Genomic DNA, 57,671 nt, shown 5'->3' with positions numbered 1-57,671 from the left:
TGCTGATGTGGGGTGGGTTCGGGTGGTCGACGATTCCGGCATGAGCAAAAGCATTCAGCCCCAGCAGACCGCGGCGTTCTACGCGCAGGCAGTCGCATCCTTCGGCATCTCGCTCACAGCGATGACCGTCGGCCTGATCTACCTGCCGGCCCAACCGTGGGTGCGAGCATTCCTGGCCCTCGGCCTGCTGTACGTCGTCACGTCAACCGTCGTCCTCTGCAAGGTAGTCCGCGATCGCCAAGAACTCTCCGAAGTAACCACCCGAGTAGACCAAGCCCGCCTGGACAAACTCCTCACCGAACACGACCCCTTCAAGGTCGACGGCTGAGACCTCGCTCACCGACTCGTGGCAAATAGCTGCCTGGCGGAACCGCGAGTCGTGGATAGAGGCGAGATCTCAGAGCCAAACTCCACGACTCGACGAACAGCCGTCAGAGGACAGGCAGGAGCTTGTTCAGTTCGAAGGGGGTTACTTGGCGGCGGTAGTCCTGCCATTCGGCGCGTTTGTTGCGGAGGAAGAAGTCGAAGACGTGTTCGCCGAGGGTTTCGGCGACCAACTCGCTGTCTTCCATCGCGCTGATGGCTTCGGCGAGGCTGCCGGGGAGGGGCTTGATCCCGAGGGCCTTGCGTTCGCGCGACGTCAACGACCAGATGTCGTCCTCGACCTCAGCCGGCAGCTCGTAGCCCTCCTCGATCCCCTTCAGACCAGCAGCAAGCATCAAAGCAAAAGCCAGATAAGGGTTGGCCGCCGAGTCCAACGACCGGAACTCGACCCGCGACGACTGTCCCTTGTGCGGCTTGTACATCGGCACGCGCACCAGCGCCGACCGGTTGTTATGACCCCACGAGACGAACGACGGCGCCTCGTCCCCCACGGCCAACCGCTTATAAGAGTTCACCCACTGGTTGGTCACCGCGGTGATCTCACCCGCGTGCCGCAGCAACCCGGCAATGAACGCACGCCCGGTCTTCGACAGCTGGTACTGCGCGCCGCCCTCGAAGAACGCGTTCCGGTCGCCCTCGAACAGCGACATATGCGTATGCATCCCGGATCCCGGCTGATCCGACAGCGGCTTCGGCATGAACGAGGCGTAGATGCCCTGCGACAGCGCCACCTCCTTCACCACGACGCGGAACGTCATGATGTTGTCGGCGGTCGACAGCGCGTCGGCGTACCGCAGGTCGATCTCCTGCTGACCCGGCCCGCCCTCGTGGTGGCTGAACTCGACCGAGATACCCATCGACTCGAGCATCGTGATCGCCTCGCGACGGAAGTCGTTGCCGATCCCCTGCGGCGTGTGGTCAAAGTACCCCGACGAGTCGACCGGCTCAGGCGTCGTACCAGGCGCTCCGGTGAGCGACCTGAACAGGTAGAACTCGATCTCGGGATGCGTGTAGAACGTGAACCCCAGATCGGCCGCCTTCGACAGCGTCCGCTTCAGCACATGCCGCGGGTCGGCGAACGACGCCGAGCCGTCCGGCATGTTGATGTCGCAGAACATCCGCGCCGTACCCATGGTCTCGCCCCGCCAGGGCAGGATCTGGAACGTCGACGGGTCCGGCTTGGCCAGCATGTCGGCCTCGGTCACCCGGGCGAACCCCTCGATCGCCGACCCGTCGAACCCGAGCCCCTCGGCGAACGCGCTCTCCAGCTCCGCCGGCGCCACGGCCACCGACTTCAGGAACCCGAGTACGTCGGTGAACCAGAGCCGCACGAAACGTACGTCGCGCTCCTCCAGCGCGCGCAGCACGAACTCCTGCTGCTTGTCCATCAGTCCACCTCTCACCCAAGTCCGGAACTTCTCACAGTGTGCCCCGCCTCTGTTAAGCAGACGTTACGTGCCCAGGCGGACACAGGCATGCTCAGGGGCCTAGCGTGTTCCCGTGCAGACGATCTTCCATGCGGCGCTCATCGTCGCCGCGGTCCTCTGCCTCAGCGACCTCATCATCAGTACCGCGCGATTCATCCAGTCGCTGCGCCGGAAGCGACCCGCCGAACGGGACGTGCTCGGCCGCCGCTGGCTGCCGGTTCCGGAGCTCGGGTTCGGGATGTGCGCGTTCTGCTGCCCCGGCCTGGTGACGCTCGGCCTGACCCATCACGACGCGGACAGTCTGCCGACCACGCAGATCCTGCTCGCCGCCCTGGTCTTCGGGTACGCCGGTGCCGTGCTGTCCCGCATCGTCCGTACTCCGGGACCCGGCGGCCGCCGTTTCCGCCTACGCGCCGGCCTGCTGCTCGGCCTCCCGGCCCTGTTCGGCCTCGTGTTCGGTCTCTCCGGCGTCGTCTGAACCGGCCTCGGCTGAGCCGGCCTCGGCTGAGCCGGCCTCGGCTGAGCCGACCTCGGCTGAGCGGGCCTTGGCTCGGCGGGCCTGGAACCACGGCACGATCCGCTCCAGCGGAGCGAACGCGAGCCAGCAGACCACCGTCGGCAGGAAGTGGATCAGCAGGATCGCCGTGTTCGCCGCGTGGAACCCGAGGAAGAACAGGGCCCCGAACAACTGCCACCGCCCCTTGAGCCACAGGATCACCGGCGAACAGAACTCCCCGATGATCCCGACCCACTGCATCACGTGCAGCACCCACGGATAGTTCAGCAGCCACTCCCCGACCGGGTGCGGCCGCCGCACGATCGCCCAGGTCAGGACGGCGCTCCCGGGCCACGTCAGCGCCCATCCGGCACTGCGCAGTTTCGCGATCGAGGACAGGAAGTACGTCGCGATCACGCAGATCTGCACGCACCGGATCGCCCATCCGGCTGCCTCGGACCGCGTCTGATCGCCGTACGACGCGAGGCCGCGCCGGGCACCGCCGACGGTCGGGAGGACCCACAGCGCGATCACCAGCGCGAGGTGGTCGTGGTCGACCTTGCCGTCACTCATCCCGATCAGGACCCACCAGGTGAACGCCGGCGCGACGATCCAGCCGGCGCCCCGCGGGAAGTAGTTCGTCGCGCCGATCAGGCAGGCGACGATCAGCACGACGTACAGCGCGGTCGTGTTGGCGACCGACGGCTTCGGAAGATCCAGCAACCGGGCCAGCAGCAACGGCTGGTACAGACCCGGATGCTCGCCCTTGTCGCGGGTGTCGCGGACGAATGCGTGCATGTCGAGGATGACGAACAGGTACAGGACCGTCCGCAACCACGCGATCCGCGCCAAGGCGATCGCCGGCGTGAACCAGTTGACCACCTTCACTTGCGCACCTCCCAGGTCGCCAGCACTTGGGACGTCGGCGGTCCTTCGACCCGGCCCTTGACCAGCTGGGTGGTGTCGCGGATCAGCTCGAGCTTCACGTACTTCGGCTGGTCAGGATGTTTGCGCGCCCACCCGTCCGCGACCTGCTGCAGGAGCGACGGGTCCTTCACGATCTCGCCGGTCCGCGCCTCGATCTCGGCCCGGGCGACCCCGGCGCCCTCGATGTTCAGCGGTACGTCGACCGTCGTACCGGCATCCGTGAGCGCGCTGATCCGGGTGTAGTCGATCTTGGCGTCGTCGGGGACCGACATCGCGTACTGCGACATCGGCCCGAACGGCCACGCGTCGTCGGATGCGCGCACCGATCCGTTGATCAGCAGACCGATGCCGACCACGGCGACAAGGACCCGCAAACCCTTGCCGACCGGGCCCGAACGCACGACGGCAGGGGTTTGCCGGTCCTCCTGACTCTGTGTCACCACGTCATTAGATCATTCCGGTTTGGAGGCCTTCTTCGTAGGGAATTTTCTACTGCATGACCGCCCCAGAAAATATCCAACGCGCCCGGGTCTCCCGGCGGACGTTGCTCGGCGCGAGCGCCGGCGGCGTACTGCTCGGCGGCGCCCTGGCCGGAGCCATGCCCACAACAGCGCTCGCCGCCCCGGCGCCGCGCTGTTACACGCGGACCGAGTGGTCGGCGCGCCCGCCCAAGTCGGCGACCCAGGTGATCGGCAAGCCCGACCACATCGTCATCCACCACACCGCGAGCCCGAACGTCACGGACTACTCACTCGCGGCGGCGTACTCGGTCCAGCACTGGATCCAGGACCTGCACATGGACACCAACGGCTGGATCGACATCGGCAACCAGCTCACGATCAGCCGCGGCGGATTCCTGATGGAGGGGCGGAGCAAGTCGTTGTCGGCGATCAACAACGGCCAGAACGTGCTCGGCGCGCAGACCGCGAACCAGAACAGCCACACAATCGGCATCGAGCACGAGGGCATCTACGTCACCGAGAACGTGACGGTCGCGTTGTTCGACATGTCCGTGCTGACGTGCGCGTGGTTGTGCACGAAGTACGGCCTCGATCCGCATGTCGCGATCGTCGGGCACCGGGACTACAACACGACGCAGTGCCCGGGTGACGTGTTCTATGCGCGGTTGCCCGAGTTGCGCGACAGGGTGGCCGCTGTTCTCCTCGGTTGATAAGTGATCCGTCGGATCAGGAGCTCGAACGGCCCGCGGTAGTTCGCCCGCCGCATCCGGTCGGCCAGCAGCACGGTCGCCAGCCAGGTCGTGACGGCGAGAAGTGCCGTCGTGGTTGTGGTGAGTGTGCGCGACAGGTCGAGCAGGTACGGCGTGAACGCGACGGCCCACACGACCGATTGGGACAGGTAGCACGTCAGCGAGCGTTGTCCGACAGCTGCGATCGCCAGGGAGACCGGGCCCTGGCGATCGCCCACTCTGCGCGCGATCAGGACGATCAGCGCGGCGTACCCGAAGCCGCCGAAGACGCCCGTTGCGTCGTGCAACGGACCGAGGACGCTCAGCGCGTGGTCGCTCGGTCGGGTCAGTACGCCGCCGACGACCAGCGAGACCGGGAGTGCGCCGACGACGGCGATCGTGAGGCCGACGAGTGCCGTCGTACGGAGCAGGGTGAGGTGCTGCGCCGGCCGTTCGAGGATGCGGCGGCGGCCGGCCCAGACGCCGATCAGGAAGGGCGTGACGAACCCGATCCAGCCGAGGCCGGCGATGGACGGTTGTACGACGATGCGGTCGGCGAACTGGCCGAGGAAGTGCGGCGGGAGCATCGCCGGATCGGCGGCGTCGGAGGAGGTCGCGAGCGAGTCCTCGCTCGGCAGCGAGGTGAGGATGAGGACGAACGCGGCGACGATGAACAGCCAGCGGTCCTTCCACCGCAAGGCCCAGACGCCGAGGAACAGAAGGACGCCGTACGCCGCGAGGATGTCGCCGATGTAGAGCAGCATCGCGTGCAGGAAACCGAGCACGATCAGGACGAGAGCGCGCCGCCAGAGCAGTTTGCGGATCGGCCACCAGTCCTTGCCGGATTCGCGTTGACGGCGGACGATCTGCGCGACGCCGTACCCGAAGAGCACACCGAACATCGGGAACGCGCGGCCGTCGACAAAGGTCGAGATCAGCAGGCCGACGACGCGATCGGGTGCCGAGCCGTCGGTCGGGAAACCGCCGAAGACGCGGTCGCTGTAGACGAAGTAGTGCGAGTTGGCGAGGGCGATGAACAGCAGCATGAATCCGCGCGCGAGGTCCGGGCCGAGGGCGCGCTCGCTCAGCCCGGTCGGTCCGGCTGGGGTGCTCATGGCACCAGTCAATGCGCGCCGGGCCGGTGCCGCGTCCATCCAAAGTTCCTTCGGACGTGAACCTTCGTCGCTGTTCCATAGGCGGGTGCACGAGGAAGCCCTGACCCGCTGGCAGCGCGGATGGTCCGCGTCGCGCGGGTGGACCGACTACCAGCAGGTCGACGACGTCACCGTCGTACGCGTCGGCGAACCGGAGCGACGGGTCGAGTACGTCACGACGGAAGCGAACGCGCGCGCCGCCGCGCATCTCGCCCTGACCGACTGCCATCCACCCGGCACATCCTGGCTGGCGATCACCACCGACAACCCGGCCCGCCTCGCCGCCAACCTCAAGCCCCTCGAGGCGCTCCGCACCGAATGGCTGATGACGATCAGCCTGGCGGATCAGGCGTCGTACCCCGTGCCCGCGCCGTACAGCCTCGAGATCTCAGTGACCCCGTCCATCATCGACGCCCAGATCTGCGGGTACGGCGAAATCGCCGCCACCGGCCGCATGGCCGTCCTCCACACCGGCGCCGTCGCCGACCTCATCACCACCGCCCCCGCCCACCGCCACCGAGGCCTCGCCAAAGCCCTCATGACCGCCCTGGCCCAATCCACCCCCACCCCCACCGCCTACCTCTCAGCCTCCCCCCAGGGCCGCCCCCTCTACGAATCCCTCGGCTGGACCACACTCACCCCCCTCCTCATCGCCCGCACCTCAGTAGCGTCGCCGCTATGAAGCAGATCATCGCCTTCACCGGCCTCCCGGGCACGGGTAAGTCGACGCTGGCCGAAGCGCTGGCGACGGACACCGCAGTACCTGCTTTCGCCGGCGACTGGCTGCTAGGGGCGCTCCGGCCCCACGGCGTACTGCGCGGACTCGAGCGGCCGGCGTTCCTCGCGATGTACTACGACCTGCTCGGCACTCTGATCAAACGGCAGTTGATGCTCGGGCAGTCGGCGATCGTCGACTGTCTGGTAAATGACGAAATCGCCGGCCGGTGGGAGGAATTGGCCGCGGAGTTCGACGCCCGCCTGCGCCTCGTGGAGTGCGTCTGCAGCGACGAGGGCGAGCATCGGCGGCGGGTCGAGGGGCGGCGGCGTGGGATTCCCGGATGGCACGAGGTGGGGTGGGATCACGTCGAGCGGATGCGGAGTGAGTACCCCCAGTTGGACCGCGAACGGCTGACGCTGGATGCGATGGATTCGTTGAGTGGGAACCTTGTTCGGGTCGGTGCATTCATTCGGCGTACGTAAGAGGTTGGTGAGGGGCGTGGGGATGAGCGGGGGGACCCAGTAATGTGCTCCCGTGCCTCAACTCCGAGTTGCTCTTGCTCAGCTGAATGTGACCGTGGGTGACATTGCTGGGAACGCCGACAAGATCGTCGCGTGGACCCGCAACGCGGTCGAGCAAGGTGCGCATGTGGTGGCCTTTCCCGAGCTCGGGCTGACCGGCTACCCGGTGGAGGATCTGGCGCTGCGGGCGTCGTTCGTGGATGCGTCGCAGAGCCGGATCCACGACCTGGCGCAGCGGCTCGCCGACGAGGGGCTCGGGGACATCGTCGTGGTCGTCGGGTACCTCGACCGAGCCAGCGGTACGGCGATGGGCGTCGACCGGCTCGGCCGGCCGAAGGGCTCCCCCACCAACTCCGCCGCTGTGATCCACCAGGGCCGGGTCGTCACCAGCGCGGTGAAGCACCACCTGCCGAACTATGGCGTCTTCGACGAGTTCCGGCACTTCGTTCCCGGCAACACCCTCCAGGTGATCCGGATCCACGGCATCGACGTCGCGCTGGTGATCTGCGAGGACCTCTGGCAGGACGGCGGCCCGGCCGCGGTCACCCACGAGGCGGGCGCCGGTCTCCTGCTCGTGATCAACAGCTCGCCGTACGAGGCCAACAAGGACGACCTTCGCGGCGACCTGGTACGGCGTCGTGCCCGCGAGGCCGGCTGCGCACTCGCGTACGTGAACCTCGTCGGCGGGCAGGACGAGCTCGTCTTCGACGGCGACTCGCTGGTTGCCGATGCCGACGGCAAGGTGTTCGCCCGCGCCCCGCAGTTCGAGCAGGGCAGCATGATCGTCGATCTGGACCTCCCGGCCCCGTCCGGTACGCCGGAGGGCACCTACGAAGGCATCGAGATCGTCCACACCGTCCTGCACGAGGACCCGGTCGAGGCGTACGACGCGATGGAGCCGGTGATCGCGCCGCAGCTGTCCGACGAGGCCGAGATGTACGCCGCGATCGTGACGGGCCTGCGCGACTACGTCCAGAAGAACGGCTTCAAGTCCGTCCTGCTCGGATTGTCCGGCGGCATCGACTCGTCGCTGGTCGCCGCGATCGCCTGCGACGCGATCGGCGCCGAGCACGTCTTCGGGATCTCCAACCCGAGCATCTACTCCAGTGACCACTCCAAGGACGACGCCGCCGAGCTCGCCGCGCGCACCGGCCTGAACTACCGCGTCGTGCCGATCCAGCCGATGGTGCAGCCGTTCCTCGACACGCTCGGCCTGACCGGCCTGGCCGAGGAGAACCTGCAGGCGCGCGTCCGCGCGGTGGTCTGGATGGGCCTGTCGAACGCCGACGGCCACCTGGTACTTGCCTGCGGCAACAAGTCGGAGTTGTCCGTCGGCTATTCCACCATCTACGGCGACGCGGTCGGCGGGTACGCACCGTTGAAGGATCTGCCGAAGACGCTCGTCTGGCGGCTCGCGAAGTGGCGCAACGCGGACGCCAAGGAGAAGGGGCAACATCCCCCGATCCCGGAGAACGCGATCGCCAAACCCCCGTCCGCCGAGCTTCGCCCGGGGCAGCAGGACACCGACTCGCTGCCGCCGTACGACCTGCTCGACGACATGCTGGACGACTACGTCGAGCAGGACCGCGGCAGTGCGGAACTCGTCGCTGCCGGGTTCGACCCGGAGCTGGTCACGAAGGTGATCCAGCTCGTCGACCGCGCGGAGTACAAGCGCCGGCAGTACCCACCGGGCCCGAAGCTGACCCACAAGGCCTTCGGCCGGGACCGCCGGTTGCCGATCACGAATGCATGGCGTGAGGACGCACGAAAGGCAGCCGAGCACTGAGCGACTCCTGGCGGTACCGCCCATCCCAAGATTCCCCGTGGGGCTCGTCGGACGAGACCCACGACCGCTCCGGCCTGCCCCGCGACACCTACCCGGACGATGTGAGCGATCGCTCACCGTCAGCCGGTGGCGCTCACCCTCCGCAACGATGGGACGATGGCGGCATGGTTGACAACTTCCTGTCGGCCGGTACCCAGGACGACGACGAGGAGTTGCCCTCGCCGTACGGGACCGGACCGAAGAATCGGACAACCGAGGAACACCGCCGCTCGGATTACGACAACGACACCTGGCGGGACCGTGGCTCCGGCGGTTCCGGACTCGGTCTCGACCCGTCGCCGTCGCTGCCGAACGCACCGCGGACCTACGAGCGCGGACCGGTGCCGCAGCAGCCGTACGTCCCGAAGCCGCCGTACCTGCCGAGCGCGCCGCCGCCGTCACAGCACCAGCCGCGGCAGCAACCGCCGCAGCGTCCCGAGCGGCCCGAGTACTACGGGGAATCGCGGGACGAGTCGTACGAGCGGCCCGGGTACCAGGGCGAGAGTCCGTTCCGCCCGCAGCCACCCGCGCAGCAGCCACCACCCCCGCCGCAGCAGGGGCGGCCTAGTCCATTCGGTCCGGGGAGCAACGGCGTACGGGCGCCGCAGGGCCAGCCTGCTCAGCCCGGTCAGCCTGGTCAGCAGGCACCGCGGCCGCCGGCTCCGCCGCAGTCGAGCAACGGTGTGACACCACGGCCGCCGCAAGCGTCCAACGGCAGTGCGAACTGGAGCAGTCCGGCGCCGCAGCCGGCTCCTGCACCGCCGCCGGCCCAGAGCAACGGGCACGCGACCAGCAATGGGTTGAGTAACGGGTTGAGCAACGGTCTTGGTCCGCAGCAGCAGCCGCGTCAGGCCCCGCCCGCGCAGGATCATGCTGCGCAGGAGCCGCCACAGCGCCTCGAGCCGCCACGCCAGGAGCAGCCACGTCCCGAGCAGGTGCCCTCGCACGAGCAGCGGGCCCGGCAGGAATTCGCTGCGCTGCAAGCCCAACTGGCCAGGCAGGAACAAGAGCGGGCCTCCCGCCAGGAGCAGCCGCCGGCACAGGAGCAGGCACTGCGGCAGGAGCAAGCGCCACGGCGCGACGAGCGGGCCCGGCAGGAGTTCGCGCCGCGCCAGGACGACGCCGCGCGGCAGGAGCAGGTCGTTCGACGCGACGACGCCCCGCGGCAGGAGCAGGGCAACGGATACTTGTCCGACCCGAGTGCGGAGTACGAGAGCAACGCGCCGGTGAGCGAGGAGACCGACGGGCAACGGCCGGTTGGTGCCCGTCGGCGGGCGAACGTGCAGCAGGATGCACCGAGCCAGATTCCGGCCGAGCCGGTCTCCACGCATCGGGCCGCGCGTCGCGCGCAGGTGTCGGCGAGCACGGCTGCCGGAACCGAAGGGCCGTCCGCGGCCGGCGGCAACCAACCGGCGCCGGGCGGTTCGACCGATGCGAGCAAGCGACCGCGGCGGTACCGCGTCCACCATCTGCGCGACTTCAAGAACCGCGGCGAGAAGTGGGCGATGCTGACGGCGTACGACCAGTACACCGCCGAGATCTTCGACCAGGCGGGGATTCCGGTGCTGCTCGTCGGCGACTCGGCCGCGAACAACGTGTTCGGCTACGAGACGACGCTCCGCGTCACCGTCGACGAGTTGATCCCGTTGGCACGTGCGGTCGCGGGCGCGGTGGAGCGTGCCCTCGTCGTCGCGGACCTTCCCTTCGGTTCGTACCAGGCGTCCCCGGAGCAGGCGTTCCACACGGCCGTGCGGTTCATGAAGGAAGCCGGCGTGCACGCGGTCAAGCTCGAAGGCGGCCGGAACATGGTGCCGATGGTCGAGAAGCTCACGCAGTCGGGCATCCCGGTGATGGCGCACATCGGCTTCACGCCGCAGAGCGAGCACAGCATCGGTGGGTACCGCGTACAGGGTCGCGGCGATCAGGCCGCTGGTCTGATCGACGACGCCGTCGCGCTGGCCGAAGCCGGTGCGTTCTCGGTGGTCCTCGAAATGGTGCCGGGCGATGTCGCCGCGGAGATCACCAAACGCGTCCCGATCCCGACCATCGGCATCGGCGCGGGTCGCGACACCGACGCGCAGGTCCTCGTCTGGCAGGACATGGCCGGGCTCCGCTCAGGCAGCATTCCGCGCTTCGTCAAGCAGTACGCCGACCTGCGCGGCATCCTCTCCACCGCGGCGTCGACGTACGCGTCGGAGGTCGCATCGGGCGCCTTCCCGGGAGACGAACACACCTTCTAGGCAACTCATCGTGCTCTCCGGGTAGCTCTCCGGATACCCCCGCGAACCCTTGTTCCCCCAGGTTTCGCGGGTTCACGATGTTTGCGGCAAAAGGGGAGGCCCGATGAGAATTCGTCGATTGATTGTTGCCGCAGGCGTCTCGCTCGCACTGGTAGGTGGGGTCATCAGCTCCATTCCGGCCGCGAGCGCAGTACCGTCCGGTTCGACCGGCCATAAGCCGGCCAGCTACACGCCACCGCCGATCCAATGGGGCGCGTGCGCAAGTGCCACGCTCGCCAAGCGGAACGCGCAATGCGGGTTCGTCGTGGTACCGCTGGACTACGACCACCCGAACGGAACGAAGATCAAGCTCGCGGTGTCGCGGGTGATGCACAAGACACCGGATTCACAGGCGCAGGGTCCGATGCTGGTGAACCCGGGCGGACCAGGTGGTTCCGGATTGATCTACGCGATCTTCGGTGAGTTCGTGCCGAACGGCGCCGGCGACGCGTACGACTGGATCGGCTTCGATCCGCGCGGTGTCGGTTCGAGCCAGCCGGCTCTGAGCTGTATCCCGGACTACGCCGGTTACGACCGTCCGTTCTACGTCCCGGTGACACCGAAACTCGAGCAGATCTGGATCAACCGGTCGAAGGCCTACGCGAAGGCCTGCAACAGCGCGCAGCACGCGCTGCTCGGTCACCTGACCACGCTCGACTCCGTCCGCGACATGGAGAGCATCCGCAAGGCTCTCGGCGCACCGCAGATCAACTACTACGGCTTCTCGTACGGCACGTACCTCGGACAGGTGTACGGCACGCTGTACCCGAACCGCTTCCGTCGCGTCATCTTCGACGGCGTCGTGAACGCGACCCGCGTCTGGTACAAGGCCAACCTCGACCAGGACTTCGCCTTCAACAAGAGCGTGAAGGTGTTCTTCGCGTACGTCGCCGCGCACAACTCCGTCTGGCATCTCGGCACCACCGAGCGCACCGTCGAACTGCGGTACTACGCCGAAATGTACAAACTCATCCGCCATCCCGCGGACGGCAAGATCGGGCCGGACGAGTGGAACGACATCTTCACCCAGGCGGCGTACTACGTGTACGGCTGGGTGGACATCGCGAGTGCCTTCGCGGCGTGGGTCCACGACCGTAACGCCGCTCCCCTGGTCGCCCTGTACGGCTCCCCGCCGTTCGACGACAACGGGTACGCCGTTTACCTAGGAGTGTCCTGTACCGACGCGAAGTGGCCGACCAACTGGAACACCTGGCGTCGTGACAACTGGCGCGTCTACGCCAAGGCGCCGTTCCTGACCTGGAACAACGCGTGGTTCAACGCCCCGTGCGCCTTCTGGCCCGCGAAGGCCGGCCATCCGGTGAAGGTCGACGGCCGTCATGTCCAGAGCGCGCTACTGATCAACGAGACTCTCGACGCGGCAACGCCGTACTCGGGCGCCTTGCAGACCCGCAAGACGTTCCCGCACTCGGTGCTGATCGAGGGCGTCGGCGGTACGACGCACGCCGGTTCGCTGTCCGGTGTGGCGTGCACCGATGACCGCATCGTGGCCTACCTGCAGACGGGTGCGCTGCCGGCTCGCCGACCGGGTAACCAGTCCGACGTCAAGTGCCCGCCGGTGCCGGCTCCGCAGCCGGACGCCGCGCTGGCCGCGACAGCAAAGTCGAGCGGTGCCACGGCGGCGCTTCGCGAGCAGCTCAGATCCACGGTAGGGCCGAGCGTTCGGTCCAGTACTCCTCGGGCTGCTGGGTGAACTCGGTCAACGGTCCGTCAACGCGATAGGCGAGGTTGCTCGCCAGTTGGGAAGCAGTCGTGGCTCCACTGAGGACGATGTCCGCCCACGGTTGAGCCATGGCTGCACCGATCGCCAACGCGTCAGGAGTAATGCCGCGCTGGTGCGCAAACTCGTTGAAGGGCGTCTCGCCGGCACGGCTGGTGAGGCGCCCGTTCGCGACCGCCTCCTTCACGACGACGAACCAGCCTGCGTCGTGAGCCTCGGCCAGAGCGGGGCCGGCGGAGGGCTCCAGCACGTTCCAGGTCGCTTGTACGGCGGAGAACGGCGTACCGAGGTCGACTGCTTTGCGGAGCGTCTCGGCCTGGCGTGGGCCGCTCGTGGACAGTCCGACGCGAACACCGGAGTCGGTGAGTTCGCGCAGACGGTCGAGCAAACGCTTGTCGTCGAGCGCCGGGCTGTCGGTGGTCAGGCTGTGGACGAGGTAGATGTCCGGCGGTCCACCCAGAGCTTGAAGGGTCTCCGGCCATTGCCGTTCGAACGTGGCGAGGTCGTGGCTCTTCACCTCGTGCGTGTCCGCGTCGGGCCGCCAATCACCGACGTACGTGTAGCCCCACTTCGACCCGATCGTGAGGTGCGTACGACGCTCCGGCGTCAGCCATTCGCCGAGGAACTCTTCGGCAAGACCGTACGAACGCGCGGCGTCGAAGTACCGAACACCGGCCTGCCAAGCCTGCTCGAGCAACTCGTGGGTGCGAACCCGAAGGTCCTCGACCGCCCGTCCCGGCGCGAGATCCTCGTCGTGCCCGAGGTTGATGTACCCCGGACGACCCAACGCCGCCAGCCCAAGACCGATACTCGCCATGCCATCGATCCTCTCACCACCTTCTTTTTCTCCTTCCTCAACCACCGATGACCCGTCACCTGCAAGCCGAGATCGGCTCATGGGCTTTTGGCAACCACGTGAGACGCGCCGCGGGGCCCGACACACAACACGGCGCGTCCCTTACCGTTTTGTGGTGTGAGCCAATCTCAGCTGCCACCACCAGGAACGGTCCGACGCCGTACGACGGCCCGCGTGCTGCCGGTGCGTCCGGACGGCAAGGTGCTGCTGCTGCACGGCTGGGATCCGCTGAAACCGCAGACGCCGTACTGGTTCACGATCGGCGGCGGCGTCGAAGCCGGCGAGACCGTCGGCGAGGCAGCCAGCCGTGAGCTGCGCGAAGAGGTCGGCATCGTGCTGCCCTCCGACGCGCTCGGTACGCCGGTCGCGACGAACACGATCGAGTTCGAGTGGGGCGGATGCCAGATCATCCAGCACCAGACCTTCTTCGCGGTCGCGGTCGACCGCGTCGACGTGACGTTCGTGAACCAGGAGGAGCTCGAGCTGCAGACCATCAGCAAGCACGGCTGGTGGTACGGCGACGACCTCGAAGCGACCGGCCAGGCCGCGCACGTGACGATCCCCGCTCTCCTTCGCCAGGCGGCCGACGCGATCACCTTGCGGCGAGCGTCCTAGCGGGCTGTCGTGGCGGGCTGCCGTAGCGGGCTGTCGTAGCGAACATCACGCCAACTGTGCGTTCAGCACCTCCCGCGCCTCGACGAGCGACGGCCCGTACCAGGTGAGATGGCGCCCGGAGATACAGCGTGCGGGTTTCGCGAACGCCTCCGGACCGTCGGTCGGGGAAAAGGCATAAGGCTCGTCCGGAAGCACCACGACGTCGTACTCCGGTAACGCGTCCGGATCGAACCGCGGATAACGCTCGCCGGATTCTGAAAGCACGTTGTCGATACCGATCCGGGACAGTAGGTCGCCCGCGAACGTGTCCCGTCCCAACGCCATCCACGGCCGCCGCCAGACCGGTATCACCGCCCGCCGGCGAACTCCGTCGTACGGCGTGGTCCAGACCGCACGCGCTTCGCGCACCCACGACGGCACGTCGCCGGTGATCGCGGACAGCATGCGTTCGAGCGAGTCCAGTGATTCGGGCACTGTCGTCGGCGCGGTCACCCAGACCGCGATTCCGTGCGCTCGCAAAGCGTCGAGATCGGCGCTGCGATTCTCTTCGGCGTTCGCGACGACGACGTCCGGCACGAGTTCGCGGATGCGATCGACATCGGGATTCTTGGTGCCGCGAACACGGACGACATCGAGGTCCGCGGGATGCGTACACCAGTCGGTCGCACCAACGATCAACGACCGATGCGTGACCGCGATCGACTCGGTCAACGACGGCACGATGCTGACCACACGACGTACGTCGCGGGGCAGTTCGACGGTGTTGTGGAGGTCGTCGTAGACGCTGAACATGTCGCTGTTGCACCTCACCTTCGCAGGACGTTGCCGAGGACAACACTCACCGATCGGGGCACTTCACGGCAGATTCTGCCGCGTGTCGCCAAGAAATTCTTGGGCCAATCCGGCATGCTCACCGCACGGCGGAATCCCTTCTGCACAAGGATTTTCGGCATTTAGGCCGCTCTTTGCCGCCAGTTCGCCTTAACCTGTAGACGTTTCGGGTGCTTTACGTGGCGCACAAGTGTTGTCATCATCAGGACGACGAGGAATCCACCGTGGTTTTCCTCAGCCGCACCAAGGAGGCAGAGTGCCAGCCAAGAAGGCAGCCGCAGGGAAGGCGACAGCCAAAAAGGCTTCTCCCGCCAAGAAGACTGTCGCGAAGAAGGCCCCGGCGACGCGGACGACAACCGCGCGTAAGGTCAGCGCAGCAAAGAAGACAGCGACGAAGAAGGTGAGTGCGGCCAAGAAGACCGCCGCTAAGACGGTGGCGAAGAAGGCGCCGGCCAAGAAGACCACCACCGCCACGAAGGCTGTCGCGAAGAAGGCCCCGGCGAAGAAGGTCACGGCCCGCAAGACCGTTGCGAAGAAGGCGCCGGCGAAGCGCGCGACTGCTGCCAAGAAGACCACGACGGCAGCGAAGAAGACGACGGCCAAGCGCACGACCGCCGCCAAGAAGACGACGACGGCGGCGAAGAAGACCGTCGCGCGGAAGACGGCTGCGAAGAAGGCCCCGGTGAAGCGCGCTACCGCCGCCACGAAGGTTGCCGCCAAGAAGGCACCGGCGAAGACCGCTGCCAAGAAGGCGCCCGCGAAGCGCGTCGCGGCGAAGAAGACCGCGGTCCGCAAGACCGCGGCGAAGAAGGCCCCGGCTCGTAAGACCGCGGCCCGGCGGGTAGCCCGCTGATCCGGACGTCCGCACTCGCGCGACGTCCGCTACAAACCTGAGGGGCACCACCGGTTCGGTGGTGCCCCTCGGCATGTGATCGGTGCGACCGTTTCAGTCGTCTTCCCACTTCGGGTCGTTCTCCCAGGCCTCGTTGCGTTCCTGGACCTTCTCGAGTGCGCGGGCGGCTTCCTCGGGAGAGCTGTACGGGCCCAGCCGATCGGCCGACTTCGCACCGGAGTACGGCTCGACCTTGCCGGTCTTGGTGTTGTAGTACCACTCGTTGCTGTGATCGTCGCTCATCTGGATGACCACCTCCTGGGAGTCTTGTCGCAGCTGAATAGAATGATCTCACCATGTCGATCCTCACTCCTGGCAAGATCTCGCCGCGCCGCGCCGTCCCCGCCTCCATCCCGCGCCCGGAGTACGTCGACAAGCCGGCGCCGACGCCGTTCGACGGTTCGTACGTGACGTCGCCCGAGCTGGTCGAGAAGATGCGGGTCGCGAGCAAGCTCGCCGCGCAGGCGTTGCAGGCGGTCGGTGCGGCGGCGAAGCCGGGTGTGACGACCGACGAGCTGGACGCGGTCGGCCACGAGTACCTGATCGAGCGCAGCGCCTACCCGTCGACGCTCGGCTACCGTGGGTACCCGAAGTCGCTGTGCACGTCGGTCAACGAAGTCATCTGCCATGGCATCCCCGACGATCGTCCGCTGGAGAACGGCGACATCGTCAACGTCGACATCACGGCGTACCTCGACGGTGTGCACGGTGACACCAACGCGACGTTCCTGGTCGGCGATGTCGACGAGGAGAGCCGGCTGCTGGTCGAGCGCACGCTGGAGGCGCTGAACCGCGGCATCAAGGCGGTGAAGCCCGGTCGGCAGGTCAGCATCATCGGCCGCGTGATCGAGTCCTACGCGAAGCGCTTCGGGTACGGCGTGGTCCGCGACTTCACCGGCCACGGCATCTCCACGTCGTTCCACTCCGGCCTGATCATCCCGCACTACGACGACGAACGCTTCGACGACGTCATCGAGCCCGGCATGACCTTCACGATCGAGCCGATGCTGACCCTGGGCACGTACGACTACGACCTGTGGGACGACGGCTGGACCGCCACCACCAAGGACAAGTCGCGTACTGCGCAGTTCGAGCACACGCTGGTCGTCACCGACACCGGCGCCGAAGTACTCACCCTGCCGTGAACGTCACGCAGTACGATCCCGTTGATCTCACGGGCATCGTGGCTCTCTGCGAACGCCGAGGGCTGGCCGAGCTTGGCGCTGACCTGGATCGCGCGCACGCGGTTCTGATCGCGCGGCACGCTTTTCTGACGGCGCCTAGTGTTACGAGCGTGGTCGCCGTCGACGCAGCCCAGGTGATCGGCTTCGCTTATTTCTGAGCGACGGGCACGTCGCGGCGTACCGCTTGATGATGGCGGTCCACCACGACCACCGCCGCCGAGGCATCAGCCCGCCAACTCATCGAGTACCCCACTCCCCTGACTGGCGCTCTGCGGGTAGACATCGTGACAGAGACCGCCAACGACTTCTACAAGTCGTCGAGCACCGCAGCTGCACAGGTTTCTGCCTCTACCCCTAGGTCGCCGCGCCGAGAACCACCACGCCGCGGCCAGCGGCCGTCACCGGCACCTACGCGGCGCGAGACGCGAACGGCAGCCTGCCTTCGACCAGCCGTCATTCACCAGCCAGCCTCACGGTCGGTGTTCTTCACCTCGGCAATGACTGCGCCCACCTTGTTCGTGAGGACTGGTCCGCTCGGCGCTGGGACGCGGCCAACGGCATGCCCTACCGGAATTCGGCGGTAGGTCCCACCGCGGCAGGCGCCGGCCGTCGTACCGCTGAGAAGTCCTCAGCTGGCACGGTGGCGTGGAGTGGTGTTGGCGGTGGATCAGTTGACGGATTGCCCCAGACGGCGAAGCGGGTTGCTTCCTGCATCTTCGGCTCGTCGGCCGACCATCGGCTCGAGCGCTGGGCAGAGCGCTGCTCGGCGCCCCGACTCGCACGCCGGTTGGGCTTCACAGGCGCAGCAGAGGCACAGGTGTCCGGCCGCGCGGGAGCGGTTGCCGCGAGGAGGGCTGACACGGTTGAGCTTGGTTGGGGCGGTGGGTCGGCCCAGCTTGGCCGGGATACCTGGACCTGTCCGTCGATGATGCTGATGATCCAGTAGCCGGCGTGGAGGGCTCTATGGTGTGCCCGGCAGAGCAGCACCAGGTTGTGGATCGCGGTCTCACCGCCGTCGATCCACGATCGGAGATGGTGCGCGTCGCAATGGATCGGCGGGGCGCCACACACCACGCAACCCTTGTCGCGAACGTTCAAGGCGCGACGCATCGCCCGTGTCACCAGGCGTTCGGCCCGCCCGACGTCGAGAGGCTCGGAGTTGGATCCGAGCACCAGCGGGATGACCTTCGCGTCGCACGCCAACCGACGGATCGCCGCGGCCGACAGCCCATCGCCGTACACGACTTCCCCGGTCGCGTCGGCAAGGGACGACTTCAGGTCCTCGAAGTCGATCGTGACGGTGATGTTCGCCTTCGCCCCGAACCCAGGCACCCAACGATCCGCACGATGCGCGGCGCCGTCCTGCGCGGCGCCGTCCTGCGCGGCGCCGTCCTGCGCGGCGCCGTCCTGCGCGGCGCCGTCCTGCGCGGCGCTGTCAGGCGTGACGCTGTCAGGCGTGACGCTGTCATGCGCGGCAGCGTTCGTGGCCACGTCGTCTGCTGGACGGATCGGCGGAAGGTTTGCGGCGCCGGCGTCCGTGGGACACGTCTCAGCGGCGGGTGGCTTGAAGCCGCTCTCGGCGGCCGCTGCGGCGATGGTCAGCGTGGCTGTGAGGGCGTCGGCTTGGCGTTGCTCGCGGGAGCGTGGGTCGAGCTTACCGTCTGCGGTCTTGTGGGGGCGGGCGGCGGCGTGGATGCGGGATCGGAGCAGCTCGGCGTTCTCGTTGGCGAGGTAGCCGCGGAACTTCACGCCGTTCTCGGCCTCGACCAGGGTCAGCGATTCGCGGGCATACGCAGCGTTCTCATCGGGCTCGGGACCGTCGGAGTCCAACAGGTCACAGATCTGCCGCGCCGCCTTGGCCAGCTCGCCTGGCGACAACAGCCTTGCCAGGTTGACCAACTGTTCTTCCGCGACATCGAGGTCTTCCACCGGAACTCGGGACCTGACTCGCTCCAGCGCGGTGACGATCACGCTCGCCTGGGCCGGCCGCAGTGGCCGGGTCTGGTCGGTGAGAGCTGTCGCAACGGCGTCGTACTTCGGCAGACTGCGTGAGAGCTTGACGTCGCGATGGACGTCCCGGCGGTCGATGCGGTGGCGGATGGCAAGTAGCTCGGCGGTGTCGCGGGCACCGAGCTCCGAGGCCAGACCGACCTCATCGACCCGAGCGATCAACTGCAGACGGTAGGTCAACAGCTGCGTGACCGCAGCGTCGACTTGGTCGATGGTCGGCAGCAGCTCGCTGTCGCTCATCGACCAGACCGGCCGCTCACCCAGAGGTTCCATACCCCCAACGATAGGCACGCCCTCCGACAGTTTTCAAAGCTGAATCCCCTTATTTTCAAGGCGATCTAGCTATCCACAGACGAACAACTCACACGCCGCGGAAGCCCAGATCCCGATAGAGGGCGAGAGCAGGAGGGTTGCCCTCATCGACTCGTGGCGGATGAGGATCATCGGTTGGAGGCGTTGGTGATGAAGGCGCCCAGGTCGGCGGACTGTTGGACGCGGGAGTCTTCGTGGATGTACATCATGTGGCCGGCGGGGTAGTACTTGGTTTCGATGTTGGGGGTTAGTTCGGTGGGGATCTGGAGGCGGGCCAGGGTGTGCTCGGTGGCGAAGTACGGGGTTGCGCCGTCGTAGTGTCCGGAGGCGACGTACACCTTGAGGTGCGGGTTGACGCGCATCGCCTCGGCGAGTTTGTCGGCGACCATGATCTGCTGGCCCTCGAACTCCTTGAACGACCAGTTCTTCGCCGCGTCCATGTTCAGCACCTCGTACGGCAGGTCGTTCTCGTAGCCGAGCTCGACGCGGACGTAGTGGTTGAGCGCCGCGGCGTACGGGCCGGTGATCGCGTTCATCGACGGGTCGCGCTCGGGAGTCTCTGAGCCATAGTCGGCGTTCCAGCCGGTGAAGCGTCCGTCGATGCGGCCGACGGTTTGGCGGCGGGAGCGCAGCAGCTCGCCGAAGAATCGCATGTGCTCGATCCGCAGGTTCACGCGGTCGATGTAGTCCTCGCTGAGACCGGTCAGCGCGGCCAGCCGGGTGACGACCTCGGCGCGGTAGTCCGCCGGGATCCGGTTGCCCTGGGCAAGCGCATTCGGGTACCGCCCGGCTGCGAACCGCTCCGCGTCCGCGAGCAGTTCCTCGAGCGTCTGGTCCGGCACGAGACCGTGGTAGTGCGCGATCGCGGCGTACGTCGGGAGGAACAGCGTGTACGGCAGATCGTTGCCCGGCGTGAAGTCGAGCGTGCCGAACTCCAGCACGACCGAGATCAGCATCACGCCGTTCAGGTACATCCCGTACCGCTGCTGCAGATGCGCGGCCAGCCCGGCCGCGCGCGTCGTCCCGTACGACTCGCCGGCCAGGAACTTCGGCGACATCCATCGCCCGTTCCGCGAAGTCCACAGCCGGATCACCTCGCCGACCGACTCCAGGTCGCGGGTGAACCCGTGGTAGTCCCCCGGCTTCTCCCCCTCGACAGCGCGCGAGAACCCGGTCGACACCGGGTCGATGAACACGACGTCGCTGTACTTGAGCAGCGTCTCTTCGTTGTCGACGATGGAGTACGGCGGGGGCGCGAGCTCACCGACATCACCGGAGACCACGCGACGTGGGCCGAGCAGCCCGAGGTGCAGCCAGATGCTCGACGAACCGGGCCCGCCGTTGAACGCGAACGTCACCGGCCGATCCGCGGCATCGGCGTCGTCCAGCGTGTACGCCGTGAGGAACACCTCCGCCTTCGGCTTCAGCCCCTCGAACTTGCCGTCGGCGTACACCTCCTCGCGCAGCACGATCCGCCCGGTCGTCGCCGTGTACCGCAACTCCTGCCCGTCGACCGTCACCGTGTGCTGCGACGTCACCAGGTCGTCGACCGGCTTCGCAGGCTTCGTCCCCGTGCTGGATTCCGTGCTCGTCTCCGGGCTGGATCCGGTCCCCGACTGCTCCTCGTTCGCCATGTCGAGCACCCTAATCCACCGTAGCGAGCGCTAGCGTTGGGTTTATGGCGACGATTCTGCATATCGCGTTCGTGGACCAGTGGGAGGCTGCGCGCGAGGCCGGGTGCTACCGGTGGTCGACCCGCGGCAAGAGCCTCGACGACGGCGCCACGTTCATCCACGCGTCCCGGCCCGAACAGGTCGCGATGGTGGCCAACTTCGCGTACGACGACGTGGAGCAGCCGCTGTGCCTCCTGGTGATCGACACCGGCCGGCTGGTGTCCGCACTGTGCGACGAGGACCTGGACGGGACCGGGATGAGCTTCCCGCACATCTACGGGCCGTTGAACCTGGACGCGGTGGTCGACGTACGCCCGTACGAGCGGGGCGCCGACGGCCTGTGGCCCGAGGTGTCCGCGGAGGCCGTATCCTGAGGTGACGGAACGGGTCGGTCGGGCGATCGCGTCGTCCTTAACGGGACGCCGAGGAAAGTCCGGACTCCACAGGGCAGCGTGGTGGGTAACGCCCACCCGGGGTAACCCGCGGGACAGTGCCACAGAGAACAGACCGCCAGCGGCTCCGATGAACCCCGTGGTTCATGGGAGTGCGGGTGAGGGTGAAACGGTGGTGTAAGAGACCACCAGCTCCGCAGGTGACTGCGGAGGCTAGGTAAACCCCACGTGGAGCAAGGCCAAGAAGGGCGCCGGGCAACCGGCGTCCGCGCGAGCGTTCGAGGGCGGCCCGCCCGAGCTCGCGGGTAGGCCGCTGGAGGTGCCCGGCAACGGTCACCGTAGATGGATGATCGCCACCACAGAATCCGGCTTACAGACCGACCCGTTCCCCCAAACCCCGAGCGCAGTTGTCAGTGGCAGTGGTCGTCCGCAGCGTCGACGGATCGGCCGGCTGGTTTCTCCCAGGGCTCCTGACGGCCCAGGGCTGTCATGTCGAGGGCGGTGACGGTGAAAGTCATGGCGTCCGGGCCGCGGCCATAGGTCGAGTAGGTGTGGTAGACCTGCTCGCCCACCCGGAGGAAGCAGCTCAGGCCGTGGAGGTCGAAGGGCTGGTCCGTCTGGATGAAGTCGGCCTCGGGGCGCAGGTCCCAGTCGGCCTTCGAGCGGTAGTTGTACGAGAACGGCATCACCGACTCGTCGAGCGTCACATGGTAGTCGTAGTTGAAGTCGCTCCCGTACGACGAGTACCACGGATACTCCCACCCGCGATCGGCCTTGTACGCCGCCAGCTTCTCGTACGGCGCCCGCGACACCAGCGCGAACGTCGTGTTCGCGTCCTGCAGCCCCCGCTGGGAGCCGATGTCGTCGACGAACCCGGTGCAGTTCGGGCACGCCGCGTCCCACTCGGGCTGGTACATGATGTGGTACACGACCAGCTGGTCCCGCCCTTCGAACAGCTCCAGCAGACCGGCCGGCCCGCCGTCACCGGTGAACGCGTACGGCTTGTCGACGAGCACCATCGGCAGCTCGCGGCGCCGCGTGTTGAGCGCATCCCGCTGCTTCGTGAACGCCTTCTCCTCGGCCAGCAGCGCGACCCGTGCGGCCAGCCAGTCCTCCCGGGACACGACCTCGGGCAAGTTCATTCCAGCCTCCTCGCGATGAGTTTCACCGGCGACGTCGGAGCCGTCGGCGCGAATTCGACACCCGCTGACCCGCAAATTTGAGTGGCGTTGAGGTCTGGCGATGAACGGGATTTGGTGCGACCGTGCTTCAGGGGTCCACGAGCTGTAGCGAGTCATGCGTACGGGGTCATGGGGAGGGGATTCGGACAATGCTGTCTAGAACCAGGAAATTCGGGGTTCTCGCTCTTTCGGCGGTCCTTGTCGGGGCGCTGGTCGGGGTAACGCCGGCCGCGGCCGATCCGCCGAGGCCGAAGAAGGATCTCGGCTACAGCGACAAGGTGTTGTTGCAGAAGGCACGATCCAAGGGCCAGAAGACGGTCACCCTGCTGGTCGCCGCCGACAAGGGCCAGAGCAACGAGGTCGCCAAGCAGGTCGCGAAGCTCGGCGGGACCGTCGAGAAGCGGACCGACTCGATCGGTTACCTGCGGGTCAAGATCAATATCGACAAGGCCGAGGACGTCGCGAACGTCCTGGGCGTCAAGGCGGCGGACGTCGACGACGTGATCCCGCTCGAGGACCCGCGGCCCGAGGGCACCGTGGATCCGATCCCGCAGTCGCCGCCGAGGGCAACGACTCCGCGGGTCAACCCGTACATGCCGACGGCTGACATCGGCTCGGCGCAGTTCGTCAACCAGAACCCGACCTGGGACGGCCGCGGCGTCACCGTCGGCATCCTCGACACCGGTGTCGACCTCGGGCACCCGGCGCTGAACACGACGTCGACCGGCGAGCGCAAGATCGTCGACTGGGTCACCTATACCGACCCGACGTTCGTCGGCAACACGAACGCCGACAACGACCCGACCTGGATCCAGATGAACACCACGGTCGACGGCAGCACGGTCGGCCTTCCCGGCGAGGGCAGTATCCAGACCGGCACCTTCAACGAACGCGACCCGCGCCTGGGTGGCGAGCTCGGCAACGACGTCAACCGCGACGGCAACCCGGCCGGTTCGAGCGGAACGTTCGGCGTCGCCTGGAACAAGGCCACCAGCAGGGTCTGGGTGGACACGAACCAGAACGGCACGTTCGCCGACGACCAGCCGATGACCGACTACAAGGTCAACTACGACGTCGGTCACTTCGGCACGGACAACCCGGCCACGCCGATCAGCGAGTCGATGCCGTTCGTCGTGCAGACCGACCCGGCGGACAACGTGGTGAACATCGGGATCGTCTCCGGTGCGCACGGTTCGCACGTCGCGGGCATCGTGGCGGGCAACAAGCTCCTCGGCGGCTCGATGAGCGGCGCCGCACCGGGCGCGAAGCTCGTCTCGGTCCGGGTCTGCCTGTTCATCGCGGGCTGCACGAACCACGCGCTGCTCGAGGGCATGATCTACGCGGTCACCCAGGCGCACGTGAACGCGATCAACATGTCGATCGGCGGCCTGCCGGCGCTGAACGACGGCAACAACGCCCGCGCCCAGCTGTACAACTCGCTGATCGACACGTACGGCGTCCAGATGTTCTTCTCGGCCGGTAACAGCGGCCCGGGTATGAACACCATCGGCGACCCCGCCGTGGCGACGAACGTCGTGAGCGTCGGTTCGTACATCACCAGCGCGACCTGGCTGGCCAACTACGGCTCGAGGACCGGACCGGCCGAGAACCTGCACCCGTTCTCGTCCCGCGGCCCGGCCGAGGACGGCGCGCTCAAGCCGGAGATCGTCGCACCCGGCTCGGCGATATCGGCCGTCCCGACCTGGCAACCAGGGCAACCGGTCGTCGGCACGTACACGCTGCCACCGGGCTACGGCATGTTCCAAGGTACGTCGATGGCGTCGCCGCAGATGGCCGGCGCGGGCGCACTCCTGCTCAGCGCCGCCAAGGCGAACGGCCTCACGGTCACGCCGGCACAACTGCGCAAGTCGCTGTTCTCGTCGGCACGCTTCCTGACCGACTACAGCGCCTACGAGCAGGGCAACGGCCTGGCCAACGTCGGCGTCGCGTGGAACTTGCTGAAGAAGCTCCCGCGGACCGACACCATCACCGCGAAGGTTCCGGTCAGTACGGCGCTGTCCGGCTTCCTCGCGACACCTGGGGCCGGTATCGGCATCAACGACCGTGAGGGCGTCGTCCTCGGTACGCAGTACACCCGCACCTACACGTTGCGGCGTACCTCCGGCCCGGCCGGCACGGTGAAGTACAAGCTGTCGTGGCTCAGCGGCGACGGCACCTTCGTCACGGCCGGCAACGTCATGCTGCCGCTGAACACGGACGTATCGCTGCCGGTCCTGGTCAAGGCCAAGTCCGTCGGCGCACACTCCGCTCTGCTGCAGTTCGACGACACCAGTTCACCGGGGATCGAGTTCGAGACGCTGAACACGATCGTGGTGCCGAACGAACTGTCGACAGCGACCCCGTCGAAGACGGTCAGCGGGAAGATCGGTCGCAACCAGACCACGAGCTACTTCTTCCGGGTGCCGACCGGCGTCACCGCGCTGAAGGTGGACCTGACCGGTCCGGACGCGACGGCCGGCACCGGCCAGGCGCGATTCCTGCGCTTCAGCCCGTACGGCCTTCCCAGCGAGGACGCCGAGACCAACAGCCTGTACTGCTACAGCCCACCGGTCTCCGGCGGGACGTGTTCGAACCCGCTCAGCCGTACGGTCAGCAACCCGCTGCCCGGCGTCTGGGAGATCACCGTCGAGGCCCGGCGTACGTCGGATCTGCTGAACACGCCGTACACGCTGACGGCGTCGCTGCTCGGAGTATCGGTGTCGCCGAACCCCGACGTCATCGCCAGCGGCACTCTGGGACAGCCGATCAACCGCTCGTACACGATGACGAACCTTCAGGGGGCCTTCACCGGTCGGGCTGTCGGGACGGCACTGGGTAGCGCCAAGCTGGCCACCCCGACGATCGCGGACGGCGCACAGCAACAGTTCCAGGTGAACGTGACGCCGGGGACGACCTCGCTCAAGGCCGCGATCGGCGGCGCGAGTGATCTCAACGCCGACCTCGATCTGTTCGCGTACAACTGCTCGACGGGAAGCTGCGTGCTGACAGCGCAGAGTGCGGGCAGTACGGCCGTGGAGTCGCTCACGGTGAACAACCCGGCGGTGGGCATCTGGGTCATCCTCGTCGACGGCTACGCGGTGCCGTCGGGGTCGACGACGTACAACTATCGCGATGTGCTCGCCAATCCGTCGTACGGCGCGATCGCGGTGTCGGACGCCAACGCGCTGCGAGCCCCGGGTGCGCAATGGACGGCACCGGCGACAGTGACGCCGACCGGGGTGCCTGCTGCCGGGCGGGTTCTCTACGGCAACGTGGAGGTCCGGACGGACGCGAACGTCCTCATCGGTTCAGGGGATGTGATCGTCCAATCCGTTAGCTGAACAGTTCGTTAGCTGAACAATCCGGACTCCGACCCACGCGTGCTGCGGCGCGCGTGGGTCGGAGTCCGTTTGGACCCGAGAGCGATGAGAAACTGGAGCTATGCGGAGACGGGTGCGGACCGGGATCGTGATCCTTCTGCTGATCGTCCTGCTCGGTGGCGCCGGGTACGTCGGTTGGGTGCTCGTCCAGCGGTCCGAACCGGTATCGCTGCCGGAGCCGACCGGGACCTACCAGGTCGGCCGGCGGACGTTCGAGTGGACCGATACGCCACGCCGCGACCCGTACACGAACGGACCGCGCAAGCTCGCCGTCTGGCTCTGGTACCCGGTCGCGAAGGAGACCACCGGCCGCCGCGTCCAGTACGCCCCGGACGAATGGAACGGCCTGCACCTCAAGTCACCGATCTCGATCTTCCAGGGACCGTTCGACACCCTCCAGGACCGAGCCCTCGACCGGGTCGCCGTCGCACCCGGCCGCTTCCCGGTCGTCGTGCTGATGCCGGGCATGGGCCTGTCGGCTCCGATGTACGCCGCCATCGCGGAGGATCTCGCCAGCCACGGGTACCTCGTCGCGGGCGTCACACCGACGTACAGCGCCAACCTCACCGTGCTCGGCGGGCAGCCCGTCGAGAGCAAACCGGAAGCGAACCCGCCCAACCTCGGCGACAGCAGCGAAGGCTCGCAACAGGTCGGCGATCACCTCGTCACCGTCTGGTCGGCCGACGCCCGCTTCGCCGCCGGCATGGTCGCGAAGCAGCTCCCGGGTTCCGTCGACACCGCCGTCGGGCCGTCGTACGTCGGTCACTCGTTCGGCGGAGCGGCATCGCTCGAAGCATGCCGGCAGGACCAACGCTGTGCGGCCGCGGTCGACCTGGACGGCAGCCAGTTCGGTGACGTGGTGACGAAGGGGGTCAAGGCGCCGATCATGCTGCTCGGCGCGGACGACTCGTGCATCACCAGCGTGTGCGGTCCGGACGCCAAGAACGACGCGGACCGCAACCGCGCGCTGTCATTGCTCAAGGCAAGCAACGACACGTCCTGGTGCGCAACGATCCCCGGCAGCCGGCACTTCAACTTCACCGACTACGGCGTCTACTACCTGGCCTACCCGCTCAGGAAGTTCCTGCCGCTCGGCACCGTCGGCCCGCGCCACGCCCTCACCGTCACGAACGGGTACCTCAACACCTTCCTGTCGCACGCGATATACAAGACCGAGTCGGCGGGCGCTCCCGCCTGCAGGACCTAGAGGTCCAACTCGTAGGTCTGGCCAACCAGCGCGTCGCCCCACATCTCGTGCGGCTCGGTGGCCGTGAGCCGGAAACCGCGTGACAGGTAGATGTGACGCGCGGCGACCAACGGATCGTTCGTCCACAACACCATCCGCTTGTAGCCGGCGCCACGCGCAAACTCCAAGCAGGTATCGACCAACGCCGCGCCGAGTTTCAGCCCACGCGCCTCGGGCGTCACCAGCAGGAGCCGCAGCTGCGCCGTCGTCTCGTCCGGCCCGCGGACGCAGAAGATGCTCCCGGCCCGCTTCCCGTCCACCTCCGCGATCCACGCCGCCTCGCGCTCGTCGTCGTGATCGGACGCGTACGCCGACACGATCTGCGCGATCAGCACTTCGTACTGCGCACTCCAGCCGTACTCCGCCGCGTAAATCTCCGCGTGCGCCTGCACCACCCAGCCGAGATCGCCCGGCTTCCCCAGCTTCCTGATCATTCGTCTACCCGATCTACTGACACGACTGTTTCAGTAGGAGATACTAGCCCCGTGCCGACCACAAAGACAGTGTTGAATTCGAAAGATGGTCCTTCGGCTCGCCAGCAGGAACTGCTCGAGCGTGCGTACGCCTACTCGCTGACACACGGGCTGGCCGACCTGTCGCTGCGTCCGCTGGCGACGGCGATCGGGTCGAGCCCGCGCGTGCTGCTGTTCCTGTTCGACAGCAAGGACGGGCTGATCCGGGCCCTTCTCGCCCGGGCCCGCGCCGACGAGCTGGCGCTGCTCGGCCGGATCCAGCAGCAGCACGACGTACCACCGGGGCTGGACGTGGTCGCACGGGAACTGTGGACCTGGATGGCTGCGCCCGAGCGGCGGCCGTTGATGACGTTCTGGGTCGAGGCGTACGGGCGGTCGCTGGTCGCGCCCGAGGGGCCGTGGGCGGACTTCGCACGCTCGACGGTCGAGGACTGGCTCGAGTTGCTCAAGGCAACGCAACCGGATCCGGACGCCGGCGACTCGGCGGCCCGGCGCACCGGCGTACTCGCGATGCTTCGTGGCGCGTTGATCGACCTGCTTGCGACCGGCGACCTGGAGCGGACGACCGCCGCTCTGGAGGACTACCTAGCCGACTAGCTCGAAGGCAACCGTGCGCTTGGCGATGTCGGCCTCGATCAGCTTCACGCGGACCTGCTTGCCGAGCGGCAACGCAGTACCGGTCACGCGACCCTCGATCGCCACCGCCGACAGCGCGACGATGCCGCGGTTGTTCTCCCGCTCGTCGACCTCGGTGATCACGCCGTCGAACTCGGATCCGACCTGATCCGCGACCAGCCCCGCCTCGACCATGCTGACGATCGACCGCTCGTACGCGTGCGCCCGCCGGTCCGCGTCGTCCATCAGCTTCGGGATCTCGTCCATCGACTCGCGCACCCAGGCCGGCACCTCCGTACCCGCCGAGAGCGCGACGCAGATCTCGCCCGTCCACCGGTCCACCAGCCGCCGCAGCGGCGCGGTGACGTGCGCGTACTCCGCTTTCATCGCGGCGTGTTGCGGTGACGCCGGCACGCTCCCCGCGAACGCCACGTACCCGGCGCCGCGGAACAGCACGGTGCAGGCCGCGAGCATCGCCGCGTGCGCCGGGACCTTCGGGTCGAGTCCGTGGATGAATTCGGCGTACGTCGTCTCGTCCGGCCACACGAGTCCCAGCGCCTTGGCAGTGTTGCCGAGCTTGCGCCGGAGGTCGTCGTGCGATTCGGGCAGCGTGCGCAGGATGCCGATCTTGCCCTTCATCATCAGCTGCGCGGCGGCCATGCCGGTCAGCAGCGAGATCTGCGCGTTCCAGCCCTCGACCGGCAGCGGAGCGCGGAACTCCAGACCCCAACCGTGGTTGGAGGTGACGACTTCCTGGTCCGGGATCGGCAGATTGACGCCGCCGCGCTCCAGTTCGCGTTCCTCCCGGAGCTTCCCGATCTCGCGGAGCAGCTGCAACGACTCGGACGCCGTACCCGCATCGAGGTCCTTCTGCACGCCGGCGTAGTTGAGCTTGGCCCGCGACTTCACCAGGGCACGCTCGCACACGACACCGGTGCCTTCACCACGAGCGTCGACCGTGATCGTGTAGAGCAGAGCGGGTCGGATCTGGTCGGGCAGTAACGATGCTTCCCCCTCGGACAGCTCCGGCGGGTGCAGCGGCGTGCGCTTGTCGGGTGCGTAGAGTGTCTCGCCGCGCTTGCGGGCCTCGACGTCGATCGGGTCGCCGGCCTGGACGAACGCGGCGACATCGGCGATCGCGTAGTGCACGGTGTACCCATCGCCGGTGCGCTCGATGTGCAGCGCCTGGTCGAGGTCCATCGAGTCCGGCGGATCGATCGTGACGAACTCGATGTCGGTCCGGTCGAGCTTCGGCAGCCGCACGTTCGCCGCCGCTGCCACGGCCGCGGCAGTCACCTCGGGCGGGAAGCCGGCCGGGACCTCCTGCTCCCGACGGATGTCCTGCAACGACGCCCGGAACACCTCCGGAACATCCTCGGCGAAGTGAACTCTCTGCAGCGGCATGAGGTCAGACTAGGGCATGCCTGACGGCTCCACGCCTTGCGCGCAGAGCGGTCAGGGGGTGCCCTAGAGCGAGGGTTGCACGTTGAAGGAGCGCAGTGACGCCAGGCCGTCGGCGTACCAGTGGATCTCGGTCAGGGTCGCCGGTCGCAGCTCCATCCGGAACATCGACGACATCGGGGCCTGGAGCACCGATCGGACCATCAGCTTGATCGGCGTCACGTGGGTCACCACGACGACCGTCTTCCCCGGGTGCCGGGCGAGCAGTCCGTCCCGCGCCGACCGCGTCCGCCGCGCGCACGCGTCGAACGACTCACCGCCGGGCGGGGCGACCGAAGTCGAGTCCAGCCAGGCATTCAGCGCGTCCGGCCACTTCTGTTGTACTTCGGCGAACGTGTGCCCGTCCCAGTCGCCGAACGAGCACTCGATCCAGCCGTCGTCGACGATCGGCTCGAGCCCGAGCTTGCCGGCCACCGCGTCGGCCGTCTGCCGGGCGCGCACCATCGGCGACGTCACCAGCGCGTCGACCCCACCGATCCGGGCCAGGTACTCCGCGGCTGCCGCGGCCTGCGCGCGACCGGTGTCGCTCAACGCCGGGTCGTCGCCGCCGGCACCGGAGAAGCGCTTCTCCGCTGTGTGCGGCGTCTCGCCGTGCCGGAGGAAGATGAGCTGCGTCGGCGGCTCGGCCTGCGCACCCCAACCCTGCAACGCCTTCTGCAGATCCGACGGCTCCTGCACCGCGGCCGGGCCGGGTCCCGCGGCCTCCGGCTTCAACGGGATCGGCACACCGTCGAGCGCGTTGTTCGCGAGCGCGTCGGCAGCGGAGTTCTGCGCGCGCGGCACCCAGGTCCACTCGGTGCCGAACGGTGCGAGGCTCTGCGCCTTGATCGCCAGCGGCTTCAGGTCCGGGTGCTTGATCTTCCAGCGGCCGGCCATCTGCTCGATGACCAGCTTGGAGTCCATCCGCACCTCGATCGAGGCGTCCGGCGCGTACTCCGCGGCCAACTGGAGTCCCGCGACGAGCCCGGAGTACTCCGCGACGTTGTTGGTCGTGATGCCGAGCGTCTTCCCCTCCTGCGCGATCACCTCGCCAGTCGCTGGGTCGCGCACGAGAGCGCCGTAAGCCGCCGGTCCGGGATTGCCCCGCGAACCACCGTCAGCCTCGACGATGACGTGCGAATAACTCATGCCGCGCTCTCCGACGTACGGACGAGGATGCGGCCGCACTCCTCACACCGCAGTACGGCGTCCGGCGGGGCTGCCTTGATCGCGTTGAGGTCGGACGGGGCGAGCTCCATCCGGCAACCCATGCAACGCTTGCCGACGAGCGGCGCGGCGCCGATGCCACCGTTGTGCTCACGCAGGCGCTGGTACTGGGCGAGCAGGTTCTCGGGCAGTTCAGCGGCGACGGCCTTTCGCTTGTCGCCGAGCTGTGCGCGCTGCTCGTCGAGCTCCTTGAGCGCTGCGTCGCGAGTCGTCTCCAGCTCGGCCTGACGGCCGGCGAACGCCTCGGCGCGGGTCCGCAGGTCGGCCTGCACGACCTCGGCGGCCTCGAGCTTCTCCATCACCTCGAGCTCGGAGTCCTCCAGGTCGGAGATCCGGCGGTCGAGCGAACCGATCTCGTGCTGCAGGTTCTCCAGGTCGCGCGGCGAGGTGACCTGGCCGGAGTCGAGCCGTTGCTGGTTGCGCGCGCGGCGCTGGCGGACCTGCTCGACGTCGCTGTCGGCCTTCTTCTGCTCACGCTGCAGGTCACTGACCTCGGTGTCGGCGGTGACCAGTTCGCGGTCGACCACGGACTTCTCGGCGATCAGGTCCTTGAGCGCCTGGTGCTCGGGCAACGACGCGCGCTTGTGCGCGACCTGATCCAGCTGCAGGTCGAGATCCTGCAGATCCAGCAACCGGCGTTGGACGGCGGGCTCGGCGTTCAGAGTCGGCTCCTTAGGTCGTGGCGGCGCACTCAGATCCGCAAGGTCCATGCGTCCGTGCAAAGTGTTGAGATGTGAGTGTCCACGGTACTGCCTTGGGTACTGCCTTCTGCCGCCAGCCCGTCGAGCAGGAGCCGCTCCGCGTCCGCCAGCCACGGCCACTCACTCGCCCAGTGCGCGACGTCGACCAGCGCCGGGTCGCCGTACGCCCGCGCCTCGGTGGCAGGATGGTGCCGGAGGTCCGCCGTGAGGTAGGCGTCGACGCCCGCGGACCGAACGCGATCGAACTCCGAATCGCCCGCTCCCCCGACCACCGCGACGGTCTCGATCATCCGGTCCGGATCCCCGGAGACGCGAACGCCGTGCTCGGTCCGCGGCAGGCTCTCCGCGACCAGCCGGGCGAAATCGGCCAGCGGCAACGGCTCCGTGAGTACGCCGATCCGGCCGCCACCACGCTCACTCGGCAGCGCCGCGAGCTCGTAGAAGTCGTACGCCGGTTCCTCGTAGGAATGCGCCGCGAGGAGCGCCTCGGCGACCGCCTGGCGCTTGCGGCGCGGCAGGATCATCTCGATGCGGTCCTCCCGCACCACCTCGATGTCGCCGACGGTGCCGATCGTCGGGTTCGCGCCCTCGAGCGGCCGGAACGTCCCGTCGCCGGTGACGCTCCATGCTGCGCGTTCGTAGTGGCCGACCCGCCCCGCACCGGCCTTCGCCAGCGCGTCGAGCATTGCCTGCGTCTCCCCGACCGGGACACCGACGACGACCTTGTCCATCGGGTCGGCCGGCATCGGTTTCAACGGCCGCGTGTCCCGCAGCCCGATCGCAGCGGCGAGCGCGTCGCTCACACCCGGGTTGGCGTTGTCGGCGTTGGTGTGACAGACGTGCAGCGCGACACCGGCGCGGATCAGGTCGTTGATGACCCGGCCCTTCGGCGTGGTCGTCGCGACGCTGTTCACACCGCGCAGCAACAACGGATGATGCGTGACCAGCAGATCGAATCCGCCCTCGATCGCCTCGTCCACCACGGCCCGCATCGGATCCACGGCGAACAACACCCGGCGTACTTCTTGGTCCGGATCCCCGGTCACCAAGCCGACCGCATCCCACGACTCCGCCCACGCGGGTTTGTACAGCCGGTCCATCACCGAGATCACATCAGCAAGCGTCGTCACGCGCTTATCCTGACAGGCCTGACTGGGTTGTGACGGGGGCAGCCGCCCGGTGCCCCCGCCACAACCAGTTCCGCCGGTCCGGGCGCGGCGGTGCGACCGCCCCGCCGCATCCACCACGTCACCCGCTCCGGCGGTTCGTCCCAGTCACAGGGGGAGGGCCGCCGACAGGGGCCGACGGCTTGACCGGGACGAGTCTGTGGAACCGGCCGGCTAGATCAGCCAGGCGGTTGTGTCGCTCGGCAGCTTGTCGCCCTCGAGTGGACCGCTGGACAGCACGACAGCGGCGTCGGGCAGCTCGACCGGAGCCGCGCCGAAGTTCGTGATGGACTGCCAGCCGCCGTCGCGGGTGAAGTGCAGGACCCATTCCGTCCCGTCGACCCACGTCAGCGAGTTGCCCGTGCGCAGACCACGCCGTACGGCGAGGGCCTTGCGGTAGAGGCTCAGCGTCGACTCCTGGTCGCCCTCCTGCGCCTGGACGGAGTACGCCCCGAACCACTTCGGCTGCAGCAGGTGGGACCCGCCCGGACCGAAGCCGAACGACAGTCCGTCGACGGTCCACGGGATCGGCACCCGGCAGCCGTCACGGCCCTTCTCGGCACCCTTCGAGCGGAAGTACGCCGGGTCCTGCAGGTTCGCGGCCGGCAGCTCGCCGACCTCCTGCAGACCGAGCTCCTCGCCCTGGTACAGGTACGCCGATCCGGGCAGCGCGAGCATCAGCAGCGTCGCGGCGCGGGCCCGGCGCAGGCCGAGCGCGACGTCGACCGTCGGCTCGGTGCCGTTGCTCAGCAGCCAGTCCTTACCGTCCTGCCAGCCGCCCTTCGGGTTCTTCGGCAGGCCGTACCGCGTGGCGTGCCGGACGACGTCGTGGTTCGAGAACACCCACGTCGACGACGAGCCGTTCTCCTCGGCGAGCGCGAGGTTCTCCTCGATCACCTTGCGGAACTTGTCGTACTCGAAGTCGGCCTGCAACAGGTCGAAGTTGAACGCCTGCCCGAGCCCGTCGGCGCTCGCGTACCGGGCCCGGCGGGCGGCCGGCACGAACGCCTCGGCCACGGCCGACTTCGGCGGGTCGTAGGTATTCAGCAGGTTGCGCCAGTCGCGGTAGATCTCGTGGACGCCGTCCTGGTCCCAGAGCGGGTGCTTGCCGTTCGACTCCGACTGCCGCGGCAGCGTGGCCTTCGACGGGAACGGCTCGGACAGGTCCTTCACCAGCGCGTGCGCGACGTCGACGCGGAAGCCGTCGACGCCACGGTCGGACCAGAACTTCAGCGTCTCCAGGAAGTCCGCGCGAACCTCCGGGTGCTGCCAGTTCAGGTCAGGCTGCTCGGCGGCGAACATGTGCAGGTACCACTGGCCGTCGTCGGTCTTCGCCCAGGCGGAACCGCCGAACACCGAGTCCCAGTCCGACGGCGGCTGGTCGCTGCCGTCGGGGCCGTCGCGGAAGATGTACCGCTCGCGGGCCGGCTCGCCCTTGGCCGCCTCGAGCGCCTCGACGAACCACTCGTGCCGGTTGGAGGTGTGGTTCGGGACGATGTCCACGATCAGCTTGATGCCCTCGGCGTGCAGTGCCTCGATCAGCTGGTCGAAGTCGTCCAGGGTCCCGAGCCGCGGGTCGACGTTGCGGTAGTCGTCGACGTCGTACCCGCCGTCGGCCAGCGCGGACGGGTAGAACGGGCTCAGCCAGACCGCGTCGATCCCCAGCGCCACCAGGTACGGGACTCGACTGATGATGCCCGGCAGGTCGCCGACGCCGTCACCGTTGGCGTCGGCGAAGCTGCGCGGGTAGATCTGATAGACGACAGCCTGCCGCCACCAATCGGACTGAGCCGTTTGGGCTGTCGGGGTCGTCTGCGGACTCGTCACGATCGCCTCACTCGGAATCTGTTGGTAACCCGGGGTTTATATATAGGATCTAAATTTAGAATCTGCATGTATTCTGCGGTCGATACTGACGACAGGTCAAGTGGCTATTTCCCCGAGAGGCGGAGCATGGCGAAACCACCGGCGACCCCGCCGACGGCCACCCCGACGATGTTGCGCCGGGTGAACGCGGGCAAGGTCCTGGGCGTGCTCACCCGCGCGCGGGTGATGACCGGTACCGGCCTGATCGAAGCCACCGGTCTGACCCGCGCGACCGTGCACGCGGTCTGCAACGACCTGATCTCGATGGGCTGGGTGGTTGAGCTCGATCCGGGCCGTACGTCGGTCGGCCGCCCGTCGCGGCGGTTCGAATACAACAACCGCGCGGGGTACGTGCTCGGCGTCGACATCGGCGCCTCGAAGACGACCGTGCTGGTCTCGGACCTGCGCGGCGAGACCGTCGCCAAGGCCGGGCGCTCCGCGGCGGGTGTGAAGACGCCGGGCGAGCGGACCGAGATCGTGCACGAGACGGTGACCGAAGCGCTCGCGTCGGCCGGAGTGTCGAACGAACAGGTGCTGGTGGCAGGCGTCGGCGTCGCGGCGCCGGTCGACCGGGACGGAAACATCCTGGTCGACGACGAGTTCTGGCGGCGTTTCGACGGAGACCTGGCGAAGCGGCTGACTGAGCTGCACGGCTGGCCGGTCCTGCTCGAGAACGACGCGAACCTCGCCACCCTCGGCGAGCACTGGCGGGGCGGGGCGCGCAACGTCGACGACCTCGTCGTACTGCTGGCCGGCGAGCGATTCGGGTCCGGTCTGATGGACTCCGGGCGGCTGCTGCATGGCAGCCGCGGCGGCGCCGGCGAGATGGTGTTCCTCAAGCTGATCGAGGGTGTGGGTGACACCCACGGCATCGCCCGGATCGCTCGCGAGAAAGGGACGGCGGCCGTCGCCGACCCGTCCGTCGAGACGTCGCTGCGCAAGCTGGCCGACGGCGGCGAAGTGACCGCCGAGCAGGTGTTCAGCGCAGCGGCCGAGGGCGATGAAGTTGCCCTAGGCATTCTTCAGGACATCGCCGCGCGGACCGCCCGGGTGATCGCCACCGTCGGCATCCTGTTCAACCCCGAGCTCGTGGTCCTCGGCGGCGCGGTCGCCGAGGCCGCCGCCGCACTGTTGCCCGACCTCGAGAAGCACCTGGCCGGCTACACCAGTACGCCGCCACGCGTCGCCGTCTCGTCCCTCGGCGATGCGATCGTGTCCGTGGGCGCTGTCCGCCACGCCCTGAACTACGTCGAACAGCACGCCCTCGACCTCGAGCTGGGCTGCCGACCGAGCTGAGGACCGGATCTCCAGGCCATCACAATCGGCGGCCGACGCCGCTGCCCCGCCGGGCGAGCCCGGCCGGGCGTGATTGTGATGGCCTGGCGATCCGGCCTTCCGGCTAACGCTGCCGGGTCAGCGCCTTCGCGACCGCCTCCAGGACGACGAGGTTGCGGCCGGAGGTGGTCGCGGAGGGCGTGCCCTCGGGGATCAGCGCCTGATCCTCAGGGATGCCGGTGCAGAGGACGAATACGTCCTGGGTGTGGTCGTGCAGGAGCCGAGTGAGGGCGTCGCGCATCCACGGGGTGCGGCCCGCGTCCTGGACCGCGACGACCAGCGGGCGGCCCTCCGCGGCCTTGGCTGCCTTGGCGATGGCGTCGTTCTCGGGCTCGACCGCGCTGGTGTCCCGGTGCCGGCCACGCAGTACGACGCCGTCGGAGCCGGGGGCCACGCGGGCGAAGATCTCCGGGAGGCCGGAGAAGTACGGGTTCCAGGCCGGGTGCAGGCCCTGGGTGAGGTCGATGACGTACGGCGCGGGGCCGAGCGCGGGGAACGTCTGATTGGCCACCACCCGGGCGGCGACCTCGCGGATCGGCGCACCGTCGAGACCCGGCTGCCGGGTGCGCCCGCCAAGAGAAGTCGCGAGCGCGCGGACTCGGGCGGCCGCATCGGAGACGCGCTCAGCCGGAAGTGTGCCGGCACGCACAGCATCGGCCACCCGGGCGGTCAGGGCGTGCGGATCCGCAGTACCGACGGCGATCATCGCCAGGTCGGCGCCGGCGGCGATCGACGCGACGGCGGCGTCCTCGATCGACCGGTTCTTGGTGATGGCCTGCATCTCGAGCGCGTCGGTGGTGATGACTCCGGTGAAGCCGAGCTCCTCACGCAGCAGTCCGGTCAGTACGCGGTGCGAGAGCGTGGCCGGCTGGTCGTCGTACGCCGAGAACACGATGTGCGCGCTCATCACGACGTCGGCGCCCGCGGCGATCGTCGCCCGGAACGGGGCGAGCTCGACCGCCTTGACCTCCTCGATCGAGCGATCGACCCGCGGGAGGTCCGAATGCGAGTCGACCGCCACGTCGCCGTGGCCCGGGAAGTGCTTGGGGCAGGCCGCGATACCCGCTTCGTGGACGCCCTCGACGAATGCGACGCCGTGCCGCGAGACGACGTCCGCAGTACGGCCGAAGGAGCGGGTGGAGATGATCGGGTTCGCGGGGTTGCTGTTCACGTCGACCGACGGCGCGAGCATCAGGTCGATGCCGAGGGCAGCGAGCGTCGCCGCGGCGTCGCGGGCCGAGGCCCGGGTCAGGTCGACGTCGTCCAGGTCGCCGAGCAGGCGCGGTGAGGCGAGCGGCCACGGGTTCGCCGGGGCGAGGTGGCTGAACTCACCGCCTTCGTGATCGATCGCAACGATCAGCTCCGGGCGCTCTGCCCGCAGGTCGTCGGTCAACGCGGCCACCTGCTCCGCGCTCGCGACATTGCGCGTGAACAGGATCACCGCCCCGAGCCCACCGGCGACGGCCCGCCGGAGCTCGTCGGTGGCAGTCGTCCCACTGAAGCCGACGACCAGCGAGCCGGCGGCGTCCCGATCCAGTTGATCACTCATCCCCCAACCCTCCCCCGCCCCAGGTCCACCCACCACCCCCACCCCCACCTCACCCTCACCCACCGCCCCACCCCCGCACTCACCTCCCCCGCCCTCACCACCCCCGCCCTCACCACCCCCGCCCTCACCACCCCCGCCCTCACCACCCCCGCCCTCACCACCCCCGCCCTCACCACCCCCGCCCTCACCTCACACACCCTCATCCGCCCTCACCTCACCCCCTCACCTCACCCACCCGCCCAGCCGCCGGTCGCCGGTGGCCTGGAGGCCCGACTTTGAGCACCCACCAACCGTTTTCGGGACCGATGTTTGGTTGACAGGTGCTCAAAGTCGGTCGCCGAACGGGACGAGGTGGGTTACGGGACCGCTCATGATTAGCCGCCTTCCGAGCCCTGGAGGGGCATCGTTGTCAGGACCTGTCATGGCAGTTAACTGCCGTCTTCCTGCGGGTTTGCCGCGATTACTTGCAATCACCTCTGTCTGTTCGAGCCGACTACGGATAACGTTGTCTCTCGACCTGACCGCCCTGACCGGGGGGACGATGAGCGACGACGAAGCGATGGCGCGGGAGACCGTGCTGGGAATCGACATCGGCGGCACGAAGATGGCCGCCGCTTTGGTGTCCGCGGACGGCACGATTCTCACCGGCGACCGGATCCTCACCCCGGCCGGCGAGGCCGACGAGGTGTTCGCCGCGCTGGGCGAGCTGATCACCCGCGTCCGCGGCGATGTCACTCCCATGGCCGTCGGCATCGGCTCGGCCGGTCCGCTCGACCAGCAGCACGGCCTGGTCTCCCCCGTGAACATTGCCGGGTGGCGCAACTTCCCCTTGGTCGACCGCGTGCGGGCGCTGACCGGCGACGTACCCGTGGCTCTTGGACTGGACGGGCATTGCTTCGCGCTCGGTGAGTTCTGGAGCGGCGCCGGCCGGGACGCGGATACACTCCTGGGGATCGTGGTGTCCACCGGCGTCGGCGGCGGTCTGGTCGTCGACGGCAGGCCGTGGATCGGGCAGTCCGGCAACGCGGCGCACATCGGCCACGTCGTGGTCGACCAGGACGGCGAGTCGTGCGCTTGTGGGTCGAACGGCTGCGTCGAGGCTTATGCCAGTGGTCCGCGGATGGTTGCGCGGGCGAAGCGGCGCGGATGGCGTACGGACGAGGACGTGGATGCCGCCGTACTGGCTGCTGACGCTGCGGCCGGTGACGCGCTGGCGCTGGCGATCTTCGACGACGGCGCGCAGGCGCTGGCTGCCGGGATCGTGGCGACCGCGGTCACCGTCGATCTCACCACGGTCGTGATCGGCGGAGGGGTCGCGAAGGCGGGACCGGTGCTGTTCGACCCGGTGCAGGCCTGGGTGAAGCGGCTGGCGCAACTGCCGTTCGTCGCGGATCTGACCGTGGAGCCCGCTCAACTGGACAATGCCGGGCTGCTCGGCGCGGCGCACCTCGCGTGGGCCTCCGTCGCCTGAACCGCACAACTTCGTCCGCTCGGAAAGGCTTATCTCGCGCATCTTTGCGCAATTTTTACCAATCTCAGGAATCTGTGTAACGCCTGCCCTGTCCAACCCGATTCAAGGGATGGATGGGGTGGGGGCACCGTCATCCACGGACGGTCCAAGGGGGGCCTGGGACGGTCCGGAGCGGTTGATCGAGGGGGGCCTTGGATCAACTGGACACGTGAGCGGCGGGCGAGGAGACTCACCCGCCGCAACCGTGTGACCCGCAGGTCGGGAACCGCCGAGCTTCAGGAGGCGTCCGACCGACTTGGTGAGTGATCGATCTGGTGGAGGGACGAGATCGAACGCGGGTTCTGCATCGTGGACGGCGGTCGGTGGCCAGCGGGAGGGCTGCTACCGAACCTGACCCCTCGCCCACGGTGCAGAACCGACCTCTACGGCTTGAGCCACTCCGGTTCGGGGAGCCGGGCGCGGTCGAGGCGGCCGTTGTCGTCCAGCGGGAGCTCCTCGATCGGGATCAGGTCGGCCGGCACGAGGTAGATCGGCAGCTCCTTGCCCAGGTCAAGCATCAACCGCGCGAGTACGGCGGGATCGCTGTCCTCGAGTACGACGTACCCGATCAGGCAGGTGTCACCGCCGGGGTTCGGCTGGGCCACCACGACGGCGTCGACCACACCGGGCTGGTCGGCCAGCACGTGCTCGGTCTCGCCCGGCTCGACCCGGTGGCCGCGGATCTTCACCTGGTCGTCGGCGCGGCCCAGGTACTCGAGCATGCCGTCGGCGCGCCAGCGGCCGAGGTCGCGGCTGCGGTAAAGGCGCGCGCCCGGGTGGCCCGGATCCGGCACGAACGCGTGCTCGGTCTCCTCCGGGCGCCCGATGTAGCCCTGGGCGACAGCCGCACCGCCGAGGTGGATCTCGCCGACCGCGCCGACCGGCACGGGCCGCAGGGCCGCGTCGAGGAGGCGTACGACGACACCCTCGATCGGGCGACCGATGGAGGGCCGGTCCTCGGCCGGATCGACCTCGTGGATCGTGGTCACGATCGACGCCTCGGTCGGGCCGTACTCGTTGAACAAGCGGCAGTCCGGGTGGGCGGTGAGGAAGTCTCTGACCTTGTGCGTCAGCACCATCGCCTCGCCACCCGCGACGATCTCGCGCAGGGCGGGAAGCTCGGGCAGGCGGCGCATGGTCGCCAGCAGCGCGGTCAGCGGGCTGAACGCCATGAACAACCGCTCGACGTTGTGATCACGCAGCGCCGCGACGACGGCGTCGGGGTCGTATCGGTCGTCCTCCCCGATGAGTACGAGCGCCGCGCCGGAGGCCAGCGTCGTGAACATCTCCTGCACGTGGACGTCGAAGCCGAACGAGGTCCACTGCAGCGTCCGCAGCGATCGGCGGGTCCGCAGGTAGTGCCGGACCAGGTTGACCGGGCCGCGATGCGGGACGATGACGCCCTTCGGGTTCCCGGTCGAGCCGGACGTGTAGATGCAGTAGGCAACATCATCGGCCGCCGCGCGGACCGGCGGGGCCTGGCGTGCTCGTGGGTCGTTGTCCACTGCCGCGACCGGGACGAGCTTGAGACCGAGCCGGTCGGCCAGCGCGGCGTCGTCACCGACCAGCGCGACGGCCGCGGCGTCCTGGACCATGAACGCCCAGCGGGACTCGGGTACGCCGGGGTCCAGCGGGAGGTAGGCGGCGCCGGATTTGAGTACGGCGAGGACCGCGACGACCATTTCGGTGCCTCGGGCAACGCGCACTGCGACCAGCTGGCCGGGCTTCACGCCGAGGTCGACCAGTTGCCACGCGACGGCATTCGAGCGGCGGTCGAGGTCGGCGTACGTGAGCTCGCGATCGCCTTGCACCAGGGCGATCGCGTCCGGTGTCCGGGCGACCTGCTGCTCGAAGAGCGTGTGCAGTCCGCTGAGTTCACCGGCGACGACGGCGTCACGCCGGACCCGGCCGATCGGACCGCTGGGGTCGACGTCGGCCTCGAGTTCGCGGAGCGCCTTGAGATCGTCCTGGATCGGGATGACGAGCTGCGGGATCCGCAGGTCCGGCCGGCTCGTTGCCCTGCGCAACACTTCGGTCAGGTAGGCGAGCAGGCGCTCGATGGTTGTCTGCTCGAACAGTCCGGGGCGGTAGTCCGCCGTGCACGTGATGCCGGCACCGTGATGGGTCAGGCGGAACCGCAGGTCGACGGTCGCGGGCAGGTCTTCGTCGCCGTCCTCGAAGTCGACGAGGATCTGGAAGAGCGGGTCGCGCTCCAGTACGGCGAGGTCGGTGCCGGCGTGGTCGAACGCGCCGGCGGTGATGTCGCGGACGCGCTGGGCCAGCTCGCCCAGCTCGGGCTCGCCGGAGAGGTCGATGCGCAGCGGGAGCGCGCGGCGGGGCGCGGTCGAGGTGTCGCCCTTGGGACGGGTCAGCGCGGAGCCGATCGTCACGTCTTCCTGCGCGGCGAACCGGCCGAGGACGGTGGCGACCGCGGCCAGCATCGTCATCACGGGGCTGAGCTTGCGCTCCCGGCTGAAGGCGAACACCGCGTCGCCGAGCTCTTCCTCGAGCTCTTGCTTGACTGAGGCAACGGTGTCGTCGCCGGCGGTCCGGACGTGATCCGCGGGGAGCACCAACGGTTCGGCGCCGGCCAGCACCTGGTTCCAGTACGCGAGGTCGGCACGACGCGCCTCAGCCGTCACCTGCCGCTCCGCCGCAGCCTCCAAATCCTCATCAACCCAGGAATCGTCCGAGCGGCCGCCTGCGGCAGCGTCCTGCTGGTCAGTTGCGGCAGCGTCCTGCTGGTCGGTTGCCGCCGTGTTCTGCTGATCGGTATCTCCGGCGTCCGGCTGGTCGGCTGCCGCAGCGTCCGGCTGGTCGGCCGCCGCAGCATCCTGCTGGTCGGCATCTTCGGCGTCCTGCTGGCCGCTTGCCGCGGTGTCCTGCTGGTCGGCTGCCGCAGCATCCTGCTGGTCGGTTTCTCCGGCGTCTGCCTGGTCCGCATCTGCGACGTTCTGCTGGTCGGTCGCTGCCGCGGCGTCCTCTTGGTCGGCGGCTGCCGCGTTCTGCCGATCGGTCGCTGCCGCGGTGTCCTGCCGGTCTGTTGCCGCGGCGTTCTGCTGGTGGGTTGCTGCCGCGTCCTGCTCCACGTCGTCCGCGCTGTCGGCCTGCTCGGCCTGCTCGGCCTGCTCGGCCTGCACGGCCTGGACGTCGTGCTCTGTCTGCTCTGTCTGGTCGGCGTCGTCTGACTGGTCGCCGAGGAGGGCCAGTTGTTCGCGCATGAGCTGCGTGACGCCGTCGACCAACTGGCCGGCGACGCGGAGCTGCTGCGACATGAGCGCAGCCATCCCACTCCCCGGCAACTCGGCCTCGCTGGTCGCCGCCGCAGCCTCGTCCACCTTCGCCGCAAGCTCAGCCAGCCCCGACCCGAGCACAGCCAACGCCGCCCGCGGATCCCGCGCCTGCTCAACCACCGGCTCCGCGGGTTCCTCATCCACTCCCGCACCGGCGATCACCGCAGCATCCTCCGCGGCGTCAGCGTCCGCCGCCCCAACCTCCTCGGCCGACTCGACATTCTCAGCCGACGCTGCACCGTCCGCCTGCTCAGCCTCGGTGTCTTCAGGATCTGCGGTTTGGACGGCGACTGCGGTCGCGAGCTTGTGCGGCGTCGTGTACGTGAGGAACAGATCGTCCGGCGCCAACTCCGCATCGAACCGGCTGTTGATCTCATCGATCACCGGCGCCATCGACGCCGGCGTCGCACCGAGCTCGGCGAACGTATGGTCCACCGTCAGGTCGTACGGATCGAGGTTCAGCTGCTCACACGTCGCATCAAGCACGACGTTCAACGACTCGCGATAGCGCTCGGCCTCGCTCCCGGAGAGCGCCCCGGCCTGCGTGAGGTAGTCCGCGTCGATCGCGTGCGTCTCGGCCGGCAGCGCGAACGGCGAACGCTCGCTCTCCTCGACCAGCGTCGGCTCGGGCTCCGCCGGCTCCGTCGGCGGGTCCAGCGGGATCCGCTTCACCGCCGCGTTCGACGGCGGATCGAACACCGGCGCCTGCGCCCGAGCGGCCCGCTCGAACGGGTTCGGCTGCACCCGCGCCGCGGCCGAATTGTTGTCCCCGGCAACCGCCGTACCCGGACCGGCCAGCACCGTCACCGACGGGTCGACCGGGTGGTACACGCGACGGAACGGGTACGTCGGCAACGGCACCCGTCCGCCATCCGGGTAGACCTTCGCCCAGGCGATCTCCGTGCCCTGCTCGTACAGCTCTGCCAGCCCGTTCATCGTCGCGAGCACAGGATCCTGGCCGAGGCGCTGCGCCGGGATCCATGTGCTGTTCGGCGCGATCCGGCGACCGGCGGGGCTCAGTACGGCGTCCGGCCCGAGCTCCAGGAATCGTCGGCAACCAGCGGCCGTGACCGCCTCGACCGCATCCCCGAACAGCACCGGCTGGCGCAACTGCCCGACCAGGTAGTCACCGTCGAGCACCGTCCCGGACTCGAGCAGATCGCCCGACCAGCTCGACACCATCGGCGTACGCAACGGCTTCAGCGTGATCTCGCCGACGATCTCGGCAAAGTCGGCCAGTATGGGATCGACCAACGAACTGTGGAACGCCCGATCCACATCCAAGCGCTGCCAGGCCACCTCGAGCCGATCCAGCTGCGCCGCGAGCTGTCCGACGATCACCTCGGACCCGGTCAGCACGAACGACTGCGGACCGTTGCCTGCAGCAACCTCCACACCCGCGGTGCGGGCGATCTCGCGGACCCGATCGGCATCCGCGCGTACCGAGACCATTGCCCCGGGCACCGTTCCGCGCTGCATCAGTTCGCCGCGCTTCGCGGTCAGCCGTACGCCGTCCTGCAGCGACAACGCACCCGCGACGCACAGAGCGGCGTACTCCCCCACGCTGTGTCCGACAACGAGCGCGGGCTGCACACCGAACGACTGCCAAAGCCGCGCGAGTGCAAGCTCGAACGCGAACAGCGCCGGCTGCGCGGTCTCGGTCGGCCATACGCCTTCCGCAGTACCGGCCGCGGGGGTCAGCAGCAGCTCGAGCAGGCTGCCGCCGGTCTCCTCGTGATACACGCGGTCGCACTCGTCGAGCACCGACCGGAACACCGGGAAGCGGGCGGCGAGCCCGGCCGCCATGCCGCGACGCGCAGCACCCTGACCGGTGAAGGCGTAGCCCAGCGGGCCAGGTCCACCCCGCGGTACCTCGGTTGCCTGCGCGGACCCCAGCGCCTCGACCAACTCGGACTCGGTGCCACCCGCAACCGCGATACGGTGCCGATGCGCGGGGCGGCCGAGCGCCGCCGTGCCGGCGAGGTCGATGAGCCGGTGGCCGGTGCCGTGGTCGAGATCCGTGCGGTACAGCTCGACCAGGTCGGCCAGGGCATCCGGGTCGGGCGCGGACAGCGGGAGTACGACGGGGCCGTCGTCGCCGCGGCGGATCTGCCGCGGCGCTTCCTCGAGGATCACGTGCGCATTGGTGCCGCCGGCATCGATCGCGCTGACGCCGGCGCGCAACGTCGTACCGTCGGCCGTCCATTCGCGCGCCTCGGTGCCGATGACGAACGGGCTGCCGTCGAGGCCAAGGGCCGGGTTCGGCGCGGTGTAGTTGATCGTCGGGACGAGCATCCGGTGCTGCAGCATCAGGATCGTCTTGATCAGGCCGGCCATGCCCGCGGCGCTGTCGAGGTGGCCGATGTTCGGCTTCACGGACCCGATCGTGCAGAACCCGACCTTGTCGGTGTGCCTTCTCAGCGCCGTCGTCAGCGAGCGGATCTCGGCCGCGTCGGCGGTGGCGCTGCCGATCCCGTTCGCCTCGATGTAGCTGAGCGAGTCGGCGTCGAACCCGGCCCGCTCGAGCGCGCGCTCGATCAGCTCGACCTGGTTCCCCGACGGGGCGTCGGCGTTGCTGACCGCCGTACCGCGGATCACGGCGTACACCGTGTCGCCGTCGGCGAGGGCCTGGTCGAGACGCTTCAGCAGCACCGCGGCGACGCCGTTGCCGCCGACCGTGCCGTCGGCGTCCGCGGAGAACGCGCGCACATGGCCGCTCGGCGACAGGATCGACTCCGGCGCCGGGTGGTAACTCGTTGCCTGAGGCACCTGTACGGCGGCGGCGCCGGCGAGCGCGAGATCCGCGTCGCCCGAACGCAACGCCTGACAGGCCAGGTGTACGGCGACCAGCGAGGACGACCACGCCGACTGCACGCCGATCGCGGGTCCGGTGAGACCGAGGCGGTAGGCGACCCGGGTGGCGAGCGAGTCGCGCGACTGGTGCTGGCGGTTGTACAGGTTCATGCCCGAGCCCGCGAAGACGCCGACGCGCCCCGACGTACCGGCATACCCGCCGTGCTCCAACGCCTGATGACAAACCTCGAGGAACAACCGCTGAGCCGGATCCATCAGCTCCGCCTCGCGGTCACTCAACCCGAAGAACTTCGCATCGAACGACTCGACGTGCTCCAGCACCCCACTGACCGCAACCGCCCCGTCCCCCTGCCCCACCTCCTCCGGCGAGAACCGCCGAACACTCTCCACACCCCCCACCAAGTTCTCCCAAAACTCCCCAATCCCCTCAGCCCCCGGAAACCGCCCCGCAAGCCCCACAACCGCCACCGGCTCAACCACACCAGCCCGCCCCGCGGAGCTCGCAGGCGTGGAGGTCGCAGGCGTGGAGGTCGCGGACGCGGTGATCGCGGAGGTAGTCGTCGCAGGCAGGCCCGCCGCGGGCGCCGCACTCGCACGAGCTGCAGCTGCCGCGGGAGCGGCCGCAACTGCTGCAGGTGCTGCAGTCACAGGCGCGGGTAGAGAGGTCGCGGACGTGCTGGCCGCGGGTACGTCGGACGCAGGTACCTCGGCGGCCGGCACCTCGGACGCAGGTACGTCGGACGCAGGTGCGTCGGACGCGGGTACGTCGAAGGCCGGTACGTCGGAGGCCGGTACGTCAGACGCGGGTACGTCGAAGGCCGGTACGTCGGAGGCCGGTACGTCAGACGCGGGTACGTCGGACGCGGGTACCTCGGACGCAGGTACCTCGGACGCAGGTACCTCGGCGGCCGGCACCTCGGACGCAGGTACCTCGGCGGCCAGCACCTCGGACGCAGGTACCTCGGCGGCCAGCACCTCGGACGCAGGTACGTCGGACGCAGGTACGTCGGAACTTGGCTCGGCGATCGCGGGCGCGGCGCTTTCAACCGCGGACTGCTTCTCCTCGGCAGCTGGCTGACTCTCAGCCACCAGCTCCCCCTGCTCATCTTCCGCATCCTGCGAGACCTGTTCAGTCGCCTCCGAACCAGCTTCGGCGACCTCAACCTCCGAACCCGCTTCGCGCTCACCGAGCTCACCAGCATCGGCATCGGCATCGGCATCGGCATCGAGCGCTGCGGTCTCCGCACTCTCGACGTCCCGCGATCCGTCTTCCTCGACCGCGGCGTCAGGCTCTCCGTCACCCGCCGCTGCAATTCCGTCGCCCGCGACCTCAGGTACCTCGGCCTCATCAGCCTCGGTGTCCTCGGAGTCCTCAGCCTCAACAGCACCCGACTCAGCCTCAGCACCTGCAGCCTCTACGCGATCCGATGCGACCGTCGCCGCCAGTTCCCCAGCGGTCTGACTGTCAGAAGCCGCAGTACCTTCACCCGAACCAGCCGCAGCCCCGACCAGCTCAGCGTCAGTGTCAGCCGCCTCGGAGTCCTCAGCCTCAACAGCAGCCGACTCCTCCTCAGCACTTACAGCTTCCGCGCGAACCGACGCGACCGCCCCAGCCAGTTCCTCAGACGCCTCACCGTCCGAAGCCTCAGCACCCTCACCCGAACCAGCCGCAGACTCGCCTACCTCAGCCTCGGCACTCTCGGCCTCAGTTACGTCGGCCCCGTCCGCGCTTGCCTCTTCGGCCTCGCTGGGGTCGGGCCTATAGGACTCCATTGACTCGGTTGCCTCAAGCTCCGCGGTCTCAGGTGCGTCCGACTGGGCGGGGTCAGTTACCTCGGACTCGGCGTCGGTGGTTTGCTCGCCGCCCGCGCCTTCCGGGGTGGACTGTTCGTCGACGTCAGCGTCTGCGGCTACCGGCGTCGGCTGAGCATCAGTCGGCTCGTCGTCGGTCGAGGCGTCACGCGAAGAGCGTTCGTACTCTCCGTCGTCCTCAAGACCTTCCGCCTGAACACCTACGGGCTCCTGCGCGACCTGCTCAGGATCCTGCCGGTTCTGCACGAGCTGGCCGCTGTCTGCCTCCTCGGTGGTGGCGCGTACGGCGTCTGGCTCCTGCTCCGTGCCAGGTTCTTGTACGACGCCGCCCTCAGCCGCGGACTCGTCCTCAGCCGCGGGCGACTCGGTCCCGATGGCCTCAGGCTCGTCCGCAGGTACTTCGCTGACCTCAGGCGTCGGCGTCGCAGACGCGGCGGCCACGTCGGGCTCGTATGCAGGTACGCCGGTTGCAGCCGCCGCGGGCGTCGCGGTGGACTCCGCAGTCGACTCGGCCTCAGTCGCAAGGAATGCACTGTCGTCGGACTCGGCCGCTGCAGGCGTGGCGGATTCGGCGGACGACTCAGGATCGTCCGCCGGTACTGCGGTGGTTGCAGCGGCGGGCGATGCCGCCGTGGGTTCCGCAGCCGACTCGGATTCAGTCGCGGGTACTGCGGTGGCGTCGGGCGCCGGCGTTGCAGGTGTGGCGGACTCCGCGGACTCGGACGTCAGCTCGGGTTCGGTCGCGGGTACTGCTGTGTCTTCGGGCGCGCGTGGCTCGTCTTCAGGGGTTGGAGCTGCAGGCGACGCGGATCCGGTTTGCTCGGGGATGAGCTCGCGCTCGTCTTCACCGGCGGATGTTGCTGGGGTGCTGGACTCGGCCGTTGACTCAGGCTCCGCTGCGGCGTCTGCGGTCACGTCGGACGCGGTCTGCTCTGACGGTCCGGAATCCGACTGCGCGGTCTCGGAGATGCCTGGCTCGAACGCCGCAGCATTGGGCGGAACGGGTGCCGACTGCTGCGCCGTGGGCGGGTCGGCGGGCGACTGCTCGTGTGCTGGCTGCGGGGAGGGGGCCTCAGCGGAGCTCGACTGGGCGGAGGGCGACTGGTCGGACGCCGGGTCGTCGAGTGTCGGCTCGTCCTGCGATGGCTGCGCGGGGGCGGGCTCCCCGGCGGGTGGCTGGGGGGTGCCGAGGGTGGGGCGTTGGGGGGGTGTGGGGATGGATTGTTGGAGTTCGCGTTTCCAGGCTAGGCGGACTACCGGGAGTTCGGTGGTGCGTTCTGAGGGGTCCTCGTCGGCGTATGGCGTGGTTTCGGGGGTTGCTGAGGGACCCTGGCCGGTGGGGCCGGAGTTGGGGGTGGCGCCGGCCGGTTCTACGTGGGGGGCGGCGGGGGGCTGGAGGAGGGTGCCGTCGATCCAGCGTTGCTTCAGGAGGGGGCGGAGGATCTTGCCGCCGGGGGTGGTGGGGAAGTCGCGGCGGGGTACGCCGACGACCTCGGCCGACAGCCCGAGCCGGGTCTGGATCAGGCTTCGGATGGCCTGGTCCATGCCGGGGACCGAGTCTGGGGTCAGCGCGTAGAACACGACCAGGCGATCGGTCCCGGACGCCTCGTCCGCGACGCCGCACGCAGCGACCAGACCGTGCTCGGCACCGACAACGGTCGTCGCGACGGACTCGATGTCGTGGGCATAGTGGAGCTTGCCGGACATGATGATGCGTTCGCTGTCCCGGCCGGTGATGACGACCTGGCCGCCGGTGATGAAGCCCTGGTCACCGGTCGCGAGCCACTTGCGGGCGGGCCAGTTCCCCACCGGGAACGCCATGCGGTCGGCCTCGAGGTTCCCGAGGTACCCGGGCGTCACCCGAGCCGACGCGACCTGCAGCTGACCGATCCGCCCCTCCGGCAGTACGGCGCCGTTGGGTGCCACGATGCGCACCGTCGTACCAGGTGCCGGCGCCCCGACGGACACCAGCGACAGAACGCCAGGTACTTCGGTCCGCGGCTTGCCGGGCCGCGCGACGGCGACCTTGCCGGAAGACGGCCGCTGGTCCACCCACTCGACCACGCCGGTCGGTGGGATGCGGACGCGATGCACGTTCGGCGTCAGCCCGGGCCGCGCAAAGGTGATCCCGGTGACCGTCTCCGTCATCCCCCACGCCGCGACGAACGTCTCGGGGACGACGCCGAACCGGTTCGTCACGCGCAAGAACTCCGACATCACCGGCACGGTGATTTGCTCGCCGCCGCTGACCAGACTGCGCAGCGCGGACAGGTCCCAGTGCCGATCCGGCTCACCCGCGACAGCAGCGGTCGCGAGCCGGTACCCGAAGTTCGGCGACCACGAGTGGTTGACGCGGTGCTGGTCCATCAGGTCGAGCCAGCGCAGCGGGTTGGCGAGCACCCAGTCTGTGTTCACGTGGATGTTCGTGCACCCGGTGAACACCGGCAGCAGGTGATACAGCAGGAACGCCCCGCTGCGATCGAGCGGCAACCAGTTCAGCGTCGTCTGCCCCGGTCGCACCGGCAGCATCGCCGGCGTACCAGCAGCGAACTCCACCAGACCGCGGTGCGTCAGCTGCACGATCTTCGGCGTACCGGTCGATCCCGACGACAGCATCAGTACGGCGACATCGTCCGCGGCCGGCCGGTGGAAATCCGAGGTCGGCTCGTGGCCGGCCATCGCGTCGGGGTCGAGGACCGGCAGACCGAGGTCGTTCGGCAGGTCGGACGGGCGGCCGATCAGGACCGTCCAGCCGAGCAGGTCGGTGATCTTGCGGAGCCGCTCGCGGCCTTCCTCGGTCCGGTCGCCGCCAGGGTTCGGCGCGACGAGCAGCGGGCGGATGCCGCCGAGCGTGCAGGCCCAGAACGCGGCGAAGAATCCGACCGGCTCGGTGCAGTGCACGACCGCGGGGTCTCCGGCGCGTACGCCGTTCGCGCGCAAGCCGGCGAGGATCCGGGCAGCGAGCTCGAGCAGCGTCGGGAAGTCGAGCTTGGTCTCGCGGCCGTCCGGCCCGATCTCGACCACGCCGGCGGCGCTGAAGTCGCGAGCCGCCCGGAGCAGCGCGCTCGGCAGGTCGCGCGGGTACCCGGCGGGAATCATCAATGCCGGCCCGGTGGAGATCGCCGGCCGGTCTGCACCACTTCTCACGCCGATGCCACCACCAGCTGCATCGCGGGCTGCATCGGAGGCTCAGCTGCGGGTACGACGGGACGCGGGCAGACGCCGGCTACGAGCGTAGAGACGCCGACCAGTTGGCGACCCACGGACACGCGCCTCCCGAACTGGACGGAGCGGGTTCAGGGCAGACCCGCCTCACTTCACAACCGTAAGCAGCCCCGTATTTCCGTCTGCCGGAACGATGCCGTGACCGGGCCTACCCGGTATGTCATCGCGCCGACCGACAGCCGTGAACCCTACCAGCCGCGACCCGCCCTGGAGGAGTCCGTTCTCACCAGCCGATGGTTAAGAATTGTGCGACTCACGACACCGATCACAACGAGTGTCAGCGGGTTCCGATACGGCCCGTCGTGACAAACCTGGCGACAGGTCGCGCGTACGGCGGGAACATGGGCCGATGAGTGAGACGGGCCCCCAGGTCCGCACGACTAGCGGACTCGTTCGGGGCCGCAGCGAGAACGGATTGTCGGTGTTCCGCGGCATCCCGTTCGCCCGGCCGCCGGTGGGCGAACTGCGCTTCGCGGCGCCGCAGCCGGCGGAAGCATGGGACGGCGTACGCGAGGCGATCGAGTTCGGACCGCCGCCGCCACAGTCGCTGATCTTCGGTCAGCCGTCGAACCCGGCGACCGGCGACGACTGGCTGACCGTCAACGTCTGGTCGCCGCACCTCAGCGCGGGACTGCCGGTGATGGTGTGGATCTACGGCGGCGCGTACGCGATCGGCCAGTCCGGCGATCCGTCGTACGACGGGACGCGGCTGGCCCGCGAAGGTGATGTCGTCGTGGTGACGTTCAACCACCGGCTCGGGGTCGACGGGTTCGGGCAACTGGAAGGCGCGCCGGCGAACCGCGGCCTGCTCGATCAGGTCGCCGCACTGGAGTGGGTGCGCGCGACTATCGCTGCTTTCGGTGGCGACCCGGATCGGGTCACGGTGTTCGGAGAGTCGGCCGGGGCGGGCTCGGTTGCCGCCCTCCTCTCCATGCCCCGGGCGGTCGGTCTGTTTCGCCGGGCGATCACGCAGAGTGCGCCCGGGACGTTCTTCACACCGCCGCTGGCCGCCGACATCATGACCGAGATCGCTGCCCTGCTGGACGTCGCACCGACGGTCGACGATCTGCGCCGCGTCCCGACGGCCGACCTCGTCGCCGCCTCGGACATGTTGGCCACGGCGATGCAGCCGGAGATCAGCCGGTGGGGCGCGCCGGCGTACCTGGGCCTCCCGTTCGCGCCAGTCGTCGATGGTGACGTCCTCCCGCGTACGCCGTTCGAGGCGCTGGCTGATGGAGCCGCCCGCGAGGTCGAGCTGATCGCCGGCCACACGCGGGACGAGTACCGCCTGCTCCTCGCCGCCGACGGTCGCCTCGGCAACCTGACCGAGAACGACGCCGCGACCGCCCTTCAGCTGCTCGCGCCGGCCGGCTACCGCGAGGCCTACCCCGATGCGACCGCCGAGCGCATCTACGAACTGGTCCATTCCGACTGGCTGTTCCGCATGCCGAGCCACCGCCTGGCCGAAGCCCAGGTCACCGGCGGCGGCCGCGCCTACGCCTACGAACTGACCTGGCCCGACACCGGCCTCGGCGCATGCCACGGCCTCGACGTACCCCTCGTCTTCGGCACCACACCCCTGCTCGGCTTCCTCCTCGACCAGGAGCAACTCCCTGCGGCGGAGCAGGTCTCGCAGCTGTTCCGGACGGCCTGGACCGCCTTCGCCCACACCGGCGATCCCGGTTGGCCGCAGTACGACGCCACACGCCGGCAGGTCGCAAAATTCACCACCGAGCTGACCATCACGCCGTACCCCGAGGAGCTGTCGCGGCGCCTCTGGGCCGAGCACTCCTTCGCACCGCTGCCCTTGCTGGACGCCTAGACCACGTGTCAGCGCGATGGCGGTCCGGTGTCAGGGCGCATCGACATCGTGGTTCTCGACAGCAACGAACAGACCGAGGAGCACGGATATGTCGACGCAAACCCCTACCGACCACCAGGACCGCCCGGAGCTGCAGAAGGCGGCCCAGGAGTTCGTCGACGCCGGCTTCGGCGGACTCGAACTGCGTGTGCACGACGAGCACGGAGAGTGGGTCGGCACCACCGGAATCCGTGAGCTCGGCAGCGCGGAGAAGCCGCCGCTGGACGGACAGGGCCGGGTCGGCAGCGTCACCAAGACCTTCGTCTCTACCGTCGTGCTGCAACTGGTGGCCGAGGGCAAGCTCGAGTTGGACGGCCCGGTCGCGCCGCAGCTCACCAGGTTCGAGCTGGACCCGCGGATCACCGTGCGGATGCTGCTCAACCACACCAGCGGGCTGTTCAACTACACGGGCGAGTACTTCCCCGACGGTACCGTCGTACCGGGCCTCCCGGCGACCGGGAAGGACTGGGCCGAACACCGGCTGCAGGGCTACACGCCGGACGAGCTGGTCGGGTTCGCCCTGGCCAAGCCGGCGCGGTTCGAGCCGGGCACCGAGTGGAGCTACGCCAACACCAACTACACGGTCGCCGCGCTGCTGATCGAGGCCGTCACCGGCCGCCCGTTCGCCGCGGAGCTGGAGTCGCGGATCCTCAAGCCGCTCGAGCTGAGCGGCACGCTGGAGCCGGGTGACCGGACGGACATTCCCGGAGCCCACTCGCACGGGTACTTCCGCTACCAGAACAGTGACGACTGGAAGCTGGTCGACGTCACGGAGCAGAACCCCTCGCTGCTGTTCGCCGCCGGGAGCATGCTCTCGACCACCCGGGACCTGCAGGTGTTCATGTCTGCGCTGCAGAGCGGGAAGCTCCTGCCCGCCGACCTACTGGCCGAGATGCGGGCGCCGGAGCCGAAGAGCGGACCGCTCAACTACGGCCTGGGCCTGTTCGCGCAGGACACCGGTTCAGAGACCATCTACCACCACAACGGCAGCGCACCGGGCGGGTACGGCGCCCTGATGTTCAGCAGCGCGGACGGCACCAGGACACTGACCGCACTGATCACGATGGGAGACGCTGAGGTGGACCTGCTGCAGGTCTTCCCGCCGGCACTCGACCGCCTGGTGAAGGCGGTCTTCTGAACCGGATGAGGTGGGCGAAGAGGGGATCGAACCCCCGACATCTTCCTTGTAAGGGAAGCGCTCTACCGCTGAGCTATCCGCCCGGATCAAACGACCGGAGGAGTCTACCTGAGGTTCAGGGCTGCTAGTGCCTCCGCGTAGTCGTCGGGGTTGCGAGCCTCGGGGATCGGGTTGACGACGGACCACCGGACCACTCCGGTGCGGTCCACCACGAAGGTTCCGCGGAGGGCGCAGCCGCGGTCCGCGTCGAACACGCCGTACGACGAGGCGATCTCGCCATGGGGCCAGAAGTCGGTGAGGAGGCCGAAATTCAAACTCTGTGCATCGGAATACGCACGGAGGGTGAACATCGGATCGCACGAGATCGCCAGGAACTCGGCGGCCGCGAGCAGGTCCGGGCGGTCCCGGAGCGCGGCCAGTTCGCTGGTGCAGACCTGGCTGAAGGCGTACGGGTAGAAGACCAGTACGACGTCCCGCCGGCCGGTGAAGTCGCTCAGCCGGACCTCTTCGCCGTACTGGTTCCGAGTGCTGAAATCGGGGGCCCGGCTGCCGGCAGCCGGGATCGTCACCCGCGGCGGCCGGACTTCGGAACCACCAGCTTGGTCGCGGACCAGTCGTCGGTGACGCTCAGTGTGCTGGTCGTGGCCAGGCCCGCCACCGGGGCGGCCTCGGTGATGTCGCTGGTCTCGACGTACCCGTCGCGACCGACCTTCGGCGTCAGCAGCCAGACGACCCCGCCGGCCTTCAGGTCGGTCAGGATGTCGAAGAAGGCGTCGACCAGGTCACCGTCGTCCTCGCGGAACCAGAGCAGGACGACGTCGACGACCTCGTCGGTGTCCTCGTCGACGAAGGCTTCGCCGGTGATCTCCCGGATCGCATCGCGGAACTCGTCGTCGCAGTCATCGTCGTACCCGATCTCCTGGACGACCCAGCCGGGCTCCAGGCCGAGCCGGGAGGCCATGTTCGGCACTCCGCCCTTGCCGTCCGCGTGGTCCGCGGTCGCGCTCACGTGTCCTCCTCCGTGGTCCCCGCTGCCCGGGGGTAGGTGTCAGTACCACTCAGTTAGCGATAGTCCATCGTGTCGTACCGCGTCGCGCAAGTATGCACCAGGTGTCCGTGACGTGTCCGGTATCCGCGTGGCGGGTACCGGGCGTGTCCGCTGGGCTCAGCCCCGGCCAGCCGGAATCGGGCCGGAAGGGAAGGCAAAGTAGAACGCATTCCGAACAGGTGACAGGATTGCGGTGAAGAGCAACCAGAGAGAACGGCAGGACACCGTGGCTTCCGGACACGAACCACCAGCCATCATCACCGAGGGGATGCCCACCCAGCTCCCCGACATCGACCCCGACGAGACGCGTGAATGGGTCGAATCGCTCGACGCCGTCCTGGACGAACGGGGCAAGGCGCGAGCGCGCTACCTGATGCTCAAACTGATCGAGCGAGCCCGGGAGCGACAGGTCGGCGTGCCCGCATTGCGGAGCACCGACTACATCAACTCGATCCCGCCCGAGCGGGAGCCCTGGTTCCCCGGCGACGAGCACATCGAGCGCCGGATCCGGGCCTTCATCCGGTGGAACGCCGCGGTGATGGTGAGCAAGGCCAACCGCAAGGGCCTGGAGGTCGGCGGCCACATCGCCACCTATCAGTCCGCGGCCAGCCTGTACGAGGTCGGTTTCAACCACTTCTTCCGCGGCAAGGACCACCCCGGCGGCGGCGACCAGATCTTCATCCAGGGTCACGCCTCCCCCGGTATGTACGCGCGCGCCTTCCTCGAGGGCCGGCTGTCCGCGGACGACATGGACGGATTCCGCCAGGAGGTCTCCCGCGGCCCGCACCAGGGCCTGTCGTCGTACCCGCACCCCCGGCTGATGCCGGACTTCTGGGAGTTCCCGACCGTCTCGATGGGACTGGCCGCGCTGAACTCGATCTACCAGGCGCGCTTCAACCGGTACCTGCACAACCGCGGTATCAAGGACACCAGCCAGCAGCACGTCTGGGCGTTCCTCGGTGACGGCGAGATGGGTGAGCCGGAGTCGCTCGGCGCGATCGGCCTGGCCGCGCGCGAGGAGCTCGACAACCTCACCTTCGTGATCAACTGCAACCTGCAGCAACTGGACGGACCGGTCCGCGGCAACGGCAAGGTCATCCAGGAGCTGGAGGCGTTCTTCCGCGGCGCGGGCTGGAACGTGATCAAGGTGATCTGGGGCCGCGAGTGGGACAACCTGCTGGCCCAGGACCACGACGGCGCGCTGGTGAACAAGATGAACACCACGCCCGACGGCCAGTTCCAGACGTACTCCGTCGAGTCCGGTGAGTACATCCGGAACAACTTCTTCGGCGGCGACCAGCGGCTGCAGCAGATGGTCAGCAACCTGTCCGACGAGGACCTGCGCAAGCTGCCCCGCGGCGGTCACGACTACCGCAAGGTGTACGCCGCGTTCAAGAGCGCGACCGAGCACGTCGGCCAGCCGACCGTGATCCTGGCCCAGACCATCAAGGGCTGGACGATCGAGGCGCTGGAGGGCCGCAACGCGACCCACCAGATGAAGAAGCTGACCTCGGACGACCTGAAGGCGTTCCGCGACCGGCTCTACCTGCCGATCGAGGACAAGGACCTCGAGGACGCGTACAACCCGCCGTACTTCCACCCCGGCACCGACTCGCCGGAGTACCAGTACATGATGGAGCGGCGCAAGCAGCTCGGCGGTTCGCTGCCGGAGCGGCGGGTCGCGCCGAAGACGCTGAAGCTGCCGGGCGACGACGTCTACAAGCCGCTGTCCAAGGGCAGCCACGCGCCGATCGCGACCACGATGGCGCTGGTCCGGCTCTTCCGGGACCTGATGAAGGACCCGGAGATCGGCCACCGGATCGTCCCGATCGCCCCGGACGAGTACCGCACGTTCGGGATGGACTCGATGTTCCCGACCGCGAAGATCTACTCGCCGCACGGGCAGAACTACGAGGCCGTCGACCGCAACCTGCTGCTGTCGTGGAAGGAGTCCACCGCCGGACAGCTGCTGCACGAGGGCATCAGCGAGGCCGGCGCGATGGGCTCGGTGATCGCGGCCGGTACGGCGTACGCCACGCACGGCGAGCCGATGATCCCGTTCTACATCTTCTACTCGATGTTCGGGTTCCAGCGGACCGGCGACTTCATGTGGGCCTTCGGCGACCAGCTCGGCCGCGGCTTCCTGATCGGCGCGACCGCCGGCCGGACGACGCTGACCGGTGAGGGACTGCAGCACGCGGACGGACACTCGCCGCTGCTCGCCTCGACCAACCCGGCCGTCGTGCACTACGACCCGGCGTTCGCGTACGAGATCGCGTACATCGTGAAGGACGGCCTGCGCCGGATGTACGGCTACGGCCTGGACGCGGACAAGCCGGTCGGCGAGGACGTCTTCTACTACCTCACGGTCTACAACGAGCCGGTGGCACAGCCGGCCGAGCCGGAGGGCCTCGACGTCAACGGTCTGCTCAAGGGCATGTACCGCTTCAACGAGTACCAGACCGCCGAGGGCGACGACGTACCGCGGGTGCAGCTGCTCGGGTCCGGTGTCGCGCTGCCGTGGGTGCAGAAGGCCCAGCAGATCCTCGCCGAGGAGTACTCCGTTGCCGCGGACATCTGGTCCGTAACCTCGTGGAACGAACTGCGCCGCGACGCGGTCGCCGCCGAGCAGCACAACCTGCTGCACCCGGACGAGCCGGAGCAGGTGCCGTTCGTGACCGAGCAGCTGAAGGACACCAAGGGCCCGGTCGTTGCCGTCAGCGACTTCATGCGCGCGGTGCAGGACCAGATCTCCCGCTGGGTTCCGAACGACTACACCTCGCTCGGCACCGACGGCTTCGGCCTCGCCGACACCCGGGCCGCGGCCCGTCGGCACTTCCAGGTCGACGCCGAGTCGATCGTGGTCGCGACACTGGAGATCCTCGCCAAGCGCGGCGACGTCAAGCCGGAGGTCGCCGCCGAGGCGGCCCGCAAGTACCGGATCGACGACCCGACCGCAGTCGCCGGCGTAAAGCAAGAAGGCGCCGGCGCCTAATCCACCCTTCGACGGCCGCTCACCCCAGCCCGGGGTGGGCGGCCGTCGTACGTACGCCAAACCTCGTAGTCGGGCCGGACCGAAGATGCGTATTCCGTCCGACGCGGTGGGGGCGCGGGGAAATCTAGCGTCGAGGCATGAATACGATCATCATCGGCGCAGGACAGGCCGGGCTCGCCACCGGTTACCACCTACAGCGGCTCGGTGAGCCGTTCACGATCCTCGACGGCGGCGCACGCGTGGGAGACCAGTGGCGGTCGCACTGGGACAGCCTCAAGCTCTACTCGCCGGCGAAGTACGACGGGCTGCCCGGCTTGCCGTTCCCGGCCGACCCGTGGCACTACCCCGGCAAGGACGAGGTCGCCGACTACCT

General features: G+C 68.5%; 42 protein-coding genes, 1 tRNA gene and 1 other RNA gene (1 of these 44 cut by a window edge). 23 read left to right on the top strand and 21 right to left on the bottom strand.

Translation table 11 applies throughout. The features are described 5' to 3' along the window. Positions 1 to 40 precede the first annotated feature (40 nt). Positions 41 to 328: a YiaA/YiaB family inner membrane protein gene (locus EV653_RS03180; RefSeq protein ID WP_134097771.1), complete on the top strand. Its 288-nt coding sequence runs from the start codon at positions 41 to 43 to the stop codon at positions 326 to 328. Between the two features lie 103 nt (positions 329 to 431). Here the strand turns inward: EV653_RS03180 and glnA are convergent, their stop codons facing one another. After that, complete coding sequence (gene glnA / locus EV653_RS03175; RefSeq protein WP_134097769.1) at positions 432 to 1,772, bottom strand: type I glutamate--ammonia ligase; 1,341 nt, start codon at positions 1,770 to 1,772, stop codon at positions 432 to 434. A 112-nt stretch (positions 1,773 to 1,884) separates the two neighbouring features. Here glnA and EV653_RS03170 point away from each other — a divergent pair, with 112 nt between their 5' ends. After that, positions 1,885 to 2,289 carry a hypothetical protein gene (locus EV653_RS03170; RefSeq protein ID WP_134097767.1) on the top strand — a complete coding sequence of 135 codons (405 nt, stop codon included), beginning with the start codon at positions 1,885 to 1,887 and terminating at the stop codon, positions 2,287 to 2,289. On the opposite strand, the gene EV653_RS03165 is transcribed toward EV653_RS03170, so the two are convergent. Continuing rightward, complete coding sequence (locus tag EV653_RS03165; RefSeq protein ID WP_238159528.1) at positions 2,218 to 3,195, bottom strand: HTTM domain-containing protein; 978 nt, start codon at positions 3,193 to 3,195, stop codon at positions 2,218 to 2,220. The two genes, EV653_RS03170 and EV653_RS03165, sit on opposite strands and share 72 nt — an antisense overlap. Further along, positions 3,192 to 3,674, bottom strand: coding sequence for a hypothetical protein (locus tag EV653_RS03160; protein ID WP_166679274.1), 483 nt, complete (start codon positions 3,672 to 3,674; stop codon positions 3,192 to 3,194). The genes EV653_RS03165 and EV653_RS03160 overlap by 4 nt, the downstream gene beginning before the upstream one ends. 56 nt (positions 3,675 to 3,730) lie before the next feature. Here EV653_RS03160 and EV653_RS03155 point away from each other — a divergent pair, with 56 nt between their 5' ends. Then, positions 3,731 to 4,405 carry a peptidoglycan recognition protein family protein gene (locus EV653_RS03155; protein WP_134097763.1) on the top strand — a complete coding sequence of 225 codons (675 nt, stop codon included), beginning with the start codon at positions 3,731 to 3,733 and terminating at the stop codon, positions 4,403 to 4,405. Here EV653_RS03155 and EV653_RS03150 read toward each other — a convergent pair. Then, on the bottom strand, positions 4,351 to 5,538 hold the full coding sequence (locus EV653_RS03150) for a DUF418 domain-containing protein (protein WP_238159527.1): 1,188 nt from the start codon (positions 5,536 to 5,538) through the stop codon (positions 4,351 to 4,353). The two genes, EV653_RS03155 and EV653_RS03150, sit on opposite strands and share 55 nt — an antisense overlap. Before the next feature lie 85 nt (positions 5,539 to 5,623). On the opposite strand from EV653_RS03150, the gene EV653_RS03145 reads away from it, so the two are divergent. The 5 genes from EV653_RS03145 to EV653_RS03125 all read left to right on the top strand — a co-directional run bounded on the left by EV653_RS03145 (position 5,624) and on the right by EV653_RS03125 (position 12,631). Then, positions 5,624 to 6,259, top strand: a complete 636-nt coding sequence (locus EV653_RS03145; RefSeq protein ID WP_166679273.1) for a GNAT family N-acetyltransferase — start codon at positions 5,624 to 5,626, stop codon at positions 6,257 to 6,259. Beyond that, positions 6,256 to 6,777, top strand: a complete 522-nt coding sequence (locus EV653_RS03140) for an AAA family ATPase (RefSeq protein WP_134097756.1) — start codon at positions 6,256 to 6,258, stop codon at positions 6,775 to 6,777. The genes EV653_RS03145 and EV653_RS03140 overlap by 4 nt, the downstream gene beginning before the upstream one ends. 52 nt (positions 6,778 to 6,829) lie before the next feature. Further along, positions 6,830 to 8,602: an NAD+ synthase gene (locus EV653_RS03135; protein ID WP_134097754.1), complete on the top strand. Its 1,773-nt coding sequence runs from the start codon at positions 6,830 to 6,832 to the stop codon at positions 8,600 to 8,602. Between the two features lie 164 nt (positions 8,603 to 8,766). Beyond that, positions 8,767 to 10,881 (top strand): 3-methyl-2-oxobutanoate hydroxymethyltransferase, encoded by a 2,115-nt coding sequence (gene panB, locus EV653_RS42650; protein WP_238159525.1) that lies wholly within the window; start codon positions 8,767 to 8,769, stop codon positions 10,879 to 10,881. Between the two features lie 103 nt (positions 10,882 to 10,984). Continuing rightward, positions 10,985 to 12,631 (top strand): alpha/beta fold hydrolase, encoded by a 1,647-nt coding sequence (locus EV653_RS03125; RefSeq protein WP_134097752.1) that lies wholly within the window; start codon positions 10,985 to 10,987, stop codon positions 12,629 to 12,631. On the opposite strand, the gene EV653_RS03120 is transcribed toward EV653_RS03125, so the two are convergent. Continuing rightward, positions 12,576 to 13,475, bottom strand: a complete 900-nt coding sequence (locus tag EV653_RS03120; RefSeq protein ID WP_134097750.1) for an aldo/keto reductase — start codon at positions 13,473 to 13,475, stop codon at positions 12,576 to 12,578. The two genes, EV653_RS03125 and EV653_RS03120, sit on opposite strands and share 56 nt — an antisense overlap. 156 nt (positions 13,476 to 13,631) lie before the next feature. Here EV653_RS03120 and EV653_RS03115 point away from each other — a divergent pair, with 156 nt between their 5' ends. Next, positions 13,632 to 14,129 carry an NUDIX hydrolase gene (locus EV653_RS03115; protein ID WP_134097748.1) on the top strand — a complete coding sequence of 166 codons (498 nt, stop codon included), beginning with the start codon at positions 13,632 to 13,634 and terminating at the stop codon, positions 14,127 to 14,129. Between the two features lie 45 nt (positions 14,130 to 14,174). On the opposite strand, the gene EV653_RS03110 is transcribed toward EV653_RS03115, so the two are convergent. Further along, positions 14,175 to 14,921: a helical backbone metal receptor gene (locus EV653_RS03110; protein ID WP_134097746.1), complete on the bottom strand. Its 747-nt coding sequence runs from the start codon at positions 14,919 to 14,921 to the stop codon at positions 14,175 to 14,177. A gap of 295 nt (positions 14,922 to 15,216) precedes the next feature. Between EV653_RS03110 and EV653_RS03105 the strand changes: the two genes are divergently transcribed. Continuing rightward, on the top strand, positions 15,217 to 15,813 hold the full coding sequence (locus tag EV653_RS03105) for a histone H1 (RefSeq protein ID WP_134097744.1): 597 nt from the start codon (positions 15,217 to 15,219) through the stop codon (positions 15,811 to 15,813). A gap of 93 nt (positions 15,814 to 15,906) precedes the next feature. Here EV653_RS03105 and EV653_RS03100 read toward each other — a convergent pair whose 3' ends face one another. Beyond that, complete coding sequence (locus tag EV653_RS03100) at positions 15,907 to 16,095, bottom strand: hypothetical protein (RefSeq protein ID WP_134097742.1); 189 nt, start codon at positions 16,093 to 16,095, stop codon at positions 15,907 to 15,909. Between the two features lie 53 nt (positions 16,096 to 16,148). Between EV653_RS03100 and map the strand changes: the two genes are divergently transcribed. Together map and EV653_RS03090 are read left to right on the top strand one after the other, a co-directional pair. Further along, the gene (gene map / locus EV653_RS03095; protein ID WP_134097740.1) at positions 16,149 to 16,997 is read left to right on the top strand and encodes a type I methionyl aminopeptidase; all 849 of its coding nucleotides are present in this window, start codon (positions 16,149 to 16,151) and stop codon (positions 16,995 to 16,997) included. Further along, positions 16,994 to 17,194: a hypothetical protein gene (locus tag EV653_RS03090; protein WP_134097738.1), complete on the top strand. Its 201-nt coding sequence runs from the start codon at positions 16,994 to 16,996 to the stop codon at positions 17,192 to 17,194. Before map ends, EV653_RS03090 begins: the two co-directional genes overlap by 4 nt. A 406-nt stretch (positions 17,195 to 17,600) precedes the next feature. Here the strand turns inward: EV653_RS03090 and EV653_RS41545 are convergent, their stop codons facing one another. Beyond that, entirely contained in the window at positions 17,601 to 19,319 is a 1,719-nt protein-coding gene (locus EV653_RS41545; protein WP_134097736.1) for an HNH endonuclease signature motif containing protein, read from the bottom strand. Between the two features lie 167 nt (positions 19,320 to 19,486). Next, complete coding sequence (locus EV653_RS03080) at positions 19,487 to 20,992, bottom strand: S10 family peptidase (protein ID WP_134097734.1); 1,506 nt, start codon at positions 20,990 to 20,992, stop codon at positions 19,487 to 19,489. 44 nt (positions 20,993 to 21,036) lie between these two features. On the opposite strand from EV653_RS03080, the gene EV653_RS03075 reads away from it, so the two are divergent. Together EV653_RS03075 and rnpB are read left to right on the top strand one after the other, a co-directional pair. After that, complete coding sequence (locus EV653_RS03075; RefSeq protein ID WP_134097732.1) at positions 21,037 to 21,405, top strand: DUF952 domain-containing protein; 369 nt, start codon at positions 21,037 to 21,039, stop codon at positions 21,403 to 21,405. A 10-nt stretch (positions 21,406 to 21,415) separates the two neighbouring features. Then, positions 21,416 to 21,812: RNase P RNA component class A (gene rnpB / locus EV653_RS03070), an RNA gene on the top strand. Between the two features lie 21 nt (positions 21,813 to 21,833). On the opposite strand, the gene EV653_RS03065 is transcribed toward rnpB, so the two are convergent. Next, positions 21,834 to 22,565 (bottom strand): DUF899 domain-containing protein, encoded by a 732-nt coding sequence (locus EV653_RS03065; protein WP_134097729.1) that lies wholly within the window; start codon positions 22,563 to 22,565, stop codon positions 21,834 to 21,836. 188 nt (positions 22,566 to 22,753) lie between these two features. Between EV653_RS03065 and EV653_RS03060 the strand changes: the two genes are divergently transcribed. Then, positions 22,754 to 25,945, top strand: a complete 3,192-nt coding sequence (locus EV653_RS03060; RefSeq protein ID WP_134097727.1) for a S8 family serine peptidase — start codon at positions 22,754 to 22,756, stop codon at positions 25,943 to 25,945. A gap of 100 nt (positions 25,946 to 26,045) precedes the next feature. Next, positions 26,046 to 27,191 (top strand): alpha/beta hydrolase, encoded by a 1,146-nt coding sequence (locus EV653_RS03055; protein ID WP_134097725.1) that lies wholly within the window; start codon positions 26,046 to 26,048, stop codon positions 27,189 to 27,191. On the opposite strand, the gene EV653_RS03050 is transcribed toward EV653_RS03055, so the two are convergent. Next, positions 27,188 to 27,664, bottom strand: coding sequence for a GNAT family N-acetyltransferase (locus EV653_RS03050; protein WP_134097723.1), 477 nt, complete (start codon positions 27,662 to 27,664; stop codon positions 27,188 to 27,190). The two genes, EV653_RS03055 and EV653_RS03050, sit on opposite strands and share 4 nt — an antisense overlap. 69 nt (positions 27,665 to 27,733) lie before the next feature. Here EV653_RS03050 and EV653_RS03045 point away from each other — a divergent pair, with 69 nt between their 5' ends. Beyond that, positions 27,734 to 28,300, top strand: coding sequence for a TetR/AcrR family transcriptional regulator (locus EV653_RS03045; RefSeq protein ID WP_134103828.1), 567 nt, complete (start codon positions 27,734 to 27,736; stop codon positions 28,298 to 28,300). Here EV653_RS03045 and EV653_RS03040 read toward each other — a convergent pair. From EV653_RS03040 to EV653_RS03020, 5 genes are all read right to left on the bottom strand, one after another. Then, positions 28,289 to 29,722 (bottom strand): RNB domain-containing ribonuclease, encoded by a 1,434-nt coding sequence (locus tag EV653_RS03040; RefSeq protein ID WP_134097720.1) that lies wholly within the window; start codon positions 29,720 to 29,722, stop codon positions 28,289 to 28,291. The genes EV653_RS03045 and EV653_RS03040 overlap by 12 nt on opposite strands. 63 nt (positions 29,723 to 29,785) lie before the next feature. Next, entirely contained in the window at positions 29,786 to 30,907 is a 1,122-nt protein-coding gene (locus EV653_RS03035) for a bifunctional RNase H/acid phosphatase (protein ID WP_134097718.1), read from the bottom strand. Further along, the gene (locus EV653_RS03030) at positions 30,904 to 31,695 is read right to left on the bottom strand and encodes a zinc ribbon domain-containing protein (RefSeq protein WP_134097716.1); all 792 of its coding nucleotides are present in this window, start codon (positions 31,693 to 31,695) and stop codon (positions 30,904 to 30,906) included. Before EV653_RS03030 ends, EV653_RS03035 begins: the two co-directional genes overlap by 4 nt. Further along, positions 31,677 to 32,816 carry a Nif3-like dinuclear metal center hexameric protein gene (locus tag EV653_RS03025; RefSeq protein ID WP_134097714.1) on the bottom strand — a complete coding sequence of 380 codons (1,140 nt, stop codon included), beginning with the start codon at positions 32,814 to 32,816 and terminating at the stop codon, positions 31,677 to 31,679. The genes EV653_RS03030 and EV653_RS03025 overlap by 19 nt, the downstream gene beginning before the upstream one ends. Positions 32,817 to 33,026: 210 nt before the next feature. Then, positions 33,027 to 34,679 (bottom strand): glycoside hydrolase family 13 protein, encoded by a 1,653-nt coding sequence (locus EV653_RS03020; RefSeq protein ID WP_370357136.1) that lies wholly within the window; start codon positions 34,677 to 34,679, stop codon positions 33,027 to 33,029. Positions 34,680 to 34,805: 126 nt separating this feature from the next. On the opposite strand from EV653_RS03020, the gene EV653_RS03015 reads away from it, so the two are divergent. Beyond that, on the top strand, positions 34,806 to 36,014 hold the full coding sequence (locus EV653_RS03015) for an ROK family transcriptional regulator (RefSeq protein ID WP_134097710.1): 1,209 nt from the start codon (positions 34,806 to 34,808) through the stop codon (positions 36,012 to 36,014). A gap of 103 nt (positions 36,015 to 36,117) precedes the next feature. Here the strand turns inward: EV653_RS03015 and nagZ are convergent, their stop codons facing one another. Beyond that, positions 36,118 to 37,602, bottom strand: a complete 1,485-nt coding sequence (nagZ, locus tag EV653_RS03010; protein WP_134097708.1) for a beta-N-acetylhexosaminidase — start codon at positions 37,600 to 37,602, stop codon at positions 36,118 to 36,120. A 541-nt stretch (positions 37,603 to 38,143) separates the two neighbouring features. On the opposite strand from nagZ, the gene EV653_RS03000 reads away from it, so the two are divergent. After that, positions 38,144 to 39,073 (top strand): ROK family protein, encoded by a 930-nt coding sequence (locus EV653_RS03000; RefSeq protein WP_134097704.1) that lies wholly within the window; start codon positions 38,144 to 38,146, stop codon positions 39,071 to 39,073. Positions 39,074 to 39,495: 422 nt separating this feature from the next. On the opposite strand, the gene EV653_RS02995 is transcribed toward EV653_RS03000, so the two are convergent. Beyond that, positions 39,496 to 50,178: a non-ribosomal peptide synthetase/type I polyketide synthase gene (locus tag EV653_RS02995; RefSeq protein ID WP_134097702.1), complete on the bottom strand. Its 10,683-nt coding sequence runs from the start codon at positions 50,176 to 50,178 to the stop codon at positions 39,496 to 39,498. Between the two features lie 427 nt (positions 50,179 to 50,605). Between EV653_RS02995 and EV653_RS02990 the strand changes: the two genes are divergently transcribed. Both EV653_RS02990 and EV653_RS02985 read left to right on the top strand, forming a co-directional pair. Next, positions 50,606 to 52,078: a carboxylesterase/lipase family protein gene (locus EV653_RS02990; protein WP_134097700.1), complete on the top strand. Its 1,473-nt coding sequence runs from the start codon at positions 50,606 to 50,608 to the stop codon at positions 52,076 to 52,078. Positions 52,079 to 52,166: 88 nt separating this feature from the next. After that, positions 52,167 to 53,255: a serine hydrolase domain-containing protein gene (locus tag EV653_RS02985; protein WP_134097698.1), complete on the top strand. Its 1,089-nt coding sequence runs from the start codon at positions 52,167 to 52,169 to the stop codon at positions 53,253 to 53,255. A gap of 11 nt (positions 53,256 to 53,266) precedes the next feature. Here EV653_RS02985 and EV653_RS02980 read toward each other — a convergent pair. The 3 genes from EV653_RS02980 to EV653_RS02970 form a co-directional block, all read right to left on the bottom strand. Next, positions 53,267 to 53,338: transfer RNA gene (locus EV653_RS02980), tRNA-Val, on the bottom strand. A gap of 21 nt (positions 53,339 to 53,359) precedes the next feature. Beyond that, positions 53,360 to 53,824, bottom strand: a complete 465-nt coding sequence (locus tag EV653_RS02975) for a peroxiredoxin (protein WP_134097696.1) — start codon at positions 53,822 to 53,824, stop codon at positions 53,360 to 53,362. Next, the gene (locus EV653_RS02970) at positions 53,821 to 54,264 is read right to left on the bottom strand and encodes a DUF3052 domain-containing protein (protein WP_134097694.1); all 444 of its coding nucleotides are present in this window, start codon (positions 54,262 to 54,264) and stop codon (positions 53,821 to 53,823) included. The genes EV653_RS02975 and EV653_RS02970 overlap by 4 nt, the downstream gene beginning before the upstream one ends. A 307-nt stretch (positions 54,265 to 54,571) precedes the next feature. Here EV653_RS02970 and aceE point away from each other — a divergent pair, with 307 nt between their 5' ends. Together aceE and EV653_RS02960 are read left to right on the top strand one after the other, a co-directional pair. After that, a complete protein-coding gene (gene aceE / locus EV653_RS02965; RefSeq protein ID WP_238159784.1) occupies positions 54,572 to 57,298 on the top strand; it encodes a pyruvate dehydrogenase (acetyl-transferring), homodimeric type in 2,727 nt (908 codons plus the stop codon). Positions 57,299 to 57,435: 137 nt separating this feature from the next. Continuing rightward, a protein-coding gene (locus EV653_RS02960) for a flavin-containing monooxygenase (RefSeq protein WP_134097692.1) crosses the window boundary here: on the top strand, positions 57,436 to 57,671 show its beginning. Its footprint extends 850 nt past the window's final position; the window shows 236 of its 1,086 coding nt (coding positions 1–236); its start codon is at positions 57,436 to 57,438; its stop codon lies beyond the right edge, outside the window.

The sequence above is a fragment of the Kribbella pratensis genome (genome assembly GCF_004365355.1).
Lineage (GTDB): Bacteria > Actinomycetota > Actinomycetes > Propionibacteriales > Kribbellaceae > Kribbella.
This window is presented reverse-complemented; position numbering and strand designations above follow the sequence as displayed.

Coding starts and splice junctions, on each gene's coding strand:
- EV653_RS03180 (WP_134097771.1), top strand. CDS start 41: ATGAGCAAAAGCATTCAGCCCCAGCAGACCGCGGCGTTCTACGCGCAG.
- glnA (WP_134097769.1), bottom strand. CDS start 1,772: ATGGACAAGCAGCAGGAGTTCGTGCTGCGCGCGCTGGAGGAGCGCGAC.
- EV653_RS03155 (WP_134097763.1), top strand. CDS start 3,731: ATGACCGCCCCAGAAAATATCCAACGCGCCCGGGTCTCCCGGCGGACG.
- EV653_RS03150 (WP_238159527.1), bottom strand. CDS start 5,538: ATGAGCACCCCAGCCGGACCGACCGGGCTGAGCGAGCGCGCCCTCGGC.
- EV653_RS03140 (WP_134097756.1), top strand. CDS start 6,256: ATGAAGCAGATCATCGCCTTCACCGGCCTCCCGGGCACGGGTAAGTCG.
- panB (WP_238159525.1), top strand. CDS start 8,767: ATGGTTGACAACTTCCTGTCGGCCGGTACCCAGGACGACGACGAGGAG.
- EV653_RS03125 (WP_134097752.1), top strand. CDS start 10,985: ATGAGAATTCGTCGATTGATTGTTGCCGCAGGCGTCTCGCTCGCACTG.
- EV653_RS03120 (WP_134097750.1), bottom strand. CDS start 13,475: ATGGCGAGTATCGGTCTTGGGCTGGCGGCGTTGGGTCGTCCGGGGTAC.
- EV653_RS03110 (WP_134097746.1), bottom strand. CDS start 14,921: ATGTTCAGCGTCTACGACGACCTCCACAACACCGTCGAACTGCCCCGC.
- EV653_RS03100 (WP_134097742.1), bottom strand. CDS start 16,095: ATGAGCGACGATCACAGCAACGAGTGGTACTACAACACCAAGACCGGC.
- map (WP_134097740.1), top strand. CDS start 16,149: ATGTCGATCCTCACTCCTGGCAAGATCTCGCCGCGCCGCGCCGTCCCC.
- EV653_RS41545 (WP_134097736.1), bottom strand. CDS start 19,319: ATGGAACCTCTGGGTGAGCGGCCGGTCTGGTCGATGAGCGACAGCGAG.
- EV653_RS03080 (WP_134097734.1), bottom strand. CDS start 20,992: ATGGCGAACGAGGAGCAGTCGGGGACCGGATCCAGCCCGGAGACGAGC.
- EV653_RS03075 (WP_134097732.1), top strand. CDS start 21,037: ATGGCGACGATTCTGCATATCGCGTTCGTGGACCAGTGGGAGGCTGCG.
- EV653_RS03065 (WP_134097729.1), bottom strand. CDS start 22,565: ATGAACTTGCCCGAGGTCGTGTCCCGGGAGGACTGGCTGGCCGCACGG.
- EV653_RS03060 (WP_134097727.1), top strand. CDS start 22,754: ATGCTGTCTAGAACCAGGAAATTCGGGGTTCTCGCTCTTTCGGCGGTC.
- EV653_RS03055 (WP_134097725.1), top strand. CDS start 26,046: ATGCGGAGACGGGTGCGGACCGGGATCGTGATCCTTCTGCTGATCGTC.
- EV653_RS03050 (WP_134097723.1), bottom strand. CDS start 27,664: ATGATCAGGAAGCTGGGGAAGCCGGGCGATCTCGGCTGGGTGGTGCAG.
- EV653_RS03040 (WP_134097720.1), bottom strand. CDS start 29,722: ATGCCGCTGCAGAGAGTTCACTTCGCCGAGGATGTTCCGGAGGTGTTC.
- EV653_RS03035 (WP_134097718.1), bottom strand. CDS start 30,907: ATGAGTTATTCGCACGTCATCGTCGAGGCTGACGGTGGTTCGCGGGGC.
- EV653_RS03030 (WP_134097716.1), bottom strand. CDS start 31,695: ATGGACCTTGCGGATCTGAGTGCGCCGCCACGACCTAAGGAGCCGACT.
- EV653_RS03015 (WP_134097710.1), top strand. CDS start 34,806: ATGGCGAAACCACCGGCGACCCCGCCGACGGCCACCCCGACGATGTTG.
- nagZ (WP_134097708.1), bottom strand. CDS start 37,602: ATGAGTGATCAACTGGATCGGGACGCCGCCGGCTCGCTGGTCGTCGGC.
- EV653_RS03000 (WP_134097704.1), top strand. CDS start 38,144: ATGAGCGACGACGAAGCGATGGCGCGGGAGACCGTGCTGGGAATCGAC.
- EV653_RS02990 (WP_134097700.1), top strand. CDS start 50,606: ATGAGTGAGACGGGCCCCCAGGTCCGCACGACTAGCGGACTCGTTCGG.
- EV653_RS02985 (WP_134097698.1), top strand. CDS start 52,167: ATGTCGACGCAAACCCCTACCGACCACCAGGACCGCCCGGAGCTGCAG.
- aceE (WP_238159784.1), top strand. CDS start 54,572: ATGCCCACCCAGCTCCCCGACATCGACCCCGACGAGACGCGTGAATGG.